56 protein-coding genes and 1 pseudogene (2 of these 57 cut by a window edge) are annotated in these 55240 nt (G+C 71.0%); 26 read left to right on the forward strand and 31 right to left on the reverse strand.

The window, feature by feature from the left end:
- The 3 genes in view from OG870_RS20450 to OG870_RS20460 are tightly spaced (at most 28 nt apart) and all read left to right on the forward strand, a layout consistent with a single transcriptional unit that may run on beyond the window.
- A protein-coding gene (locus OG870_RS20450; RefSeq protein ID WP_266839880.1) for a thiolase C-terminal domain-containing protein crosses the window boundary here: on the forward strand, window positions 1–587 show its 3' portion. 583 nt of this gene lie to the left of the window's left edge; only the last 587 of its 1170 coding nucleotides appear in the window; its start codon lies beyond the left edge, outside the window; its stop codon occupies window positions 585–587.
- Window positions 588–600: 13 nt separating this feature from the next.
- Window positions 601–780 carry a DUF397 domain-containing protein gene (locus OG870_RS20455; protein WP_266516395.1) on the forward strand — a complete coding sequence of 60 codons (180 nt, stop codon included), beginning with the start codon at window positions 601–603 and terminating at the stop codon, window positions 778–780.
- A gap of 28 nt (window positions 781–808) precedes the next feature.
- On the forward strand, window positions 809–988 hold the full coding sequence (locus OG870_RS20460) for a DUF397 domain-containing protein (RefSeq protein WP_266516398.1): 180 nt from the start codon (window positions 809–811) through the stop codon (window positions 986–988).
- A gap of 31 nt (window positions 989–1019) precedes the next feature.
- Here OG870_RS20460 and OG870_RS20465 read toward each other — a convergent pair whose 3' ends face one another.
- Window positions 1020–1307, reverse strand: coding sequence for a hypothetical protein (locus OG870_RS20465; protein WP_266681672.1), 288 nt, complete (start codon window positions 1305–1307; stop codon window positions 1020–1022).
- A 95-nt stretch (window positions 1308–1402) separates the two neighbouring features.
- On the opposite strand from OG870_RS20465, the gene OG870_RS20470 reads away from it, so the two are divergent.
- Window positions 1403–2068: a pyridoxine/pyridoxamine 5'-phosphate oxidase gene (locus OG870_RS20470; protein ID WP_266583692.1), complete on the forward strand. Its 666-nt coding sequence runs from the start codon at window positions 1403–1405 to the stop codon at window positions 2066–2068.
- 20 nt (window positions 2069–2088) lie between these two features.
- Here OG870_RS20470 and OG870_RS20475 read toward each other — a convergent pair whose 3' ends face one another.
- The 7 genes from OG870_RS20475 to OG870_RS20505 all read right to left on the reverse strand — a co-directional run bounded on the left by OG870_RS20475 (window position 2089) and on the right by OG870_RS20505 (window position 6774).
- On the reverse strand, window positions 2089–2493 hold the full coding sequence (locus OG870_RS20475) for a type II toxin-antitoxin system VapC family toxin (RefSeq protein ID WP_266516407.1): 405 nt from the start codon (window positions 2491–2493) through the stop codon (window positions 2089–2091).
- Window positions 2486–2761 (reverse strand): type II toxin-antitoxin system Phd/YefM family antitoxin, encoded by a 276-nt coding sequence (locus OG870_RS20480; protein ID WP_266516414.1) that lies wholly within the window; start codon window positions 2759–2761, stop codon window positions 2486–2488. The genes OG870_RS20475 and OG870_RS20480 overlap by 8 nt, the downstream gene beginning before the upstream one ends.
- Before the next feature lie 54 nt (window positions 2762–2815).
- On the reverse strand, window positions 2816–3673 hold the full coding sequence (locus OG870_RS20485) for a GNAT family N-acetyltransferase (protein ID WP_266516417.1): 858 nt from the start codon (window positions 3671–3673) through the stop codon (window positions 2816–2818).
- Between the two features lie 240 nt (window positions 3674–3913).
- Window positions 3914–4876 (reverse strand): hypothetical protein, encoded by a 963-nt coding sequence (locus OG870_RS20490; protein ID WP_266583688.1) that lies wholly within the window; start codon window positions 4874–4876, stop codon window positions 3914–3916.
- A gap of 343 nt (window positions 4877–5219) precedes the next feature.
- A complete protein-coding gene (locus OG870_RS20495; protein WP_327691235.1) occupies window positions 5220–5906 on the reverse strand; it encodes a GNAT family N-acetyltransferase in 687 nt (228 codons plus the stop codon).
- Between the two features lie 8 nt (window positions 5907–5914).
- Window positions 5915–6325, reverse strand: a complete 411-nt coding sequence (locus OG870_RS20500; protein WP_266516427.1) for a Zn-ribbon domain-containing OB-fold protein — start codon at window positions 6323–6325, stop codon at window positions 5915–5917.
- Window positions 6322–6774: a DoxX family protein gene (locus tag OG870_RS20505; protein ID WP_266516430.1), complete on the reverse strand. Its 453-nt coding sequence runs from the start codon at window positions 6772–6774 to the stop codon at window positions 6322–6324. The genes OG870_RS20500 and OG870_RS20505 overlap by 4 nt, the downstream gene beginning before the upstream one ends.
- Before the next feature lie 214 nt (window positions 6775–6988).
- Between OG870_RS20505 and OG870_RS20510 the strand changes: the two genes are divergently transcribed.
- Together OG870_RS20510 and OG870_RS20515 are read left to right on the forward strand one after the other, a co-directional pair.
- Window positions 6989–8191: a flavin-containing monooxygenase gene (locus tag OG870_RS20510; protein ID WP_266839867.1), complete on the forward strand. Its 1203-nt coding sequence runs from the start codon at window positions 6989–6991 to the stop codon at window positions 8189–8191.
- Between the two features lie 148 nt (window positions 8192–8339).
- The gene (locus tag OG870_RS20515) at window positions 8340–9851 is read left to right on the forward strand and encodes a flavin monoamine oxidase family protein (RefSeq protein WP_266516434.1); all 1512 of its coding nucleotides are present in this window, start codon (window positions 8340–8342) and stop codon (window positions 9849–9851) included.
- A gap of 120 nt (window positions 9852–9971) precedes the next feature.
- Here the strand turns inward: OG870_RS20515 and OG870_RS20520 are convergent, their stop codons facing one another.
- Window positions 9972–11813: a hypothetical protein gene (locus OG870_RS20520; protein WP_327691236.1), complete on the reverse strand. Its 1842-nt coding sequence runs from the start codon at window positions 11811–11813 to the stop codon at window positions 9972–9974.
- A gap of 202 nt (window positions 11814–12015) precedes the next feature.
- On the opposite strand from OG870_RS20520, the gene OG870_RS20525 reads away from it, so the two are divergent.
- Genes OG870_RS20525 through OG870_RS20540 form a run of 4 tightly spaced genes read left to right on the forward strand, consistent with a single transcriptional unit; the run spans window position 12016 to window position 15953 of the window.
- Window positions 12016–14241 (forward strand): acetate--CoA ligase family protein, encoded by a 2226-nt coding sequence (locus OG870_RS20525; RefSeq protein ID WP_266583678.1) that lies wholly within the window; start codon window positions 12016–12018, stop codon window positions 14239–14241.
- Window positions 14241–15056, forward strand: coding sequence for an enoyl-CoA hydratase/isomerase family protein (locus OG870_RS20530; protein ID WP_266520383.1), 816 nt, complete (start codon window positions 14241–14243; stop codon window positions 15054–15056). Before OG870_RS20525 ends, OG870_RS20530 begins: the two co-directional genes overlap by 1 nt.
- A 40-nt stretch (window positions 15057–15096) precedes the next feature.
- The gene (locus tag OG870_RS20535) at window positions 15097–15705 is read left to right on the forward strand and encodes a flavin reductase family protein (RefSeq protein ID WP_266583676.1); all 609 of its coding nucleotides are present in this window, start codon (window positions 15097–15099) and stop codon (window positions 15703–15705) included.
- Window positions 15706–15758: 53 nt separating this feature from the next.
- Window positions 15759–15953, forward strand: coding sequence for a hypothetical protein (locus OG870_RS20540; protein WP_266839860.1), 195 nt, complete (start codon window positions 15759–15761; stop codon window positions 15951–15953).
- 419 nt (window positions 15954–16372) lie between these two features.
- On the opposite strand, the gene OG870_RS20545 is transcribed toward OG870_RS20540, so the two are convergent.
- The gene (locus tag OG870_RS20545) at window positions 16373–17887 is read right to left on the reverse strand and encodes an alginate lyase family protein (RefSeq protein ID WP_266583674.1); all 1515 of its coding nucleotides are present in this window, start codon (window positions 17885–17887) and stop codon (window positions 16373–16375) included.
- Window positions 17888–18301: 414 nt separating this feature from the next.
- Here OG870_RS20545 and OG870_RS20550 point away from each other — a divergent pair.
- Window positions 18302–18471 (forward strand): annotated as a pseudogene (locus OG870_RS20550) (flavin reductase); the annotation flags it as partial.
- Between the two features lie 12 nt (window positions 18472–18483).
- On the opposite strand, the gene OG870_RS20555 reads toward OG870_RS20550, so the two are convergent.
- Complete coding sequence (locus OG870_RS20555; protein ID WP_266516442.1) at window positions 18484–18756, reverse strand: GntR family transcriptional regulator; 273 nt, start codon at window positions 18754–18756, stop codon at window positions 18484–18486.
- A gap of 159 nt (window positions 18757–18915) precedes the next feature.
- Between OG870_RS20555 and OG870_RS20560 the strand changes: the two genes are divergently transcribed.
- From OG870_RS20560 to OG870_RS20575, 4 genes are all read left to right on the forward strand, one after another.
- Window positions 18916–19203 (forward strand): hypothetical protein, encoded by a 288-nt coding sequence (locus OG870_RS20560; protein ID WP_266839858.1) that lies wholly within the window; start codon window positions 18916–18918, stop codon window positions 19201–19203.
- Window positions 19200–19457: a hypothetical protein gene (locus OG870_RS20565; protein ID WP_266839856.1), complete on the forward strand. Its 258-nt coding sequence runs from the start codon at window positions 19200–19202 to the stop codon at window positions 19455–19457. The genes OG870_RS20560 and OG870_RS20565 overlap by 4 nt, the downstream gene beginning before the upstream one ends.
- Before the next feature lie 253 nt (window positions 19458–19710).
- Complete coding sequence (locus OG870_RS20570) at window positions 19711–20295, forward strand: dihydrofolate reductase family protein (RefSeq protein WP_327691237.1); 585 nt, start codon at window positions 19711–19713, stop codon at window positions 20293–20295.
- Entirely contained in the window at window positions 20292–20705 is a 414-nt protein-coding gene (locus tag OG870_RS20575; protein WP_327691238.1) for a VOC family protein, read from the forward strand. Before OG870_RS20570 ends, OG870_RS20575 begins: the two co-directional genes overlap by 4 nt.
- Window positions 20706–20786: 81 nt before the next feature.
- On the opposite strand, the gene OG870_RS20580 is transcribed toward OG870_RS20575, so the two are convergent.
- Both OG870_RS20580 and OG870_RS20585 read right to left on the reverse strand, forming a co-directional pair.
- Window positions 20787–21347: a cysteine hydrolase family protein gene (locus tag OG870_RS20580; protein WP_266839854.1), complete on the reverse strand. Its 561-nt coding sequence runs from the start codon at window positions 21345–21347 to the stop codon at window positions 20787–20789.
- A 130-nt stretch (window positions 21348–21477) separates the two neighbouring features.
- Window positions 21478–22836 (reverse strand): MFS transporter, encoded by a 1359-nt coding sequence (locus OG870_RS20585; protein WP_405624507.1) that lies wholly within the window; start codon window positions 22834–22836, stop codon window positions 21478–21480.
- A 59-nt stretch (window positions 22837–22895) separates the two neighbouring features.
- On the opposite strand from OG870_RS20585, the gene OG870_RS20590 reads away from it, so the two are divergent.
- Window positions 22896–24002, forward strand: a complete 1107-nt coding sequence (locus OG870_RS20590; protein ID WP_266583660.1) for a GlxA family transcriptional regulator — start codon at window positions 22896–22898, stop codon at window positions 24000–24002.
- Here the strand turns inward: OG870_RS20590 and OG870_RS20595 are convergent.
- From OG870_RS20595 to OG870_RS20605, 3 genes are all read right to left on the reverse strand, one after another.
- A complete protein-coding gene (locus OG870_RS20595; RefSeq protein ID WP_266681725.1) occupies window positions 23924–24973 on the reverse strand; it encodes a Zn-dependent alcohol dehydrogenase in 1050 nt (349 codons plus the stop codon). The two genes, OG870_RS20590 and OG870_RS20595, sit on opposite strands and share 79 nt — an antisense overlap.
- The gene (locus OG870_RS20600; RefSeq protein WP_266839850.1) at window positions 24973–26121 is read right to left on the reverse strand and encodes an acyl-CoA dehydrogenase family protein; all 1149 of its coding nucleotides are present in this window, start codon (window positions 26119–26121) and stop codon (window positions 24973–24975) included. Before OG870_RS20600 ends, OG870_RS20595 begins: the two co-directional genes overlap by 1 nt.
- A 109-nt stretch (window positions 26122–26230) precedes the next feature.
- Window positions 26231–27145: an SDR family NAD(P)-dependent oxidoreductase gene (locus tag OG870_RS20605; protein ID WP_266516461.1), complete on the reverse strand. Its 915-nt coding sequence runs from the start codon at window positions 27143–27145 to the stop codon at window positions 26231–26233.
- A gap of 84 nt (window positions 27146–27229) precedes the next feature.
- Here OG870_RS20605 and OG870_RS20610 point away from each other — a divergent pair, with 84 nt between their 5' ends.
- The gene (locus OG870_RS20610) at window positions 27230–28189 is read left to right on the forward strand and encodes a cyclase family protein (RefSeq protein ID WP_266583652.1); all 960 of its coding nucleotides are present in this window, start codon (window positions 27230–27232) and stop codon (window positions 28187–28189) included.
- Between the two features lie 404 nt (window positions 28190–28593).
- Here the strand turns inward: OG870_RS20610 and OG870_RS20615 are convergent, their stop codons facing one another.
- The 4 genes from OG870_RS20615 to OG870_RS20630 form a co-directional block, all read right to left on the reverse strand.
- Window positions 28594–29055, reverse strand: coding sequence for an ATP-binding protein (locus OG870_RS20615; protein WP_266520385.1), 462 nt, complete (start codon window positions 29053–29055; stop codon window positions 28594–28596).
- Between the two features lie 487 nt (window positions 29056–29542).
- The gene (locus tag OG870_RS20620) at window positions 29543–30475 is read right to left on the reverse strand and encodes an acyl-CoA dehydrogenase family protein (RefSeq protein WP_266839847.1); all 933 of its coding nucleotides are present in this window, start codon (window positions 30473–30475) and stop codon (window positions 29543–29545) included.
- A 3-nt stretch (window positions 30476–30478) separates the two neighbouring features.
- The gene (locus OG870_RS20625; protein ID WP_327691241.1) at window positions 30479–31612 is read right to left on the reverse strand and encodes an acyl-CoA dehydrogenase family protein; all 1134 of its coding nucleotides are present in this window, start codon (window positions 31610–31612) and stop codon (window positions 30479–30481) included.
- A gap of 8 nt (window positions 31613–31620) precedes the next feature.
- Window positions 31621–32814: an amidohydrolase family protein gene (locus tag OG870_RS20630; protein WP_266516473.1), complete on the reverse strand. Its 1194-nt coding sequence runs from the start codon at window positions 32812–32814 to the stop codon at window positions 31621–31623.
- A gap of 163 nt (window positions 32815–32977) precedes the next feature.
- On the opposite strand from OG870_RS20630, the gene OG870_RS20635 reads away from it, so the two are divergent.
- Window positions 32978–34492, forward strand: a complete 1515-nt coding sequence (locus tag OG870_RS20635) for a class I adenylate-forming enzyme family protein (protein ID WP_266839843.1) — start codon at window positions 32978–32980, stop codon at window positions 34490–34492.
- Here the strand turns inward: OG870_RS20635 and OG870_RS20640 are convergent.
- Entirely contained in the window at window positions 34471–34983 is a 513-nt protein-coding gene (locus tag OG870_RS20640; protein WP_266516498.1) for an EF-hand domain-containing protein, read from the reverse strand. The two genes, OG870_RS20635 and OG870_RS20640, sit on opposite strands and share 22 nt — an antisense overlap.
- A gap of 195 nt (window positions 34984–35178) precedes the next feature.
- Window positions 35179–35559, reverse strand: a complete 381-nt coding sequence (locus OG870_RS20645; RefSeq protein ID WP_266516500.1) for an STAS domain-containing protein — start codon at window positions 35557–35559, stop codon at window positions 35179–35181.
- A 309-nt stretch (window positions 35560–35868) separates the two neighbouring features.
- Between OG870_RS20645 and OG870_RS20650 the strand changes: the two genes are divergently transcribed.
- Together OG870_RS20650 and OG870_RS20655 are read left to right on the forward strand one after the other, a co-directional pair.
- A complete protein-coding gene (locus OG870_RS20650; protein ID WP_266516502.1) occupies window positions 35869–36450 on the forward strand; it encodes a sigma-70 family RNA polymerase sigma factor in 582 nt (193 codons plus the stop codon).
- Entirely contained in the window at window positions 36447–37877 is a 1431-nt protein-coding gene (locus OG870_RS20655) for a zf-HC2 domain-containing protein (protein WP_327691242.1), read from the forward strand. The genes OG870_RS20650 and OG870_RS20655 overlap by 4 nt, the downstream gene beginning before the upstream one ends.
- A 140-nt stretch (window positions 37878–38017) precedes the next feature.
- On the opposite strand, the gene purU is transcribed toward OG870_RS20655, so the two are convergent.
- Both purU and OG870_RS20665 read right to left on the reverse strand, forming a co-directional pair.
- Window positions 38018–38902, reverse strand: a complete 885-nt coding sequence (gene purU / locus OG870_RS20660) for a formyltetrahydrofolate deformylase (protein ID WP_327691243.1) — start codon at window positions 38900–38902, stop codon at window positions 38018–38020.
- Between the two features lie 46 nt (window positions 38903–38948).
- The gene (locus OG870_RS20665) at window positions 38949–39449 is read right to left on the reverse strand and encodes an SCO4402 family protein (RefSeq protein WP_266516508.1); all 501 of its coding nucleotides are present in this window, start codon (window positions 39447–39449) and stop codon (window positions 38949–38951) included.
- A gap of 117 nt (window positions 39450–39566) precedes the next feature.
- Here OG870_RS20665 and OG870_RS20670 point away from each other — a divergent pair, with 117 nt between their 5' ends.
- On the forward strand, window positions 39567–40877 hold the full coding sequence (locus OG870_RS20670; RefSeq protein ID WP_266516510.1) for an ABC transporter substrate-binding protein: 1311 nt from the start codon (window positions 39567–39569) through the stop codon (window positions 40875–40877).
- Between the two features lie 18 nt (window positions 40878–40895).
- On the opposite strand, the gene OG870_RS20675 is transcribed toward OG870_RS20670, so the two are convergent.
- On the reverse strand, window positions 40896–42653 hold the full coding sequence (locus OG870_RS20675) for a hypothetical protein (protein WP_266516512.1): 1758 nt from the start codon (window positions 42651–42653) through the stop codon (window positions 40896–40898).
- A 214-nt stretch (window positions 42654–42867) separates the two neighbouring features.
- Window positions 42868–44253, reverse strand: a complete 1386-nt coding sequence (locus OG870_RS20680) for a transcriptional regulator (RefSeq protein WP_266583640.1) — start codon at window positions 44251–44253, stop codon at window positions 42868–42870.
- A gap of 265 nt (window positions 44254–44518) precedes the next feature.
- Between OG870_RS20680 and OG870_RS20685 the strand changes: the two genes are divergently transcribed.
- Genes OG870_RS20685 through OG870_RS20695 form a run of 3 tightly spaced genes read left to right on the forward strand, consistent with a single transcriptional unit; the run spans window position 44519 to window position 47595 of the window.
- On the forward strand, window positions 44519–45172 hold the full coding sequence (locus OG870_RS20685; RefSeq protein ID WP_266516516.1) for a bifunctional DNA primase/polymerase: 654 nt from the start codon (window positions 44519–44521) through the stop codon (window positions 45170–45172).
- 39 nt (window positions 45173–45211) lie between these two features.
- On the forward strand, window positions 45212–46003 hold the full coding sequence (locus OG870_RS20690; RefSeq protein WP_266516518.1) for an ABC transporter ATP-binding protein: 792 nt from the start codon (window positions 45212–45214) through the stop codon (window positions 46001–46003).
- Window positions 46000–47595 carry a transporter gene (locus OG870_RS20695; RefSeq protein WP_266583638.1) on the forward strand — a complete coding sequence of 532 codons (1596 nt, stop codon included), beginning with the start codon at window positions 46000–46002 and terminating at the stop codon, window positions 47593–47595. Before OG870_RS20690 ends, OG870_RS20695 begins: the two co-directional genes overlap by 4 nt.
- A 104-nt stretch (window positions 47596–47699) precedes the next feature.
- Here OG870_RS20695 and OG870_RS20700 read toward each other — a convergent pair whose 3' ends face one another.
- Both OG870_RS20700 and OG870_RS20705 read right to left on the reverse strand, forming a co-directional pair.
- Window positions 47700–48590 carry an alpha/beta fold hydrolase gene (locus OG870_RS20700; RefSeq protein WP_266516523.1) on the reverse strand — a complete coding sequence of 297 codons (891 nt, stop codon included), beginning with the start codon at window positions 48588–48590 and terminating at the stop codon, window positions 47700–47702.
- 594 nt (window positions 48591–49184) lie between these two features.
- Window positions 49185–49877, reverse strand: coding sequence for a metal-dependent transcriptional regulator (locus tag OG870_RS20705; RefSeq protein WP_266516526.1), 693 nt, complete (start codon window positions 49875–49877; stop codon window positions 49185–49187).
- 226 nt (window positions 49878–50103) lie between these two features.
- Between OG870_RS20705 and OG870_RS20710 the strand changes: the two genes are divergently transcribed.
- Window positions 50104–50859 (forward strand): SIS domain-containing protein, encoded by a 756-nt coding sequence (locus tag OG870_RS20710; RefSeq protein WP_266516528.1) that lies wholly within the window; start codon window positions 50104–50106, stop codon window positions 50857–50859.
- Window positions 50860–50896: 37 nt separating this feature from the next.
- On the opposite strand, the gene OG870_RS20715 is transcribed toward OG870_RS20710, so the two are convergent.
- From OG870_RS20715 to pdxH, 3 genes are all read right to left on the reverse strand, one after another.
- Window positions 50897–52303, reverse strand: a complete 1407-nt coding sequence (locus OG870_RS20715) for a PAS domain-containing protein (RefSeq protein WP_266516531.1) — start codon at window positions 52301–52303, stop codon at window positions 50897–50899.
- A gap of 141 nt (window positions 52304–52444) precedes the next feature.
- Window positions 52445–53278, reverse strand: coding sequence for a GNAT family N-acetyltransferase (locus OG870_RS20720; protein ID WP_266583634.1), 834 nt, complete (start codon window positions 53276–53278; stop codon window positions 52445–52447).
- 341 nt (window positions 53279–53619) lie between these two features.
- The gene (pdxH, locus tag OG870_RS20725) at window positions 53620–54288 is read right to left on the reverse strand and encodes a pyridoxamine 5'-phosphate oxidase (protein WP_327691244.1); all 669 of its coding nucleotides are present in this window, start codon (window positions 54286–54288) and stop codon (window positions 53620–53622) included.
- Window positions 54289–54558: 270 nt separating this feature from the next.
- Between pdxH and OG870_RS20730 the strand changes: the two genes are divergently transcribed.
- Window positions 54559–55240, forward strand: partial view of a citrate synthase 2 gene (locus tag OG870_RS20730; protein ID WP_266516540.1) — the 5' portion only. The gene runs 419 nt beyond the window's last position; 682 of the gene's 1101 nt are visible here — the first part of the coding sequence; its start codon is at window positions 54559–54561; the stop codon falls past the right edge of the window.

A 55240-nucleotide genomic window follows, 5' to 3' on the forward strand; every position in this document is an offset into this window, starting at 1 on the left:
CCGGCCCGATGATCGCGGACCCGTTCACGAAACTGCACTGCTGCATCCGCTCCGACGGCGGGGCGGCGGTGCTGCTGGCGGCCGAGGAGTACGTACGGGACTGCCGTACCGCTCCGGTCTGGGTGCTCGGCACCGGGGAGCACGTCTCGCACGCCGCGATGTCCGAGTGGGCCGACTTCACGGTGTCCCCGGCGGCGGTGAGCGGACGGCTGGCGTTCGAGCGGGCTGGACTGCGGCCCGAGGAGATGGACTTCGCGCAGATCTACGACGCCTTCACGTACATGACGCTGGTGACCCTTGAGGATCTCGGGTTCTGCGCCAAGGGAGAGGGCGGGGCGTTCGTGGAGAAGGGGCGGCTCATGGTCGAGGGCGGCGAGCTGCCGGTGAACACGGACGGAGGCGGGCTCTCCGCCCAACATCCGGGAATGCGGGGGCTGTTCCTACTGGTGGAGGCGGTGCGGCAGTTGCGGGGGGAGGCGGGGGCGCGGCAAGTGCGCCGCCACGGCGGAGAGTTGCCGCGCCTGGGGGTGGCGTCCGGCACCGGGGGCTGGTTCTGCTCCTCGGGGACGGTGGTGCTGGGCAGTTGAAGGAAGACACATCGTGACCGAGGTTGTTAGTCCCTTCCGGAAGTCGTCGTACTCGGGGGCGGAGAACGCCTGCGTCGAGGTCGCCGACACAGCCCCCGGCGGCCGGGCTGTCCGCGACAGCAAGCAGCAGGATGGCCCTCTGCTCACCGTTTCCCGCGAAGGCTGGCAGGCCTTCCTCGGGCAGTTCGTGTAGGCATCACAGACATGAACGGAGGCGCATCGTGACCCAGGTTGTTGGCCCCTTCTGGAAGTCCTCCTACTCAGGGGCGGAAAACAACTGCGTCGAGGTCGCCGACACCGCCCCCAGCGGCCGAGCCGTCCGCGACAGCAAGCAGCAGCACGGCCCCCTCCTCACCGTCTCCCGTGACAGCTGGCAGGCCTTCATCCGGCAGTTCGGCTAGGCGTCTATCGCCACACGAGTCGAACCGAGGCTCAGCCGAGACCACGATGGCCGGCCCACAGCACCCCGGCTCGGCCGGCAGCGCGCTCGACCAGGGCCGCCAGTTCGGGTTCGTCGGGGACAGGGAACGAGACATATGCGCCCCGGCCACCAGCGACTGGCCGGCCATAGGCCTTCGCAGCGAGGCGGCCGTCCGGAAGAAGCCGGATGTTGAGCGTGGTCAGCGTGAACGCTTCACCGCGTCGTGTGTCCGTCCAGCGGAGCGCCTCCGGAATCGTGACATTGATCGCCAGAGCGCTCACTTCCAGGTCGCTGCTCACGGACGGATGATGTCACGCGAGTCGATGGATCATGAGCTTGGCGGCCACCTCGCAGGCAACGCCGCACGGGCGGATCCGCGGGTGATACTCGACGCATGGCAACGGATCTTCATGAACTGCTGAGGTCACTGCGGGTGTGGGACCCGGCGGTCACCGACCTGCCGCCCTTCGACCCGGCGACCGCCCCCGCCGAACCGCTCCCCCTCTTCACCACGTGGTTCGCCCAGGCGGTGGCGGCCGGACAGCCGGAGCCGCACACCATGTCCCTGGCCACGTCGGACGCGGATGGCCACCCGGACGTGCGGATCGTCATGCTGCACGGCGCGGACGCCGACGGCTGGGCTTTCGCGACGCATGCGACGAGCCGCAAGGGCGGGCACCTGGCTGCCCGCCCCCACGCGGCGCTCGTCTTCTACTGGCCGGTGCTTGGCCGCCAGGTCCGGGTGCGCGGCCCGGTCACGGCCGCGCCGGCGACGGAGTCCCAGGGGGACCTGCACGCCCGCTCGACCGGCGCCCTCGCCGCCGCGCTCACCGGCCGTCAGAGCGAAGTCCTGGGCTCCGTGGAGGAGTTGACGCGCGCGTCGGAGGCGGCGTGGGAGCGGGCCCAGCGGGAGCCGGACGCCCCCGTCCCCTCCTGGACCCGCTACCACCTCCGGCCCGACGAGGTGGAGTTCTTCCAGGGCGACGAACGACGCCGACACCTACGGCTGAACTACCGTCGTGAGGAAGGGGGTTGGTCGAGGCAGCTGCTGTGGCCGTGAATCCGGAGCAACGCACCGGATCAGACGGGAACGACGAGAACCGCGCTCTCAAGCCCTTTGAAGTCCGCGGCATTCCGCGTGAAGAGCGGCAGCCCCCTCACCGAGGCGATCGCAGCGATCATCAGGTCCATGCGACGCGGGCGAGGGTCCCTGTCTGCTGCGATGGTCAGCGCGACCAAGGTGCCGTACCTGGCAGCGGCATCCCCGTCGAACGGCAGTGGTTCGAAGTCGGCTACCGCGGCTCCCAGCTTCTCCATCCGCGCCGCGCGCACGGCGGGATCCTTGGCCATGGCCACGCCCTGCTGCAGCTCCGCGAACGTGACGGCGGTCAGTTCCGGCATGGCAGGAAGGCTCTGCGGACCGAGCAGGTCGAGATCGATATAGGTGCAGGTGTCGAGAACGCCCTCCTCGTGCACTTCAGCCACGCTCGCGCTCCCACGGGTCGTCTTCCACCCGTTCCTCGCTCCCGAAGAACCCGTCCGCCTCGTCACGCATCTGCGCGTAGTCCACTCGCGGGAGCTTCCGATGCCTGGCCACGAGTTCGTCGGCACTCAGCCTGCGCCGACGAGCCAGCGGGCGCAGTTCGGCCACCTCTATGCCGTTGCGCATGATGTGGAACGTCTCGCCGGCCTCGACCGCGTCCATGACGGCGGCGGAGTTGTTCCGGAACTCGCGCTGCGTGATGGTCCTCATACGACCACTGTAGCTCGACGTGTCTCACTGTGCTACATCACTGCCGCATGCGGCTCACGCCGTGAAGTCGTACACCGAGAAGTCGGCCACCGGGCGGTATCCGATGCGCTGGTACAGGGCGTTGCTGGTCGGGTTGGCGAGGTCCGTGAACAGCAGGACCTCGTCCGCGCCCGCCGCCACCGCGGCTCGGCCGACCTCGGCCGTGACCGCGCCGGCGTATCCGCGTCCACGCAGGTGGGCCGGTGTGTAGACGGGAGCCACGCGGATCTGGCCGGCGACCATCGGGAAGGAGCCGGCCATGGCGAGCGGGGTGCCGTCGGCGTCCTCCCAGAACGTGATCCCGCCGTTGGCGATACGGGCGTCGGCCCAGCTCTCGGCCCGGTCCGGACTCTGGCCGACGGCTGCCATGAACTCGGCGTACCAGCGCACCAGTTGGTCCCGGTCCGCCGCCCCTGCGATCCTCGCCCGGCCGTCCGGCACGGGCCCCGGGTCCGTCGGTGTGCCGAGCCGGTACAGCCGGTTGCGCTCGTGCAGCTCGACCGTCGCGCCGGTGTGCCGTTGCCAGGCCTCGGCGAGGGCGTCGGCCGTGGCGCGCTCACCATTGACGCCCGGCACAGGGTGGCCGAGGCCGGTCAGATGGACGGCGAGGGCGTCCGCCTCCTCCGGGGTGAGGGGCGTGACGGCCAGGCGGTAGGGAGGGGTGCGGAGGTAGGCCGCGCGGACCTCGCCCTCCCGCTCCAGCACGCCGAACCAGGGCGCCTCGTCGCCGTAGGCCCGTATCCCGCGCGTGCGCAGCGCGTCGGTCACCGTCAGCGGGACGGTGTGCAGGGCGGGTCGTGAGCGGAGGAAGCCGCCGGCGCGCGCGAGGAAGGCGTCCAGGTCGTCGATGAAGTGCCAGTCGTCGGGCTGCATGCCCGATGATCCCGCGCATGGAGGGCCCGACGCCTCCGAATTACGGGCCCGGAGGGAAAAGACTCCTGGTGGAACAGCATCGCAGCCATCTCCGACGAGTCCTTCCACGGCGGAACCAAGACCGCCCTCGGCGACGGGACCGGGCAGGACGCGGTCCGGCCGGGCAGGCGTGAGCGCGGCCCCTCGGTCGTGGTGACCGAGGGGCCGCGGGTGCCGTGCGGGCGGTGTCGCGGACGGCGCCTACCCGTTGCCGCCGCCGTCCCGGCACTGGTGAGCCGGGTCGCAGGGTCGCGTCCACGGGTTGGCGGCCAAGGCGGGCGTGTTCAGGTAGGTGTCGAAGTTGAACTGGGCGGCCGGATCGTCGGACGGCTGGTACAACCGCTGGTTGATGTGGTTGGGGTTGGGAACCCATTGGTCGTAGGTGAAGGTGATGGTCTGCGGGCTGATCCTGTCGCCCTGGGCAGTCGCCGTCGTCCGGTAGATGCGGACGCCGGTGATCGCGTAGTTCGGGACCTGGTGGACGTAGGCCCACTCGTCCTGGCTGGCGTAGTGGTCGTGCAGGTCGGCGTTGCCCCGGATCTCGTCGGGGACGTACAGTGCGTTGCTCGCCCACACCGGGTCGATCGTGTAGACGAAGGTCTCGGCTGTCACCGTGCCGTTCAGACAGCGCTCCGTCAGCCAGTTCCCGACGCCGGGGATGAAGGCGTAGAACGCGAGCCGGCTGGTCGAGCAGCGCGGCTGGGCCGCCGCCGACGCCAGGTTGCTCAGCCCTTGGCTGCGCGCGAACTGCTCCGCCACGCCCACGGTGCCCGTCGTGGAGACGTAGCCGCTGTTCATGGCCCGGTCGCCCTGGACGTGGGCCTGGAGGTCGTAATTGGTGCCGCGTGCGGTGAAGCCGTTGTTGAAGATGTCGTTCGGCTCACGGGAGTCTCCGCGGAAGAGGTCGCGGGGGAACGGCCGCTCCGGCACGAGGTCGTTGTTGTGCAGGTTGGGGCAGGTCCCCCCGGAGGACGACGCTCCGCCCGAGCTGGAGCCTCCCGCACAGGGGAAGTCGTCGGCATGGGCGCTCGTCAGCGAGCCGAGAGGACCGACGAGGGTGACGAGGACCGCGAGCATGACCGCGGTCAGAACGGACGCGATCGTGTAGGTGCGGGGTTGTGGGTGGGCTCCTCTTCGGGATGCCGTGGCATCTGCTTCGATCATGCGCACCGTTCTCCAGACGCTTGGTTGCCGGGACTCGGGAACATCCCGATCCCACGCCTCACGCTGGCAACCAGAACGTTGTTCGGCACCCACCTCCCATCAGGCAAATCAATTCCGACGTCAGGGCTCGACGAAGGGTCCGCCCAGGTCAACGACCTGCACCAGGCCGAATTCGATGTCAGCGGACACCCAAGTGCCGGACAAACGCTCCTGCCAAAAGCGAACGAAGCCACCCTCTGTTCACCGCTGACCGCTGGCGGATCTCCGCCTCGGCCCTGCGGGTGGTGTGGACCCAGGGCCCGCCTCCGCAGCTGCCGGACGACCTTGCTCCGGCCCCTGCGATCTAGGACGTGCCCGACACATCCGACGCACCCGAGGTGCCCGATGTACCCGATATGCCCGACGCGCCCGACGCCCTGTCCCACGCGATCTCCGGATCCCGCTCCGGATCCGTCGCCAACCGGCCATGCAGATGCATGTCCCGGAACGCGTCATGGCGCCCCGCCTCGAACATCGCGCCGCGCAGCGTCCCCTCGTACCGGAATCCGCACCGTTCAGCGATACGGCAGGACGCCTCGTGGCCGAGGGCGTGGTCGAGTTCGAGTCGGTGCAGTCCCAGTTCGGTCAGCGCCCAGTGGGAGGCCACGGCCAGGGCGCGGGTGGCGATGCCTTGGCCGCGGGCCTCGGGCAGCACCCAGTACCCGACCCGGGCGACGCTCAGGACGCGGTTGATCGCGTTGACGCCGATGTGCCCGAGCGCGGCGCCGCTCGCCGCGTCGGTCACGCAGTACGAGGCTGTCGAACCCTCCGCGGCGGCGAGCACCTTGGCCCGCAGCGACTCGCGTGCGTCGGCGAGGTCCTCGACGAGCCTGAGCGGTGTGTTCCAGCGCCGGAACTCCGGGTCGGTGAGGCCGCGCCGCCAGGTCGCGACGTCGGCCGCGGAGTCCGCGTCCCACATGCGCAGGCGGATGCCGGGGCCGTACAGATCGGGAAAGGGGGAGTGTCCGTGCTGCTCGTCGGCGGAGACCATCGGTCCATTCAAGCCCGTGGGCGCGGGCCACGGGGCCTGAACACCGCCACCCCGTCCCTGAACTCAGCCTCCAGCTCCGCCCCCGCCCGCAACTCCCCCGCCTCGCACCCCACCACCTCCGTCATCATCCGCGGCCCCTCCGCGAGGTCGACCACGGCAGCCACGTAAGGCGTCCGCTCCCCGAAGGGCGGGAGGTCGTTGCGGTGGACGACGGACCATGTGTAGAGCACCGCCCGCCCGCTCGCCCGCTCCCACTCCACGTCCTCGCTCCAGCAGTGCGGGCAGAACTCCCGCGGGTAGTGGTGCGCCCGCCCGCAGGCCCCGCAGCGGCGGACCAGCAGCCGGCCCTCGGCCGCCGCGTCCCAGTAGGTCCGCGTGAAGGCGTCGGCCTCCGGCACGTCGAAGCGGGGGCCGCTCATCCGAAGAGCCCGAGTCCGCTGTCCAGCGACCACGCCTGCCACGACATCCCGAACAGCGCGACCACCGACATCAGCGCCATCATCGAGTTCTGCCCCTGCTCGGCCACCTCGTGGATCATGAGCGTGAAGTAGAGGACGTTCAGGAGGAGTCCACCGACCAGCGCGATCGGGGTCAGGAACCCGGCGACCAGCCCCAGTCCGATCGCCAGCTCCGCGTACACCACCACGTACGCCATCGTCCGCGGACGCGGGGCCACCATGACCTCGAAGCCGGACCGTACGGCGTTCCAGCGGTGCTTCTCCGCGATGCCGGCCGCCCACTTGATCCCGGTGCCGCGCTCGAACCAGGCCTTCCGGTCCTTGTGCCGCCAGCTCTCCAACCACCACAGCCCGAGGCCTATGCGCAGCACGGCCAGCCACTCAGCGCCACTGAGCCAGATCGAGTCCATGAATCTGACGGTACGTCAGATCACGGGAACCCGAAACCCTGCGAACCCTCGACGAAGCCCCTCCGAACCCCCTGGGGCCGATCCGCCGAACCGCCACAACCAGGTGGCCTACGTCACAAGCCCCACCCACGACTCCTACACCCGTGATCAATCCGAAACCAATTCCGGTCTTGACCGAGACCCATCAACCCGGTGCGTGATTACGCTCGCGAACATGGCCGACTCCACAGCGTCCTCCCAGGTACCGGCGCAACCCGCCGCCGACCGCCCCGTCTATGTCGTTGGCGGCGGGCCGGCCGGGCTCTCCGTCGCGTACGCGCTGCGGGCCCGGGGCATACGTGCCGTCGTCCTGGAGAAGTCCGACGGCGTGGGCGCGGCCTGGCGGCGGCACTACGACCGGCTCCGGCTGCACACCACCCGGCGCCTGTCGGCCCTTCCGGGGCTGCCCATGCCGCGCCGGTTCGGGCGGTGGGTGGCCCGCGCCGACGTGGTGCGTTACCTGGAGAAGTACGCCGAGGTGCACGAACTGGAGATCGTCACCGGCGTCGAGGTCTCCCGCGTCGAGCGCTCCCCCGACGGCACCGGCTGGCTGCTGCACGCCACCGGGGGGCGCGAGCTGACCGGGGCCGCCGTGGTCGTCGCCACCGGCTGCAACCACACCCCGTACGTCCCCAAGTGGGCCGGACTCGACACGTACACCAGCGAGTTCACGCACGCGGGCGACTACCGCAACGCCGAGCCGTACGCCGGCCGTGACGTCCTGGTCGTCGGCGTCGGCAACACCGGCGCCGAGATCGCGGTGGACCTGGTGGAGGGCGGCGCCGCCCGGGTGCGCCTGTCGGTGCGGACGGCCCCGCACATCGTGCGCCGCTCGACCGCCGGGTGGGCCGCCCAGTACACAGGTGTGCTGGTACGGCGGCTGCCGACCGGGCTCGTCGACCGGCTCGCGCGGCCGATGGCGAAGCTGAGCGTGCCCGACCTCTCCGCGCAGGGGCTGCCCCGCCCGGACACCGGCCTGTACAGCCGCGTGAAGGAGGGCGCCATCCCGGTGCAGGACGTCGGTCTGATCGACGCCGTGCGCACGGGGCGGGTCGAGGTCGTGGCCGCCGTCGACGGCTTCGAGGACGGCAAGGTGGTCCTCGCCGACGGCACCCGCGTCTCGCCGGAGGCCGTCATCGCGGCCACCGGATACGTCCGCGCACTGGAGGGCCTCGTCGGTCACCTCGACGTGCTCGACGGCCGGGGCAGACCCCTGGCGCACGGCGCCCGCACCTTCGAGCAGGCCCCCGGTCTGTACTTCACCGGCTTCACCACACCCATCAGCGGCACGCTGCGCGAGGTCGCCATGGACGCGGAGAAGATCGCGCGGGTGGTCGTCAAGAAGGGCGCGGGAACGCTGTCCCGCCTGCCCGGGTGAGGTAGAAGACCTCAACTCCCTTCAACAGAACTCTTGTTACTTGTGCGTCAGATGTGACAGGAGCGTTGAAGCGTGCCGTCGCGCGGGGCCAGAATGTGAACACTGCTCACTTTCTGGCTCCACACTCTCCATACTCTCCATACGGAGGATGCACGTGGCACGCGAAAGACAGCACCAACCCCGCGCCCTCTCCCGGCGTTCCCTGCTCGGAGGTGCCGCCGCCGCGGCGGGCGCCGTCACCCTCACCGGCACCGCCGCCGGCCCGGCGTCCGCGGCGAGCACCCGCGACGTGGACGTCGCCGTCGTCGGCGGCGGACTCGCCGGACTGACGGCGGCCCGCGACCTGGTGGCCGGCGGCAGGACCGTGGCCGTCCTGGAGGCCCGCGACCGTGTCGGCGGCCGGGTGGTCAACCTGCCCCTGGCGAACGGCGGATTCAGCGAGGGCGGCGGCGAGTTCATCGGCCCCACCCAGGACCGCATCAAGGCCCTAGCGGACTCGCTGGGCGTGGCGACCTTCACGACCTACAACACCGGCAAGAACCTCCTCTACAAGGACGGCAAGAAGACCCCGTACGCCACCGACGGCATCCTCGGCTCGGTCCCGCCGATCGACGCGGCCGGGCTCGCCAACGCGGCGATCGTGCAGGCGTCGTTGGACGACATGGCCAAGCAGGTCCCCGTGGACGCGCCCTGGACGGCCGCGAAGGCCGCCGAGTGGGACAAGCAGACCTTCGAGAGCTGGCTGAACGCCCACGCGGTCATCCCGTCCGCCAAGTTCCTCCTGGACGTGGCCTGTACGTCGATCTTCTCGGCGCAGCCCCGCGAACTCTCCCTGCTCTTCGTCCTCTTCTACATCGCCGCCGCCGGAAACGAGTCCAACCCCGGCACCCTGGAACGCCTCACCGACACCGCGAACGGCGCCCAGGAGTCCCGTTTCGTCGGCGGCTCCCAGCAGGTGCCGATCAAGCTGGCCGCCACGCTCGGGGACCGGGTGGTGCTGAGCGCACCGGTGCGCTCGATCGCGCGGTCCGGCGGCAAGTACCTGGTGACGGCCGACGGCATCACGGTGACGGCGAAGAAGGTCGTCGTCGCCGTACCTCCGCCGCTGGCCGGACGCATCGTCTTCGACCCGCTGCTCCCGGCCTCCCGCGACCAACTCGGCCAGCGGCTGCCGATGGGCTCGATCGGCAAGGCGATCGCCGTCTACGACAGCCCCTTCTGGCGGGCCGACGGTCTCAACGGCCAGGTCGTCAGCGACTCCGGTGTGGTCCGCTCGACCTTCGACAACTCACCGCCCGACGCCTCCTACGGCGCCCTGATGGGCTTCATCGAGGCCGACGAGATGCGGGCCCACGACGCGTCGGACGTCGACGAGGTCAAGGCCGCCGTCCTGAAGGACTACGCCGCCTACTTCGGCGACAAGGCGAAGTCGCCCACCTCCTTCGTCCTGCAGCGCTGGGACAACGAGGGCTTCTCCCGCGGCGGCCCGGTCGCCTACGCGCCACCCGGCGTCCTGACCGAGTACGGTGCAGCCCTGCGCAAGCCGGCCGACGGCATCCACTGGGCGGGCACCGAGACTTCCACGTACTGGAACGGCTTCATGGACGGTGCCGTGCGGTCGGGGGAGCGGGTAGCGAAGGAAGTGCTGGCGGCGCTGTAACCGGGCTCCGCGCACCGCATCCGCACACCGCATCCGATTCGCGCCCCGCATCCACGGACGGCGAAGGCCCGGGTCCCTGTCGGACCCGGGCCTGCCTTCTCAATGTGCCTTTGCCGTACGTCAGTTGCGGGGCAGGCGGGCCTTCAGGCGCGGCGCGAAGCGGACCGCCGCCACACCCGCGGCCGCGAGCGCCGCGGCGACGGCCAGCAGCAGGCCGGTGCCGCCCGCACCGGTGGAGGCCAGGATGCCGCCGCCGGTCGGGGTGCCGGAGCTCTCGCCGGTCACGACCGTGCCGTCCGAGCCGGGCGACGCGGACGGCGAGGGCGAGGCGGAGGCGTCCGCCGCGACGACCTCGACCGTGAATGCGGCCGTGGCACCGGCGGACTTCGCGGTCACCGTGAAGGTGCCCTTGTCCTTCCCGGCGACCAGCGTCGGCGCCGTGGCCTTGCCCTCGGAGTCGGTCGTCACGTGGACGGTGCGGTCCTCGCCGTCGAAGCGCGGGGCGTCGTCGCCGTCGTCCTCGACCCTGAACTCCACGTCCTTGACCGCGGCGGGCGTGTCGTCCACGGTCACCAGGGCCTGCAGCGCGTCCTCGAAGGACTCGCCCTGCCCGGCCTGCTGACCGTCGCCCTCGACTGCCTTCAGCTCGTACGCGGCCTTCTTCACCTGCGCGGTGAAGACCGTCGACGCACCTTCGGTCGTCGCCCTGACGCGGAACGCGCCCTCCTTGGACGTCCCGGAGATGTACGGCGTCGCGGCGCGCCCCTTGGCGTCGGTCGCGACCACGACCTGCTTCTGGTGGTTCGCCTTCTCGAACTCCACGCCGAGCCTGTCCGGGTCGTCGATCGTGAACGTCACGCTGACGCCCTCGATCGGGTTGCCGTCCTTGTCCCGGACCGCCACGGCCATCGGGACGAACTCGTAGCCGGGTGCCACGGTCTGGTCGGCGCCGGAGACCTGGGTCAGGTCGGCGACCGCGGGGGCGTCCCACTGGATGACGACGCGGCCGTCGCCGCCCGGAGCGTTGACACCGCCCTCGGCCACTCCGGAGGTGACCGGGTCGCCGGCCGGGCTCCAGAACGGGTCGGTCTTCTCGGGCGCCTTGTGTCCGTCGCCGCCCACGAGGCGTGCGCCGCTCACCCGGTCGGGGTCGGCGTAGCTGCTGCCGCCTCCGCCGCTGCCGGAGACTCCGGTGCTGGTGCCGGCGGGCGTCTGCGCGCCCGCGCCACCGCCGCCGCCCGCGTAACCCGCACCGCCGCCACCGCCGCCGATGCTCGCCTTGACGCCGGCACCGCCCGCACCGCGCGCGGAGTGATCGGCGCCCGCCGCCGCGCCGGTGCCGGCGGCACCGCCCTTGGCACCCTTGGCGCCCTTGCCGCCGAGGCCGCCCTCGGAGGCGTCCTGCCCGTTCTCCGCACCACCGGCGCCCGCGTGGGCGGTGACCGTGTCCCCGCCCGCGCCGCCGCCACCGGCGGCGATGAGAATCGCCTCGCCGGAGCCGGTGCGGACACCGGTGCTGTTGCCGCCGGGCTCGGCGAAGCCGCCGCCGCCCGCGCCGCCGAACGCGTCACCGTACTCGTGTCCGCCGACCGCCCCGCCGACCTTGAGGGTCAGAGTCTGGCCGGAGGTCACCTTCACCGTGCCGGCGGCGAACGCCCCGGCGCCGCCGCTGACCATGGAGTTGCCGCCGCCGCCCTGTCCCCACGCCCGTACGTCCAGCTTGGTCACGCCGGACGGGACGGTGAACTCCTGCTCGGTCTCGGTCGAGTCGAAGAGCCGGCAGCTCTCGAAGCCCGCCGTGGGCGTGCACGCCTCACCGTCGGCGAAGGCCGCGCTGCCGGCTGCCATCGCCGAGGGCATCCCCGCCAGACCGAAGCCGGCGGCGCCGAGGGTGGCGACGGCCATGATCGCCGCGCCCCTTCTCCAGCCGCTTCGGCGCAGCACGGCAGAACCCTGATTCATCGAGTGATCCCCCCACCTGGGTCAAGCTCCCCCCTGGAGCCTGTAAAAACAGTGACCAGAGTTACTGATCGTATGCACGTAAGTCCAGTGGGGCAGTTGATTTAAGTTCCTACCAGTTCCTGACGCGGCGTCAGTTCAGTAATCTGACAGTGCGTCAGGTATGGCGTCAGGTATTCGCTGTCACACAGGAGCGGGCGGACCGATGCTTGGATCAACCCACGGCACCCTCACCACCGACTCCCGCCGGGCCCGGGTCATCGCCTGCGGCGAGCAACCCGGCCCCGCCGTCCACGGCAGGCCCGCGGAGGTCGACGACCTCGACGTCAGCGGCCGGCCGCTGTACTGCGACGTCCCCGATCTGGACCGGTTCTTCCATCCCGAGTCCGTCGCCGTGATCGGCGCCTCGGACACCGAGGGACGGCCCAACACCGGCATCACACGCCAACTCGTCACCTGGGCCGAGCGCGTGGGGGCACGTCTCCACCCCGTCCATCCCACCCGCCCGTCCGTCTTCGGCATCCCCTGCTCCCCCTCCGTCGCCGACCTGCCCGAGCAGGTCGACCTCGCCGTACTGCTGCTCGCCGATCCCCTTGCGGTGGTCGAGCAACTCGCCGAGGCCAAAGTGAAGTTCGCGGTCGTCTTCGCCTCCGGGTTCGCGGAGACGGGAGCGGAGGGCGCGGCCGCGCAGGAGCGCCTCGCCGCCGCCGTCGCCCGCTCCGGAATACGCCTCCTCGGACCCAACACCAACCTCAACGCCTTCGAGCGCTTCCGGGACGACCTCGACGGACCGGCCATCGCCCTCATCACCCAGTCCGGACACCAGGGCCGCCCCGTCTTCTCCCTCCAGGAGCTGGGCATCCGGCTCTCCCACTGGGCGCCCACCGGCAACGAGGCCGACCTGGAGACCGCCGACTTCATCTCCTACTTCGCCGAACGTCCCGAGGTCGGCGCCATCGCCTGCTACGTGGAGGGGCTGAAGGACGGCCGGTCCTTCCTGCTCGCCGCCGACCGGGCCGCCCGGCGCCGGGTCCCGGTCGTCGCCGTCAAGGTCGGCCGCACCGAGACCGGCGCCCGTACGGCCGCCTCGCACACCGGCAAGCTGACCGGCGCCGACACGGTGGTGGACGCGGCGATGCGGCAGTTCGGGGTGATCCGGGTGGACGGACTCGACGAACTCCAGGACACCGCCACCCTGTTGGCCCGCGCCCGGCCGCCGCGCGCCGAGGGCGTCGTCGTCTACTCCATCTCGGGCGGCACGGGTGCGCACTTCGCCGACCTGGCGACCGAGGCGGGACTCGGCCTGCCGGTGCTGTCGGCGTCCAAGCAGGCCGAACTGCACCAGTGGATACCCGAGTACCTGGGCGTGGCCAACCCCGTGGACAACGGCGGGCATCCGGTCGGCGACCACCGCGGCCGGAAGATCATCGACGCGATCCTCGACGACCCCGCGGTGGGCGTGCTGATCTGCCCGATCACCGGGCCCTTCCCTCCCCTCAGCGACAGGCTCGTCCAGGACCTGGTGGACGCCGCGGAACGGACGGACAAGCTGGTCTGCGTCGTCTGGGGCTCCCCGGTCGGCACCGAACCGGCCTACCGCGAGGTCCTGCTCGGCTCCTCCCGGGTGGCCACCTTCCGCACGGTCGCGAACTGCATCACCGCCGTCCGCGCCTACCTCGACCACCACCGCTTCGTCAGCGGCTACCGTTCCCCCTTCGACGAGGCCCCGCGCACCACCTCGCCCTCCTTCCGCAAGGCGCAGGCCCTGATGCAGCCGGGCCGGCAGCTGAGCGAACACGCGGCGAAGCAGCTGCTGCGGGCATACGGCATCCGCGTCCCGCGCGAGCAGTTGGTGACCAGCGCGGCGGCGGCCGTACGCGCGGCGGGCCTGGTGGGCTACCCGGTGGTGATGAAGGCCTCCGGCGGCCAGATCGCCCACAAGACGGAGCTGGGCCTGGTCAAGATCGAGCTCACCTCGGCGAGTCAGGTCCGGGATGCCTACCGGGAGTTGACCGACATCGCCCGTTACGAGGGGGTGGCCCTGGACGGTGTCCTGGTGTGCCAGATGGTCGAGCGGGGCGTCGAGATGGTCGTCGGCGTCACACACGACGAGCTGTTCGGGCCGACCGTGACCGTCGGGCTCGGCGGGGTGCTCGTGGAGGTGCTGCACGACGTGGCCGTACGCGTGCCGCCCTTCGGCGAGGAGCAGGCCCGGGACATGCTCGGCGACCTGCGCGGGCGGGCCCTGCTCGACGGGGTCCGAGGGCGCCCTGCGGCCGACCTCGACGCGCTCGTCGAAGTCGTCCTGCGGGTGCAGCGCATGGCACTGGAACTCGGGGACGACCTCGCGGAGCTGGACATCAACCCGCTGATGGTGCTGCCCAGGGGGCAGGGCGCGGTGGCGCTGGACGCGCTGGCGGTGTGCCGGTGATGGAGCCGACCTGGGTGCTGCACGAACTCCGCGACCACGTCTCGCACATCACGCTCAACCGGCCCGACGTTCTCAACGCCGTCACACCCGAGCAGCGGGAACGGGTCATCGGGCTGCTGTCGGACGCCTCGGCCGACCCCGGCGTACGGGCCGTGGTGCTCACGGGGACGGGGCGTGGTTTCTGCGCGGGGGCCGATCTGCGCGGCGGCTCGGGGGGCGGCTCGGGGGGCACTTCGGAGCCCGGCGAGCGGGTCGCCGGCGATGTGGCCCGCATGCTCCGCCTCGGCGCCCAGCGTCTGACCGCCGCCGTCCTGGACTGCGAGAAGCCGGTGATCGCCGCCGTGAACGGCACGGCGGCCGGCCTCGGCGCCCATCTCGCGCTCGCCTGCGACCTCGTACTGGCCGCGGATTCGGCCAAGTTCATCGAGGTCTTCGTACGGCGGGGGCTGGTACCGGACGGCGGGGGCGCCTATCTCCTCCCCCGGCTGATCGGCCCGCAGCGCGCCAAGGAGCTGATGTTCTTCGGCGACGCGCTCTCGGCAACCGACGCCGAGCGCCTCGGCCTGGTCAACCGGGTCGTCCCGGACGAGGACCTGGCCAAGACGGCCCGCGAGTGGGCGAGCCGCCTCGCCACCGGCCCCACCCGCGCCGTGGCCCTCACCAAACAGCTCGTCAACGCCTCCCTGGACTCCGACCGCGCGACGGCCTTCACGGCCGAAGCCGCCGCGCAGGAGATCAACATGACGACGGCGGATGCCCAAGAAGGTCTGCGCGGCTTCGTGGAGCGCAGAAGCCCCGAGTACAAGGGCCGCTGACCTTCCCATCTGACGTACCGTCAGCTTCAATGGAAGGGTGATGGGACACGCAGGGGCGGCCGCAGCCGCCGTCCGTTACCTCAGGTCGGCCGGGGCTCCGGGCCCGGTGGAAGCGCTGCCGCGCCCGGAGTTGCGCTGCGTCGGCGAGGACGAGCGGGCCCCCGTCGACCAGCCCGAGTTCCGGCGCGTGCTCGGCGCCTTCGCGACGGGCGTCACCGTCGTCACCGCACCCGCCACCGCCGACGGGGCCGGTCCCGCCGGCTTCGCCTGCCAGTCCTTCTCGTCCCTCTCCCTCGACCCGCCCCTGATCGCGTTCATGGTCGGCCGTACGTCGACGACGTGGCCGCGCATCGCCCGCGCGGGCGCCTTCTGCGTCAACATCCTGGGCGCGCACCAGGGCGCCCTGTGCCGGGCCTTCGCGGTGAGCGGGGCGGACAAGTTCACGGGCGTGGCGTACGACGGGGCGCCGGTCTCCGGCTCCCCGCGCCTGACGGGCGCCGTCGCCTGGATCGACTGCACGATCCACGCGGTGCACATGGGCGGCGACCACCTGATCGTGGTGGGGCGCATCGAGGCCCTCGGTACCGGAGCCGCCTCCGACGAACCTCTGATCTTTCATCGGGGCCGGTTCGGGCGGCTGGAGGGCTGAGGGCCTTCGGACACGGGCTCTGGGCCCAAGACTCTCAGGGGGCGCAGTTCGCCGTGCAGGAGGCAGCCTCGCTCGACGAGGTGCCCAAGGAACCGCAGATCGAAGGCGCCATCCTGTTCGGCATGAGGCGCCTACCGCCTGAGTTCTCCGACCTGCGCCTGCCCGATCCGCCAAGATCCGACGATGAGGACGCGCCGTTGCCGCCCTGGCCCGGCCGGGGCCTTGACGAGTTGGGGGTGGCCGCGTGAACAGCACCGAACTCCTGGCCGCCCTCCAGGCCCAGCAGGACGAGGCCACCGCCCGGGCCGGCGAACCACGCGCCCGGGTCGAGCACCTCAGCGCCGCCCTCACCGAGATCGAAGCCCTCTCGGGGAGCTGGCCACCGCCCGGAAGGTCATCGCCGAACTCGCGCCAGCCGCAGCCGAACCCGACCCGACCCGACTGGGCATGCCACCGCCTACCAGGCCATCGTGAACGCCTTCAACCAGCACCCCGACCAGACATTCCGCGTCCGCGAGCTGCACGAACTCCTCGGCATGCCAACCGACGACCCGGCCATGAACGTCACCCGAAGCCGCCTCGGACGCCTCACCCGCCAAGGCTTCCGCACCCAACCCGGACGAGGCCGCTACCAGAAACGGATTTCACGCCTTCTCATTCCGCGGTGTCACTCGGCGGTGTCACTCGGCGTCGCGACGGCCCGGCGGCGGAGCAGGAGGAGACCGCCGGCGAGGGCGGTGACGCCACCCGCGGCCGTCCACAGCGGGAGGTCGGAGGAACCGGTGGCGGCCAGGTTGCCGCCGCTCTTACCGGCCTGGGGGCTGGGGCCGGAGGGCGGCTTGGCGGCGGAGTCCCCGGACGAGCCGGATGAACCGGACTTGGCGGCAGGCGTCGGCGCCGACCCGGACGGCGTGGCTGCCGACTCGGCCGCGGTGGCTTTGTCCTGGGTGTACGCCAGTGTGCCGAAGCCGAGTTCGTCGAATCCGCCGCTGTTCGGACCGTAGTCGCCGCCGCCTCCCTCGGGACCGTGGTCGCCGCCGCCTCCCTTGGGACCGAGGTCGCCGCCGCCTCCCTTGCCCATGCTGCGGGCCACCATGGCGCCGGTGTTCGGCATGGCCATGCCGCGCCTGATGGCGTAGTGGTTGTAGACCCGATCCCAGACCGGGCGCCCCTGGCCACGGCCGCCTTCGGCGATGACGGTCTGCTCCGTTGGTATGCAGTGCGGGCCGTTTGTCCAGGTGTAGGTGGTGTACGGCACGTCGTAGCCGAGGTTGTACCGGGCGACGTACTCGCACGCCTTGCGGAACTTGGAGTCGTCCGCGGCGTAGAGGTCGACGCCCTGGTTCCAGGCCATCTCGCAGATGGTGCCCATCAGGCCGATGCCCATCATGCTGTGGGCCTGGTCGCGCCCGCTCTCCTGCCACTGGGCCAGGCCCAGGTCGTCGTAGATGTAGGGGATCGCCTTGGCCAGCGAGCCGTTGCCTGCGCCGTGGTGGAAGTAGTCCACCGTCTCGTTGAACTTGGCCCGGTCGTCGCAGAGGATCCCGATGGCCATGAGCGAGGCCATGGAGCACAGGTCCCAGTTCGCCCAGTAGTGGCCCCAGCAATTGGTCTCGCGGTTCAGGAAGCGGTGGTTCATCGGATAGAAGTAGGTGACCATCATGTCCTGGAAACGGGCCATGTCGAAGCCGGGGTAGCCGCGCATGAGCTCGCCGACGTTGGCGAACTGGTACCCGTAGATGCCCGTCAGGAGCACGACTTCGGAGCCTCCGGCGACGCCCTTCAGCTTTCCCGACCAGGCGTTGCAGATGTCCCGCGCGGTGTCGGCGTGTGCGGTGTCGCCGGTGATCTTCCAGCGCAGCGCGTTCTGGTAGGCGGCGTGCACGTCGTTGTAGAGGATCCCGTAGTTCTGGACATCTCCCCCTCCCCGGGCCACGGTCGCCTGCGGGTTGGGCCGCCATGTGCTCTGCGAGTGGCGGTTGGCGGTGAGCTTGGCGAAACCCGCCGTGTAGGGGGCTGCGCCCGCTTTCACCTTGGCGGCCATGCGCTCGAGATCGGCCCGCGTGTGGAGCATTCCTGGGTGCGCGAAGGGCTTGTCCGCCGCCGTCGCCGGGGAGGCGGCCACGCCCGAGCCGATACCGATTCCGACCGCGCCGGTCGCCGCTCCCGCGGCCTTTAGCATGCTGCGCCGACTGATCCGATGGGTCACTGCGTTGTTCCTCGGCTCTCGTGGGGGGACGGTGCCTACGTATGGAGACGTGATGCGGAGCGGGCGATAACAAAAAGTGGGCGCCACCGATGAAAGGCAGGTGGTCTTGGCGGTCCTCCGTCACGGGACTTAGCGTCACCCGGACGCATCTGGACAGGCAGGTCGACGACGGCGGACACTCCCAGCAACACCCCCGAGGGCCGGCGGCTCCAGGTGGAGACCCGGTACGTCACCCTTCTTGGCCCCCGCCCTGTGATCGTTGAGTTTCTGCCGTCGGGCGTGGTCTCGCTGTCATCGTGGGAGGGTTCGGGCGATCAGTTCGCTCCCCACGATGCGGAGGTGGCCGCTGACGTCGGTCATGGGGTTGCTGGAGGAGCGGGAGTCAGCTCCCCGCGCCTGACGGGCGCCGTCGCCTGGATCGACTGCACGATCCACGCCGTACACACCGGGGGCGACCACCTGACCGTGGTCGGCCGGGTGGACGCCCTGGGCACGGGCGAGTCTCCCGACGGCCCCTGGTCTTCCACTGGGGGCGGTTCGCGCGGCTCGACGGATGACGCTCGAATCACCTAGGCGGAGGGCTCGGAGGACGGCGGCACGGGGTCGGAGACGAACCATCCCCGCTGAGGTACGGCGTACACCCAGCCTTCATCGGCCAGCAGGCCAAGCGCCCGCCTCACGGTCGTCCGCGCGATCCCGTACCGCTGCACGAGCTGGGCTTCACTCGGCAGCATCCGTCCCGGCTGCCAGTCGCCGCGTTGAATCTGTGCACGAAGAATCTCGGCAAGTTGCCGGTATGGAGTCAGCGGCGCCCCGTGATCGATCTCAGCGTCAGGATTCATGAAGTCGACGCTAAGCAAGTGGACTGATGCACGCTCTTTGGGATACGTCTCGCGACGAATCGATACAAGGCGATACTATGCGGGAGTCATGAAAACGCCCCGGCGGGAAGGGTGAGAGCTTCCATGCCGGGGCTGTGCCGACTGCAAAGGAGTCGACCCATGCGCAGCCTACTGGCCGCGGTCCTGAGCCTCTTCCTGCCTCCGCGCGGAGCGCACCGCACCGACGCGCCACCATCGCTCACCGCCCCTCCGCCCGCTACCGCTCCCGCGCGTCGGCCGAGGCCGCGCCCCCTGGACCACATCGCCGCCGACGGCCAGCCCCTGGTCCGGCCGTACCTCGTCGTATGGGAACGCGAGCGGGACGAACATGAGCGGCGTCTTCGGTGGGAGCGGCGCCGGGTGGCGTCCTCGCGCCAGGACCGCCTCCCCTGGGAGGTCGCCGTATGAGCGCGAGCCGCCCCCGCAGCCTCGGCGTCGACCCGGCCACCGGCAAGGAGGCGTTCGTGATCGCCCGCCGCGGCAGTCTCCTGGACGCGCTGGCCGACGCACACGCCCTGGAGGGCGCCGCCGTCCTGGCGGCGGTCGTCGGTGCCGTACTGGAGGCGGGCAAGGCGTCGGACGCCGAACTCGCCGCCCTCGTAACGCCGTTGCACGCAGCTCTCGACGAATGCGTCAGCATGATGGCGGCCGGCAGGGAGTGACGGCGTAGAAGCATTGCCACACACCACTACGGCGACGGCCGGCGCATCGAAGCCGTGTGCCCGACGGCCCGAAGTGCGCCACAACGCCGAGGACCGCGAGCACGCCGTGCCCTCGTCCGATCCGCAGATCTTGGCCACCGCTCCTCGTCCGCCGGCAGTGCCGGCGCGTCAGGCCGATGAGTTTGCCGGGTGCCCGCAGTCTTCCCTGTGGAACGGCGGATCCCGGTGTCACGGAGGAGAGGTGGAGGCCAGGATGACCACTCCGATTCGGCTGTACATGTCGATGTCGCTCGACGGCTACATCGCCGGCCCGGACGATCGGCCAGGGCAGGAACTCGGACGCGACGGGGGGCGGCTTTTCAACTGGCTCGACGACCGGGAGTCCGACGGTCCGAGCGGCCAGGTCTACCGTGAGGCGCTGGCGACCGGCGCGGTGATCTCCGGCCGTCGGACCTTCGAACTCGCCGGGCGCTGGCAGGGCGACCACCACGACGGCGTGCCGATCTTCGTCCTCACCCACCGGGTGGAGGACGGGGACGTACCACCCGGTCACGCGCGTTTCGTCACCGATGTCGAGGACTGCGCCCGCCAGGCTCGCGCGGCGGCCGGGGACCGGCCGGTCATGGTTCATGGGGCGCAGGCGGCCCAGGCACTCCTCCGAGCCGGGCAGATGGACGAGATGGAGATCCGCCTGGTTCAGGTCCTCCTCGGGGACGGCCGAAGGCTGTTCGACCACCTCGGTAGTGAGCACATCGAACTCGACCTCGTCCGACGGCTTGAGGACCGAGACGTCACGCACCTTCGCTACCGGGTGTGCCGACCCGAGGTGGCCGCGTGAAGACGCTCTTCGTCGCCTACCGCGTCACCGACCTGGACGGCTCGCTGGGCTTCTACACCGCCTTGGGCTACGTCGAGCTGGGCAGAGTCGACGCCGTCGACGGGAGTCTCCTCGTGATCCTCAGGTTCCCCGGCGAACCAGCGGCCTCGCTCGAACTGGTCCACCACCCCTCCGGCGGACCCGTCGACGTGGGCAGCGGTTTCGACCACCTCGCGATCCAGGTGGAAACGCTGGCCACCACCCTGGAGACGCTGGTCGGAGCCGGCCTGGAGCCGGAGCCTGTCCAGTATCCGGGCGGCCCGCACGGCCCGAAGACCTCGTGGCTCACCGACCCGGACGGATACCGGATCGAGTTGGTCGAGTGGCCGTCCGGACATCCCAACGGCATCACCGCAGCGGACTTCTCCTGAGGCAGTCACGGCGAGTGGAGTGACGAGGCCCGCCGGCGAGCGGCCTCACGATCTGGCCGACGGCCCCCGCTCTTACGGCTATTACGGTGCGATGGCTTTGAGCCAGTCCTCGACGGCGACGACATCCGCCCACTGCGGGAACAGCTTTTCGGTGAGCATCCGGTGCACCTCGGGGTCGGTGTCGAGGCAGGCATCCGCCAGGACGGTGAGGCCGAAGTCCAGGTCGATGGCGCGCCACAGGGTGGACAGCACGACGGCGCTGGTGGCGATGCCGGTGAGAACGAGGCTGTCGATGTCGCGAGCCCTGAGTACCAGGTCGAGGTCGCTGCCGGAGAACGCGCTCCCCCGCCTCTTGGTCACCACCACGTCGCCCTGCCGGGGCGCGACATCGGGATGGATCTCGGTGCCAGGAGCCCCCTCGGTGAACAGGCCGGACCGCACGACATTGGTCATCACCTTGTTGCGAGGGCTGACTTCCGGATCACCCGGCCGTAACCCCATCACCACGTAGATCACGGGGATGCCGGCAGCCCGGGCACCGTCGATCGCCCCGCGCAAGCGCGGCAGATACCCGGAACCGTCGTCGGCGATGGCCACGACGTCCCGTTGGACGTCCATCACCAGAAATGCGCTGTTCGCCATGCTTGCCGCCCCTCCCTTCTCCGTTGGGAAACAAGAGCAAGTCTGGTGGACCGGCCGGCCCGCGGTGCGGGTTTCGGAGATCCGCTCCAACCGCCGGCCCGGCGAACCCACCTGCTCACGGCGCCGGGCCTCAGCCCACCATCGCGAGCTTCCCCACGCCCTCGCTCGACCGCCGCCGGATCACCAGCGCCATCAGTGCCGCCACCGCGCACAACGCGCCGGACATGTACCACACCATGTCGTACGAGCCGAAGGCGTCGCGGGCGACGCCGCCGAGGAAGGCCACGAGTGCGGCGCCGACCTGGTGGGAGGCGAGGACCCAGCCGAAGACGATCGCGCTGTCGTCGCCGTACTGCTCGCGGCACAGGGCGACGGTGGGCGGGACGGTGGCGACCCAGTCGAGGCCGTAGAAGACGATGAAGAACAGCATCGGCGGGTGGACGCTCGGGGCCAGCAGCATGGGCAGGAAGAGGAGGGAGATGCCGCGCAGGGCGTAGTAGACGGCCAGCAGGCGGCGCGGTTCGAAGCGGTCGGTGAACCAGCCGGACGCGATCGTGCCGACGACGTCGAAGACCCCGATGACCGCGAGCAGCGAGGCCGCCGCAGTGATGGGCATGCCGTGGTCGTGGGCGGCGGGCACGAAGTGGGTCTGGATCAGGCCGTTGGTGGAGGCGCCGCAGATCGCGAAGGTGCCGGCCAGCAGCCAGAAGGTGCCCGTGCGGGAGGCCGAGGACAGCACGGTCACGGCCCGGCGGGCGGCGCCCACGGCGGGCGCGGGCTTGGGCACGAACTCCGTGGCCCCGTACGGCTTCACGCCCACGTCCGCCGGGTGGTCGCGCAGCAGCAGCCAGACGAAGGGGACGACCGCGAGGGCGGCGAGGGCCACCGTGACGGCCGCCGGGCGCCAGCCGTGCTTCTCGACGATCCACGACAGCAGCGGCAGGAAGATCAGCTGGCCGGAGGCGGAGGCGGCGGTGAGGATGCCGGTGACCAGGCCGCGGCGCTCGGTGAACCAGCGGTTGGTGACCGTCGCCGCGAAGGCGAGGGCCATCGAGCCGGAGCCCAGGCCGACCAGCAGACCCCAGCACAGCATCAGCTGCCAGGCCGCCGTCATCCACACCGTCAGACCCGAGCCGAGCGCGATGACGGTCAGGGCCACGGCCACGACCTTGCGGATGCCGAAGCGGTCCATCAGTGCCGCCGCGAAGGGGGCGGTGAGGCCGTACAGCGCCAGGTTGACGGAGACCGCCGCGCCGATCGTGCCGCGCGACCAGCCGAAGTCCTGGTTCAACGGGTCGATGAGCAGACCGGGGAGGGAGCGGAAGGCGGCCGCGCCGATGATCGTCACGAAGGTGACGGCGGCGACGAACCAGGCGCGGTGCGGTGACATCTTGTGGCTCCGCCACAGGTGGATGCGAGGGGTTCGCTCGGACTCGGGAGCCGTGCCGGCCGGCGCGGGTTCGGTTGTCTGGGTCACGACATAGAGCATCCAGGCCGGAACCGGGCGCCTCCACTGGCCCGAAGGACAGCATTCGTTAGGATCGGGCCATGAGCAGTGAGCCGAGTGCCCCGGAGTTCCGCCCCCACCGTGTGGTCGTCCTCGCCCTCGACGGCCTGCTCCCCTTCGAGTTGGGCATCCCGCACCGCATCTTCGGCCGCCCCAGGGACGCCCGGGGGCGGCATCTGTACGAGGTGGTCACCTGCTCGATCCGGCCGCCCGGCCCGGTGCAGACCGACGCCGACTTCGCCATCCAGGTCGAGCGGGGCCCGGAGGCCCTGGCCACCGCGGACACCGTGATCGTCCCGGCGTCGTACGAACTCGGCCCGGTCTTCGAGCGGGGCGTCCTCACCGATGAACTGGCCGCCGCCCTCGCCCACATCCGCCCCGGCACCCGGCTCGCCTCCATCTGCACGGGTGTGTTCGTCCTGGCCGCCGCCGGCTATCTCGACGGCCGCCGCGCGACCACGCACTGGGCGGAGACCGACCAGCTTCAGCGGCTCTTCCCGCAGATCGACGTCGACCCGAACGTCCTGTTCATCGACGACGGCGACGTGCTGACCTCGGCCGGTGTCGCGGCCGGCCTCGACCTGTGCCTGCACATGGTGCGCCGCGACCACGGCACGGCCGTCGCCAACGACATCGCCCGCCGCACCGTCGTACCGCCCCACCGCGACGGCGGCCAGGCGCAGTACATCCACCGCCCGGTGCCGGAACCGCAGGTGGCGACCACGCGGGGAGCCCGCGCCTGGGCGCTGGGCCGTCTGCACGAGCCGATCCAGTTGCGTGACATGGCCGCGCAGGAGTCCATGTCGGTGCGGACCTTCACCCGCCGTTTCCGCGAGGAGGTCGGCGTCAGCCCCGGCCAGTGGCTCACCCAGCAGCGCGTGGAGCGGGCCCGGCACCTGCTGGAGTCCAGCGACCTCTCCGTCGACCAGGTCGCCCAGGACGCCGGGTTCGGTACGGCCCAGTCGATGCGGCAGCACCTTCAGGCGGCGCTCGGGGTGACTCCGACCAGCTATCGGCGCACCTTCCGGGACGGTGGCGCGAGGGGTGCCGGAGGCGGCTCCCGCCCCGCTCAGAACGTCAGCACTCCGCGGGCCACGCGTCCCGCCTCCGCGTCCGCCCTCGCCTTCTCGAAGTCCTCGACCGGGTAGGTCTCGGTGACCAGTTCGTCCAGCAGCAGCCGGCCCGCCCGGTACAGCTCCGCGTAGACGGCGATGTCCCGCTGCGGACGCGAAGAGCCGTACCGGCAGCCCAGGATGGACTTGTCCAGGTACATCGAGGAGACGAGGAAGGACGCCTGCGCGGTCGCCGGAGGGACACCGAGGAGCACCGCCTGTCCGTGCCGGTCCAGCAGATCGATCGCCTGCCGGATCAGCTCCACCCGCCCGACGCACTCGAAGGCGTGGTCGGCGCCCGTGGGCAGGATCTCCTTCACCCCCTCGGTCGAGGTCAGGAAGTGCGTCGCCCCGAACTGCCGGGCCACGGCCTCCTTCGCCGGGTTCGCGTCGACGGCGACGATCCGCAGCGCACCCGCGATCCGCGCGCCCTGGATGACGTTGAGCCCGATGCCGCCGGTGCCGATGACCAGCACGCTGTCCCCGCGATCCACGCGGGCCCGGTTGAGCACGGCGCCCACCCCCGTCAGCACGCCGCACCCGATCAAAGCGGCGGACGGCAGGGGAATGTCCTTGGGAATCCGGATCGCCTGCACGGCCTTCACCACGGTCCGTTCCGCGAAGGCGGAGTTGGAGGCGAACTGGAAGACGGGCCGCCCGCCCTGGACGAACGGCTGCCCGGGACGCCCGATCGCCTGCCGGCACATCGTGGGCCGCCCCCGGTCGCACTCCGCGCAGGCACCGCAGTTGGCGAGCGTGGACAGCGAGACATGGTCCCCGGGTACGACATGCGTGACGCCCGCGCCGACGGCCTCCACCACCCCCGCCCCCTCATGCCCCAGCACCACGGGAACGGGGAACGGTATGGTCCCGTCCACCACGGACAGATCGCTGTGGCACAGCCCGGCCGCCGAGATCGCGACCAGCACCTCCCCCGGCCCCGGATCCCGGACCTCCAGGTCGTCGACCACGTCGACCCGCTTGCCGTCGAACACCACACCGCGCATCAGACGCCCCCCTTGGGCTCCCTGGGCAGACCGAGCACGCGCTCGGCGATGATCGTGCGCTGAATCTGGTCCGAGCCGCCGTAGATGGTGTCGGCCCGGGAGAACAGGAACTGGTGCTGCATCGCGTCGAGTTCGTACGGCGACGCGAGCGACCAGTCGGCCGGACCGACCCCGGCCGTGGCCCCCCGCACCTGCATGGCCAGCTCCCCGAGCCGCTGATGCCAGCCGCCCCACAGCAGCTTGGCCACACTGGGCGCCCCGGCTCCCCCCGAACTCCCCAGCGTACGAAGGGCGTTCCACCGCATGACTCGCAACTCCGCCCATTGCCGCACCAGCCGCTCCCGTACGACGGGATCCCGCACGGCACCGGACCGCACGGCCGCCCGCACCACCCGGCCCAACTCCTCGGCGAACCCGATCTGCTGGGCCAGCGTGGAGACCCCCCGTTCGAAGCCGAGCAGACTCATCGCCACCTTCCAGCCGCCGCCCTCACCGCCCACGACATGCTCCACGCGCGCGCGTGCCCCGTCGAAGAAGACCTCGTTGAACTCGCTCGTGCCGGTCATCTGCCGGATGGGTCGGACCTCGACGCACCCCGGCTGGTCCATGGGCACGAGCAGAAAGGTCAGCCCGTGGTGCCGCTGCGAACCGGGCTCGGTACGGGCCAGCACGAAGCACCAGTTCGCCTCGTGCGCCAGCGACGTCCAGATCTTCTGGCCCGTGATCCGGTAGTACGCCCCCTCCCGCACGGCGGCGGTCCGCACACCGGCCAGGTCCGAACCGGCACCGGGTTCGCTGTATCCCTGGCACCAGAGCTCGTCACCGGCGGCGACAGGAGGCAGGAAGCGGGCCTTCTGTTCGTCCGTGCCATGGGCCAGCAGGGTGGGCGCGAGGAGGTTCTCCCCGATGTGGCCCGAGCGCGGGGGCGCACCCGACCGGGCGTACTCCTCGGCCCAGGCAACCTGCTGGGTGAGCGTGGCGACCCGATTCCCGTAACCGCCTTCGGGCCAACCAAGACCGATCCACCCGGCCTTGCCCAAGGTGCGCTCCCAGACGCGCCGATCCTGTCCGGCCTCGGCGTGCTCGAAGAGCCACGCCCGAGCCTCGGCTCGAAACTCCTCATCCTCTGCGGCAAATCCGAAGTCCACGGGGTCTCCTCCCAGCGCCGGTCACAGCAACGGCCTCCAAGGGGCGCGGGGAACTGCGCGACCAGCCACGACAGGCCCGCACCCGCCACACAACCCGCACACCCCCGAGTCATCGGGCGTTCGGCCGAGCCCCGTCCCGCGCCGCCTTCTCCAGGGCCTCCAGTCGCGACAGCATCGGCATCGGATCCACCCCCACCGACCCCGGCAAGAACTCCGCGATCCGCTCCGGCGTCCACCCGCCGGAGGCGTACGCGGCACGCAGCTCCCGAGGCTGCGCCCACACCGCGATCTTCGGCCCCGCGATCGTGTACACCTGCCCGGTGATCGCCTGCTCCTTGGCCCGCTCCGACAGCAGGTACACGACCAGGGCGGCCACGTCCTCCGGCTCCCCGATCTCCGCCAGCTCCATGGGAACGTTCGCCGACATCCGCGTACGGGCGACGGGCGCGACCGCGTTGGCGCTCACCCCGTACTTGTTCAGCCCCAGGGCCGCACTGCGAACGAGCGAGATGATCCCGCCCTTCGCGGCGCTGTAGTTCGCCTGCGCGACCGACCCCTGATGATTGCCGCTGGTGAACCCGATGAGGGTCCCCGCCCGTTGCCCCCGCATCACCGCCGCGGCCGCCCGGAACACCGTGAACGTGCCCTTGAGATGCGTGGCCACGACCGGGTCCCACTCCTCCTCGGACATGTTGAACAGCATCCGCTCGCGCAGAATCCCGGCCACGCACACCACACCGTCGAGCCGTCCGTACGACGAGAGGGCCACGTCGACGACCCGCTGCCCGCCGGCCATCGTGGAGACGTCGTCGGCCACCGCGACCGCCTCACCGCCCGCCGCCTCGATCTCCTTGACGACAGCCTCGGCGACCTCGCTCGTCGGGGAGGCCCCGTCCATCGCCACGCCGTAGTCGTTGACGACGACCTTCGCTCCCTCGGCCGCCGCGGCCAGCGCCACCGCGCGGCCGATGCCCCGCCCGGCGCCCGTCACGGCGACGATCTTGCCTGCCAAGAAGTTCCCCACGCCCGGCCCCTTCCCGCGGTTTCTGACGGACCGTTAGATTTTATGGCCCGTCAGATACCTGGAGACAAGCCCCGGGGAGGACCGATGTCACAACCCATGCCAGGGTCGCCGTCACAACCCACGCTCCATCCGGAGTTCCACGCCATCGCCAAACGCGTGAACAACTGGGGGCGTTGGGGCGCCGACGACGAGATCGGCACCCTCAACCTGATCACCGACGAGGTCGTCCGGGAGGCCGCCGCGACCGTCCGCACCGGCCGCCGCATCCCCCTCGCCCTGCCTCTGAAGCAGGACGGCGTGCAGAACGGGATGATCCCGGGGCGGGTCAATCCGCTGCACGCGATGGTGCAGATCAACCAGGAGCTGTTCGGCCCGGGGACGGTGGCGTGCAGCGACGACGCCGTGACCATGGGCCTCCAGGCCGCCACCCACTGGGACGCGCTGACCCATGTCTCGCACTCGGGCCGCCTCTACAACGGCCGCCCCGCCGACACCATCACCCCGCACGGCGGCGCCGAGTTCAGCGGCATCGACAAGGCCCGGCACATCGTCTCGCGTGGGGTGCTGCTGGACGTCGCACGCGCGCGTGGCGTCGACCGGCTGGAGGGCGGGCACGCGGTCACACCCGAGGACCTGGAGGCCGCCGAGGAGATGGCCGGTACGCGGGTGCGCGCCGGCGACATCGTGCTCGTACGGACCGGGCAGATCCAGGTCTATCTCGCCGGGGACAGGGACGCGTACGGCTACCCTTCACCCGGCCTGTCGGTCCGTACGCCGGAGTGGTTCCACGCGCGCGATGTCGCCGCCGTCGCCAATGACACCCTCACGTTCGAGATCTTTCCGCCCGAGATCGAGGATCTGTGGCTGCCCGTGCATGCGCTGGACCTGGTGGAGATGGGGATGCTGCAGGGCCAGAACTGGAATCTCGAAGAGTTGTCCACAGCCTGTGGAGAAGTGGGCCGGTACGCCTTCCTGCTGTCGGCGATGCCCGAACCCTTCGTCGGCGCGACGGGGACTCCGGTGGCCCCCGTCGCCGTGCTGTGAAGGCCGTCGGCCGGCGGCGCGGTGCTCCCGCCCCGAGCACGGCACCACACGCCGCCGGCCGACTCCGGCGCACCCTCCCCCACTCTCGACTTCGGTCGAGCGGGGAGGCCCCCATCGACCCCTCTTGGCCCTGAGGGAGCCGACGCCGAATCACGACTCGCACTCGTCGAGGGCTCCCGTCACCGAAGCCCTCGTCGTCCCCTCACGGCGAATCGCTAACCACAAGCGTGATCAAACGGACACGACGCGTCAACACCCGTACGGGGATTTATTACTTAAGCCCTATTTGCCATGGGCGCGCACAGAAGCACATCCCGGCGCATCACTCCGCGCCGGTCACGGCCTGACAGCGGTTTCTGCACCCGTACACCGCGGCTGACGGACCTTCGGCGCCCGTGCGCCGGTCACACCGCCTCGAACGCGAGCCCTTCGTACGCCGGAGCGCCGCCCATGCAGGTTTCCGCGGCCTGACGGGACTGTGCGCAGCGGTCGAGTTCGCACCAGATGCGCTTGCCCGCGCCCTCGGGGCTCCAGCCCCAGCGGTCGGCCAGTCCGTCGACGAGGGCGAGACCACGGCCCCCGGTCGCGTCGCCGTCGGCACACCGGGGCACGGGAGCCCGGTCGCTGGTGTCCGCCACCTCAAGACGGACCGTGGCCGACTCCCCGGCCACGCCGGGCAGGGACAGCCTCAGCACAGCCGGACAGCCGGTGTGCACCACAGCGTTGGTGACCAGTTCGGAGACGAGCAGGATCAGCGTCTCGGCGAGCGGCTCGTCGACCTCTATCCCGGACCCGGCGAGGCGGGAACGCGCCCACTTCCGGGCTCGCCCCACCTCCGCGGGGTCGGGCCGGACTTCCAGCTGCACCTGAAGCACCTGCACCGCTCACACCATCCGAACCGGCGGACACATGACCTCGCGCCACGCGCGCGCCGCGACGAGGGCCACGATCGTAGCCATTTTCTGCATGACCAGGACAACAGCCAGTGCAGAGCCCAGAGCCAGGGTCACGGAACGTGAATCCCTTACGAGACAGCATGGTTGACGTACAGTCACCCCAACAAGCGCTTCGGGCATATTCCAGCGCGAAGGAGTACCCGTGCGGCATACTGTGCGACGCTCGTTGCGGGGAGTCGAACAGGCCGGTTCTGGCATCACCCCAAGGGCAACACCGGCACGGCTCGTGCTCGGAACCACTCGCATCCCACAGAAGGTACCGGAGCGGGACGCCGACTCCAGGACGTGACGGGTCACGCCTAGGACACAACCCGGTATCAACGCTCTGTAATTCCGGTATGCCACAATCCGCGACATCTGCGAGGGCCGCTTCCGCGACAGCCCAGGCCGGCGCCCCTCAGGTCACCAGATCGGCCGCGAGCAGCTCCTCACTCTCCGTAACGCCACCGCCACGTTGCGCCCGCACCCGCGCCCGCTTGAGAAGCAGATGCACCTCGCATTCCCAGGTGAAGCCCATGCCGCCGTGCACTTGGAGGCAGTCGCGGGCGCCGCGCTCGGCGGCCTCGTCGGCCAGCAGCCGGGCCGCGGCGATGTCGACCCGGTCGGCGGTGACGGCGGCGGCGTAGACGGCCGCACGGGCCACCTCGGTGCGTACGAGCATCTGCGCGCACAGGTGCTTGACGGCCTGGAAGGCTCCGATCGGCTGCCCGAACTGCTCGCGGGTCCGGGCGTGTTGCACGGCCAGTTCGCACGCACGCGCGGCCGTGCCGAGCTGCTCGGCCGCGGTGAGGAGGATGCCGAGGGGATCGGGGACGGCCGGCGCCGGCACCCGGTGCAGGGGGGTGAGCGGGTCCACGGAGTTCATCGGTACGGCCCCCTCGGCGCCCGGCCGCACGACATCGGCTTCCTCCATCCACTCCACGAGCCTGCCGTCGGCGGCGGCGACGACCGTCTCCCCGGTGGCCGCACCCTCCACCTCCCCGGCCGCGAGGTGGGTGGCCAGGAGCGGCCCGGGCACCAACGCCCGCCCGGCCTCCTCGAACGCCAACACGGCCTCCGGCAGCCCGAGTCCGGCCCCTCCGTCCGCCTCGGGCAGTCGCAGAGAGAAGAAGCCCAAGTCGCCGAGAGCCCGCCACAGGGCCCGGTCGAGACGGAACTGGGAATCGCCGGGCTGTGCAGCAGCGCCCTGAAGGGGCGCGGGGTTGTATACATCAGCGGCTCCGCCGCGGGGCGCGACCAGCCACGACGATCGCGCAGACGACCGACGACCGACGACACCCCGCACAGCGGCCTGCAATGCCCGTTGCTCCTCCGTCAGTTGAAACCGCACAGCTCACCTCCCCTTCGGCAGCCCAAGAATCCGCTCGGCGACGATGTTCCGCTGAATCTGCGAGGTCCCCGCCGCGATGGTGTACGACAGCGCCGACAGCCGGTCGAGCATCCAGGGCCGACCCAAGTCCAGCGAGTCCGGCCCAAGAACCTCCGCCGCCGCGTCGTACAGCTCCTGCCGGGCGTGCGAATAGCTCAACTTGAAGACCGAACCCCCCACTCCCGGCACACCGCCGGAGGCCTCCGCCTCGCTCACGTTCCACTGCGTCAGCCGCCACAGCGCCCGGAACTCGGCGTTCAGCCTGCCCAGCCGTCGCCGGAGCGCGGAATCGTCCCAGCGCCCGTTCCTACGAGCCTCGGCGGCGAGTTCGCCCAGCACGCGCCGGCATGCCACGACCTCGCCCACGAAGGCCGTGCCGCGCTCGAAGGACAGCGTCACCATCGTCACGCGCCAGCCGTCGTCCTCGTCCCCGACCCGGTTCGTCACCGGCACGCGCACGTCGTCGAGGAACACCTCGGCGAACTCGGCGGACCCGGCGAGGGTCCGCAGCGGCCGTACGGTGATCCCCGGGGCGTTCATGGGCATGGCGAGCCAGGTGATGCCCCTGTGCTTCGGCGCGCCCGGATCCGTGCGGACCAACAGCTCGCACCAGTCGGCCACTTCGGCGTGCGAGGTCCAGATCTTGGACCCGCTCACCACGTAGTCGTCGCCGTCCCTACGCGCGCGCGTGCGCAGTGCCGCGAGGTCGGAACCGGCGTCCGGTTCGCTGAAGCCCTGGCACCAGACCTCCTCTCCACGCAGGATCGGCGGCAGCCAGCGCGCCCGCTGCTCGGGTGTTCCCTCGGCGGCGATGGTCGGCCCGGCGTGCAGCAGCCCGACGAAGTTCGCGCCCACGTAGGGCGCGCCGGCCTTCTCGGTCTCCTCCAGGAAGATCAGCCGCGTGGTCGGGGAGGCGTCCCAGTGGACGTCGGCGTACCCGGCGTCGTACAGCATCCGCTGCCAGCCGAGGTCGTGGGCCCGGCGCGCCGGCCAGTCGTCCGGGGACGGCTTCGGCGGCAGGGTCGGCAGCACCTTGCCGAGCCACTCCCGCAGCCTCGCCCGGAACTCCTCCTCCTCGGAGGTGTACGAGAGGTCCATGGGCGGGGCTACTTGTCGAAGTCCAGGTCGAGCATGCGGATCGCGTTGCCCCGCATCAGCTTGTAGACCGTCTCGTCGTCGAGGCCCTTCACATGGTCGAGGGCGACCTCCTTGGTGTGCGGAAAGGTCGAGTCGACGTGCGGATAGTCGGTCTCGAAGGTGGCGTTGTCCCGGCCCACCACGTCCAGCGAGGCGACCCCGTGCTTGTCTCGGAAGAAGCAGCAGAAGATCTGCCGGTAGTAGTACGTCGACGGGGGCTCCGGGACCAGGTCCCGCACCCCGCCCCACGCCCGGTGCTCCTCCCAGACGTCGTCGGCGCGTTCCAGGGCGTACGGGATCCAGCCCATCTGCCCTTCGGAGTAGGCGAGTTTGAGGCGCGGGAACTTCACCAGCACCCCGCTGAACAGGTAGTCCATCATCGAGGCCATGGCGTTGTTGAAGCTCAGCGACGCCTGGACGGCGGGTGGCGCGTCCGGGGAGGCGGCCGGCATCTGCGAGCTGCTGCCGATGTGCATGTTGACGACCGTCCCGGTCTCCTGGCAGACCGCGAAGAACGGGTCCCAGTAGCCGGAGTGGATGGAGGGCAGCCCGAGGTAGGTGGGGATCTCGGAGAAGGTCACCGCCTTCACCCCGCGCGCGGCGTTGCGCCGGATCTCGGCGACCGCCAGGTCGATGTCCCACAGGGGAATCAGACACAGCGGGATCAGCCGGCCCCCGCTGTCCCCGCACCACTCCTCCACCATCCAGTCGTTGTAGGCGCGCACACAGGCCAGCGCGACCTCCTTGTCGTGCGCCTCGGCGAAGGTCTGGCCGCAAAAACGCGGGAAGGAGGGGAAGCAGAGGCTGGCCTCGACGTGGTTGAGGTCCATGTCCTCCAGGCGTGCCTTGGGGTCCCAGCAGCCGCGCCGCATCTCCGCTCTGGTGATCCCCTCCAGGGTCATCTCGTCGCGGTCGAAGCCGACGGCGGCGATGTTGCGCTTGTACGGGAACTTCAGGTCCTCGTAGATCCACCAGTCGGTCGGCTGGCCCTCCGGGTCCATGGTGATCCGGTATTTGCCGGCGACGTAGGCGAGTTCGCCGATCCCGGCGGTGAGGGCCTGTGGGCCGCGGTCGCGGTACTTCTGGGGCAGCCAGGTCTCGAAGAGGTGCGCGGGCTCGATCACATGGTCGTCGACGCTGATGACGCGGGGCAGTTCGGTCATGGTCCCCTCCACCTGGTACTGACCAATTTCTGATGGTCCGTCAGATCTCGATATGCCTAGCAGGCTAGCCCCACCCCCCTGGACCGACAAGGCGCCGAGCCCTACGCTCTGCCCACGATCTGACGATTCGTCAGCTCCAAGCCAGCTCCACAAGGGGGCCGCCGTGAACGACACCGCCCACGCGCTCAGCTCGTCCCGCACCCTCTGGGAACTTCTCGCCCGCCGCGCCGACCTCACCCCGGACCGCCCGGTCCTCCTCCAGGACGACCGCTCCCTGAGCTTCGGCGAGTTGTGCGCGCGTGCCGAGCGCGTGGCGGCCGGCCTGTACGACATGGGCGTGCGCCCCGGCACCGTCGTCGCCTGGCAGCTGCCCACCCGCATCGAGACGGCCCTGCTGTCCTTCGCGCTGGCCCGCCTGGGCGCCGTACAGACCCCGGTCATCCCCTTCTACCGGGACCGTGAAGTCGCCTTCGCGCTGCGGGAGTCGAAGGCCGAGTACTTCGCCGTGCCCGGCGAGTGGCGCGGCTTCGACCACACCGGGATGGCGCGGCGGCTGGGGGCGAAGGGGATCTTCGAGGCGTACGACGCTGCCGGGCTGCCCGACGGTGATCCGTCCGTGCTGCCCGCCCCGCCCTCCGACGGCACCTCCGTGCGCTGGATCTACTGGACCTCCGGCACGACCTCCGACCCCAAGGGCGTCCTGCACACGGACCGCTCGCTGATCGCGGGCGGCTCGTGCCTCGCGCACGCGCTGCACCTGTCGGCGGACGACGTGGGTTCGATGGCGTTCCCGTACGCGCACATCGCCGGTCCCGACTACACCGTCATGCTGCTGCTGTACGGCTTCCCCGCGGTGATGTTCGAGCAGTTCGCGCTGCCGGACGCCCTGGAGGGCTACCGCCGGCACGGGGTGACGGTGGCGGGCGGGTCGACGGCGTTCTACTCGATGTTCCTCGCCGAGCAGCGCAAGCAGCCGGGGTCGAAGGTCATCCCGTCCCTACGGCTGCTCGCGGGCGGCGGGGCGCCGAAGCCGCCGGAGGTGTACCACGCCGTCGTACGGGAGATGGGGGTGCAGCTCACGCACGGGTACGGGATGACCGAGGTGCCGATGATCACCATGGGGGCGCCGGACGACACCACGGAGAACCTGGCGACCACGGAGGGGCGGCCGCCGGAGGGGATGGAGATACGCGTCGTGGGCGGGGAGGTACGGCTGCGCGGGGAGGCCGTCTGTCAGGGGTATCTGGACCCCGCGCAGACCGCGGAGGCCTTCGACGCGGAGGGGTTCCTGCGGACCGGTGACCTGGGACACCTGACCGCGAGCGGGCATCTGGTGCTCACCGGCCGGCTCAAGGACGTGATCATCCGCAAGGGCGAGAACATCTCGGCGAAGGAGATCGAGGACCTGCTGGCCGCCCACCCGGCCGTCGGGGACGTCGCCGTGATCGGACTGCCGGACGCGGAGCGCGGGGAGCGGGTCTGCGCGGTGGTGGAACAGCCGCCGGGGGCCGACGGGTTGACGCTGGCCGCCGTCACCTCGTACCTGCGCGCGGAAGGGCTGTCCGTGCACAAGCTGCCGGAGCAGCTGGAGGTGGTGGACGCCCTTCCGCGCAACGACACGCTGCGGAAGGTGCTCAAGTACAAGCTGCGCGAGCGCTATTCGGGGACCGTGAAGTAGCGGGCGAACGCCGGGACGATCTCCGCCTCGCCGACCCTGCCGTCGCCGTCGGCGTCGAGCGCGGCGGCGGAGGCGAGGGCGATGTCCTCGCTCACACCCAGGATTCTCAGTACGCGCGCGGTGTCCTCGACGGTGGCCGCTCCGTCGCCGTCGGTGTCGGCGATGTCGAGGGCCGCGTGCAGGAAGGGGCGGGCGATCTCCGCGAACCGGTCGGGGTTGTCACGCAGGCGCTTGACCGCGCCGTACACGAACTCGTCCCGGTTGATGCGCTGGTCGCCGTCCCGGTCCGCTATCCCGGCCATGCCCTGCCAGAACGCCTCGGCGCCCGCGTACAGCGCCTGCCCCTTGTCGGAGCGTGCCGCGGTGCCGAACTCGGCGAGCAGCGCCTTGGCGGCTCCGCTGAAGTCCTCGCGGTCGATATAGCCGTTGCCGTCCTGGTCGAAGGTGGCGAACCGGGCGGCGATCCTGCGCTCGTACTCGCTGCTGACCATGTCTCTTCGAGCCGCCTTACTCACGTCGGGGTCTATCTGGACGGAGCGTACGACGCGCCGGGCCCTCCAAGCGCGGGAAAGCGACGCTTGTGCCAAGACCGAGGGAATTTTGCGACAACGATGTGGCAGACGGCTCCGGCGACGCTACGCGGAGATCCGATCTGGACGGAGATCGGACCTGGACGGGGATCGGGCCTAGGCGGAGAGCGGACCGGCTTCTTCGGCGACGGCGTCCTCCAGGTCGGCGTACACGTCGAACAGGCGGCGGACGCCCAGCGCGCCGAGGACGCGGTTGACGTGGGAGCCGTCGACCGCGCCCTGCGCCGGGAGGATCAGGCGCAGGCGGCCCTGGCAGGAGCGGATCAGCCGGCGGGAGGCGATGAGCACTCCGACGCCGCTGGAGTCGCAGAAGAAGACGTCGTCGAGGTCCAGCACGAGACTGTGCCGCCCCTCGGCCACCACGTCATGCACGTGCTGCCGTAGCGTCGGCGATGTCACGAGATCCAGTTCGCCGGACACCCGGAGCACGGCCCATTCGCCCTGATCGACGCAGGTCACTTTGAACGTCACCACCATGCCCTTCGCTCGCCGGAACCCCCGCAACCGGAAGCCGTACCTTCGCTTCCTTGCAGCGCGGCTGCCCAGCGGCGGTTCCCTGAAACACGGGGCCGAAAACGGAAACCGATCAGAAGAGGCTTGTTTTAGTCGTCTTCGATCCTATTCGATCAGATCTGAACCGGGTAGGTGACCGTCCACTATCACCTGCGGCTGGTCGGGGGGCGCTCATTGCGACAAAGGGGCGTGCACTGTCAGACGTGCCGACTACATTCGATGAGACGGTGGACGCAGACTGGGCCGAGGCACGGGCAGGGGTGAGGGAGCCGGATGGCGAAGAAGGACACACCGCCCCGCTGGGACCGCAGGATGCAGCAGCGACTCGCACGCGGTGAGGCGGCCGCCCTCGGCGAGCTCTACGACCGGTTCGCCTCGCTCGTGCACGGCCTCGCCCACCGCGTCCTCGGCGACGAGCGCGCGGCCGACGGCATCACCCGCGACGTCTTCGCTCACGTCTGGGAGCACCCCGAGGCGTACGACCCCCGGACGGGTCCCCTGCGGTCCTGGGTCGCCACGCTGACGCACCGCCTCGCCGTGCAGCGACTGCGGGCCACCGAGACCGCCGCCCTGGCCCAGGGCTCGGGCGGTTCCGCCGAGGACCTGGAGCGAAGGGTGCGCCGCGCCTCGGTCGCCGCCCGCGCCGACTACATCGTGCAGTCCATGCCCGTCCCGCTGCGGGCCGCCCTGGAGCTGGCCTACTTCCAGCGCCGCGACTACCGCCAGACCGCGGTCGACCTCGGCGTCACCGAGGACGAGGCCCGCCGCCGGCTCCGTCTGGGCCTGCAGCTGCTGTCCACCGCCCACGACGCCGGCGCACCCGGGTCACCTCCCGGTTACGGGGGTGCGGCGTGAACGACGGCAGCGCGGACCACTTCGACCACGGGGGCTTCGAGGACAGGGACGAGAGGGACGACAAGGACGACAGGGACAGCAAGGGCGAGAGGACCGACGACTGGGAGAGCAGGGACGACGGGATCAGGGGCAAGGACGGGCAGCAGGAGGGTTACGGCCCGCCGGACGGTCCCGCGAACGGCGGTGACCGCGGCCAGGACCCCGACCAACCGCCGCGCATACCCATGCCCCGCGCCTCCGTCGAGGACGGCGGCCGGCTGCTGCCCGCGCCGGCGGCCCTGAGGGACCCGGCGCCGCAGCCCGCCCCGCTCGTCCTGGAGCATCCCGTGCTGAAGTCCCTCCTCGGCGCGTGGGCGCTGGCCGCCTGCTCGCCGGACGAGACGGCGGCCGTCGAGGAGCACCTGGGCGACTGCGGCAGCTGCGCCGACGAGGCTCTGCGGCTGCGCGGCGCGGTCGGCCTGCTGCACCCTCCGGAGAGCCTCGACCTGGACCCGGCCCTGCGCACCCGGGTTCTGGACGGCTGTCTCGACCGGCGCCCGCCGCGCATCCCGGTGCCCGAGTGGGCGGCTCCGTACGACGCCGAGACGGCGCGCCTCGACGCCCTGCTGCAGGACATCGGGGACGCCGAGTGGCACGCGCCCGTACGGCTGCGCTGGTTCGAGGGCGAGGGCCCGACGAGCCGTCGTACGACGGTCGCCGGGGTCATCGCCCACCTGCTCACCGTCGACGGGCTGGTCGCGGTCGCCCTCGGCCTGGACGACCCGCTGGGCGACGTCGCCGCCGAGGGCCCCAGTCCGGGGGCCCGCACCGAGGCGTACTGGCGCACCTCGCATTTCCCACCGACCCGTTCCGTCCGGGCGCCCTGGCGCGACCAGACCCACGACCTCGTGCGCACGGTGTCCTTCGCGGGCGGCAGTTCGGGCTCCGCGCGGCTGGCGGTGTCGTACGGCGAGTTCGAGCTGCCGCTGCACGACGCGATGCTGGACCGGGCCTTCGAGTGCTGGGTGCACGCGGAGGACATCGCCGAGGCGGTCGACTACCCGTACGAGCCGCCCTCAGCCCGTCATCTGCACCGCATGATCGACCTCGCGGCCCGGGTCCTGCCCACCGCGCTGGCTCAGCGCCGCCGGACCGGCCTTGCCTCGCCCACCCACGGACGCCACCTCGTCTCCGCCGGCGGACCCGGCCGCAGCCTGCGTCTGGAGATCGAGGGCTCCGGCGGCGGCGAGTGGCTGATCCCCCTCGACTCCCCCGCCGCGGTGGGCTCCGCCGAGCACGAGGTCGCCCATATCGCCCTGGACGGCGTGGAGTTCTGCCGGTTGGCCGCGGGCCACGTGTCTCCTGCGGAAGCGGCGGCGGGGCAGGTCGGCGACCGCGAGGCGATCAAGGACGTACTGTTCGCGGCGGCGTCCTTGAGCCGGATGTAGGGGCGGGTTGCTGTTTCGCGGGCGGCTGCCGGTGCGTGGGGGCCGTTCGCGCAGTTCCCCGCGCCCCTGAAGGGGCGCGGGGAACTGCGCGAGAAACCACGAAGCACCCGCAGCCGCCGACGACCGGCCGGCCCGAGCTCCTAGGCGAACACGACCGTCCTGCGCCCGTTGAGCAGAATGCGACGCTCGGCATGCCACTTCACGGCCCGCGCCAGCGCCTGGCACTCCACGTCCCGCCCGATCGCGACCAGCTGGTCCGGCGTGACGTCGTGACCCACCCGCTCGACCTCCTGCTCGATGATCGGCCCCTCGTCGAGGTCCGCGGTGACGTAGTGGGCCGTGGCGCCGATCAGCTTGACGCCCCTGGCGTGCGCCTGGTGATACGGCTTCGCGCCCTTGAAGCTCGGCAGGAAGGAGTGGTGGATGTTGATGATCCGCCCGTTGAGCTGCTTGCACAGGTCGTCGGAGAGGACCTGCATGTAGCGGGCCAGCACGACCAGTTCGACGTCGTTCTCACGGACGATCTCCAGCAGCCGCGCCTCCGCGTCGGCCTTCGTGTCCTTCGTCACCGGAAGATGGTGGAAGGGAATGTCGTACGACCCCACGAGCTCTGCGAAATCCGTGTGGTTGGACACCACCGCCGCGATCTCCACGGGCAGCGCACCGATCCGCGCCCGGAACAGCAGGTCGTTCAGGCAGTGCCCGAACTTGCTGACCAGCAGCACGATCCGCATCCGGTCCTCGGCCCGGTTGATCTGCCAGTCCATGTGGAAGGAGTCGCCGATCGCGGTGAAGCTCGCCCGCAGCTTGTCCACCGAGACCGGCGGCTCCGCCGAGAAGTGGACGCGCATGAAGAACAGACCCGTGTCGTGGTCGCCGAACTGCTGGCTGTCCTCGATGTTGCAGCCGGTCATGAAGAGATAGCTCGACACGGCGTGCACGATGCCCTGCTTGTCGGGGCACGAAAGGGTGAGGACGTACTGGTCGGCGAGGGTCGCCGTGGCTCGGGTGGACTGTTCGGTCATGCAGGACAGGGTCCCATAAGCGGACCCACGTGCGGGCCGGAGTCCGCTACGCGGAACGCGTCATGATCCGCAGCACCTCAAGGGTGCGCGGCGGAACGTCCGGGTCCTCCCCGTCGGCCGCGGCCAACCGCACGTGCGCGTCCCGGGCCGCCCGGACAGCCTCCGGCCAGGCCTGGTTCTCGACGTACGCGGAGACCGGGGCGTCGGGCCCGACCTGGTGCATGATCCGCAGCACCCGCAGCACGGCGGTGTCGACGAGGGCCGCCTCCTGGGAGTCCCGGAAGATGGTGCCGACGTACTTCTCGGCGGACCAGTTGTCCAGCCAGGTGTCCTCGACCAGGCGGTACACGGCGTCGGTGACGTCCCCGTACCCGTCGAGGCCGGCCAGCCAGACGTTCTGTTGGAACGCCGGGTCGGAGAGCATGTGCAGCGCGGAGCGCACATTGCTGCGCCAGCGCCACCACGGCATGTCGTTCTGTGGCATGCCGCCCATGGTGGAGGAGCGACGGCCGCGACGGGAAGAGTTCTCCGAACCTTGCACGGTCACCGATCGTACGTTCTTCGGACCGGGCGCCTCACCGACCCCCGCAATTCACCTTCACGTCACTGATCGGTAACCGAGGGTCACCCCCGGGTTGGCGGTGTGGCGAAAGCGTGTATGTCCATGACCGGCAGGCGACGCATCCGCAGCACCTTCCTCCCCCTACGCACCCGGCCGCTCAGAGCCACCGCTTTGTCGGTGGGGGCTCTGGCCGCGTGCATGTCGCTCGCTACCGGTTGCGGGGTCGTCCCCGGTACCGCGGGGGGTTCCGGGGACGACTCGATCAGGGTCATGACCTGGGCCCCGGAGCAGACCAGCGCGACCAACAAGCCCGGAATGCCCGCCTTCGCGAGGGCCTACGCCCGCTGGATCAACGCCCACGGCGGCATCAACGGCCGCAAGCTGAAGGTCCTGACCTGCGACGACCACAACGACAGCCTGGCCGCCGCCAAGTGCGCGACCTCGGCCGTCAAGCAGAACGTCGTCGCGGTCGTCGGCTCCTACAGCCAGTACGGCGACTCCTACCTCCCCACCCTGGAGAGCGCCGGCATCCCCTACATCGGCGGGTACGGCGTCACCACCTCCGAGTTCACCAGTCCGCTGTCCTACCCCGTCAACGGCGGCCAGCCGGCCCTGCTGGCCGGCCTCGGCAAGGGACTCGCCGGGAGCTGCGGCCCCGTGGCGCTCATACGGCCCGACAGCATCGCGGGCGACGAGCTGCCCGCCATGCTCGACGCCGGCCTGAAGGCGGGCGGGCACGTGCCCGCCGTCGACCAGCGGGCGGCGGACGACACCACCGAGTACTCGGTTCCGTCGCAGCGGGCGCTGGCGGCCACCGCCGGCAAGCGGCTGAAGAAGGGGTGCGTGATTCCCGCGCTCGGGGATCGCACCGACACCTTCATGGACTCCTTCCGGCGCGACCGCACGGACTACCCCGCCGTGAAGACCGCCGCCACGCTCGACAGCGTCGACCAGACGGTGATCAACGAGTCCGGCGGGCAGTCCGGACCGTACGAGGGCTCGTACGTCACCGGCTGGTACCCCGTGACGAGCGACCGGCGCTGGGACGCCATGAAGAAGGTGATCCAGGAGGAGGCCTTCGGCGACAACCGCATCGACGCCGCCGATGCCGGGGTGCAGACGACCTGGATCGCCTACACCGTGTTCAAGGACGTCGTCGCGTCGCTGGGCGACGGCGACGTCACCTCCGACACCGTCCGCAGGTCCCTCGACAACGGGCTGAAGGTCAGCACCGGCGGCCTCACACCGACGCTTGAGTGGTCCTCCGAGAGCCCGCTCGCCTCCATCGGCTTCTCCCGCCTGGTCAACGCCAACGTGACGCTTCAGGTGGTGCGCCGGGGTCAGCTGGTGGCGGCGACGCGGAAGGGGTTCGAGGACGCGACGAAGACGCTGGAGACAGCGGACGTGAACTGAGGCCCACGTCCGCGGCCCTCAGAGCTGGGTCGGCTGGCGCTGGGTCAGGCCGTACGTCTTCGCGATGGCGTTCCACAGCTGGGCCGCCCTGACCTTCTCCGCACTGGCCGTGCCGCTGGAGCGGTTGCCCGCCTGGGTCTGGCCGGTCGGGCGGGCCTGGCCCTTCTTGCAGCCCTTCTTGCCGCCGACCTGGTCGGCCCAGGCCGCGTAGTGGTTGTCGGCCGCCGCGGACGCCCGCCAGGCCTTGGTGAGCGAGGCGGTCAGCGCGTCGTGGTTCGGGAGCTTGTCGACGGACAGGCCGGACAGCCGGGTGACCAGCTGGGTGCGCTGCTTGGCCGCGTCGCGCAGGTCGGAGGCCGCCTGCGTCTGGTTCTTGCACCCCTTCACATCGGCCACCGCCCGGATCACCGAGGCCCGGCTGTCGCCGCTGTCGGCCAGCAGCTTGTCCAGGGCGACGGCCTGCTGCTTCGCCGGATCTGCGGCGGGTGCGGAGGAACCGTCGGTCGCCGGGGCCGTGGCGGACACGTTCTGGTTCTTGTCCTTGCCGCCGTCGCCCTTACCTCCGCCGCCGAGCAGCGCGCCCGCGCCGACACCGAGCACGACGATGCCGACACCGACGGCGGCGATCAGCGGCACCCGCGACTTCCTCGGGCCGCCGCGGCCACCCCGGCCGTCGTCGCCCGGCGGGGCGTACGCGGGCTGGGGCTGGGCGTAACCGGGCTGGGGTGGGGCGTAGTTGGCCTGCGGGGGCTGCTGTTCGAAGCGTGGCATCTGCTGCGTGGCCGCGGCGGGGCTCTCGCCGCCCGGCCCGGTGCGGAACAGGTTGTCGAATTCGGCGGGCGGCTGCCGGTCCCCGCCCTGCGGCATGCCGTACGGCGCCCCGGCGGCCTGGCCGGGAACGGGCGCGATGAACTGCGTGGCCTCGGCGTCGGGCCCGGGTGGGGGTCCCCCCGCTCGAGCGGAGCCGAGAGTGGGGGAGGGCGGGAACGGCCCGGCGCCGGCCTGCGGTGCGCGGCCCAGGAACTGCGTGGCCTCGGAGACCGATTCGCCCCCGCCCACCTCGGGCGGCAGCGCACCCGGCGCGACGGGCGGAATGTACTGCGTCGCCCCCTCGTCCGCCGCGGCCACCGGAGGGATGTACTGGGTGGCGCCCTCGTCCGCGACAGGCGGGAGGGGACCGCCGTAGGCGGCGGGAGCGGCGGGAGCGCCGTAGCCGCCACCGGGGTTGGCGGGCGGCAGGGACGTGTTCGCCGATGGCTGCGCTATCGCGGGCGGCCCGTCGTACGACGGAGCCTGGGCGCTTTCCGGGGGCAGCGCCCCGGACGGACCGGACGGCGGCGCACCCCACTGGTCGGGGGTCTGCGGCTGCTGCTGGTCGGGGGTGCCCCACGACTGGCCGGGCGGCGTGGGCCAGCCCTGGCCCGGCTGCGAGGCCGATATCTGGTTCTGGTCGGGACCCCACGGGGTGCCCCAGGCCTGGCCCCCGGTCGGAGCCGCGGCCGGGGCCTGCGGGCCGTTGTACGCGGCGGTCTGGCCGTCGTACGAGGCAGCGGTGTGGCCGTCGTACGACGTGGCCTGACCGTGGTACGGGTCGGTCTGGTGGCCGTTGTACGGGCCGGCCTGCTGCCCGGCGTGCTGACCGGGCTGCGGGCCGACCGGGCCCTGTTGTGCGGCCAGCATGCCCGGCAACAGCGGCTCGCCGCCGTCTGAGGGCAGCACGATGCCTTCGCGCGCTTCGCGCGGCGAGGGCTCCTCGCCCTGTCCACTCTGCGTCACCGGGACTCCTACTAATGGGGGACCTTCGGGATCGTCGGCTCACGCTACCGGGTCCCCCGAGCCGGGTGCCACGCAGCTCAGGACACAAACACCTTCCCTGTGACAGCAGTAACAAAACCGCTCCACAGACCGCTGTATATGTCACCCTTCCTGCCGGATCCCGCGCGGAAACCGGCCGTTTCCTGCGGATTCACCCACCGGTGGGCGTCCGTCCTCACGCCGCTGCCTGCAACTCCATGCGTGCCCCGAACTCCCGCACCACCGGCTCGTCCTGGAACGGCACCAGCCGCTGCTGGAAGTCCTCCAGGTACTCGGCACCCCGGTTGGAGCGGAGGGACTCAAGGAGTTCCACGGCTTTCAGGCCGGTGCTGCAGGCCTGTTCGACCTCGCGCTGCTGCACCTGAGCCGTGGCCAGCAGCACATAGCCGATGGCCCGCCTGCGCGCCTTCGTCTCGGGAAGCGCGGCCAGCGCCTCCCGCGCGCGCCGTGCCGCCGCCTCGGCCTGCCCGAGGTCCCGGTGGCAGTGCGCCAACTCGTCGGCCAGATAGGCCTCGTCGAAGTGCGCGATCCACGCCGGGTCGTCCCCGGAGGCGGAGTCGGCCCCTTCCAGCGCCGAGACCGCCCGCCCGGACGCCGTCTGGGCCGCCCGCGCGTCGCCCATCAACGCATGCCCGCGCGCCTCGGCCGCATGGAACATCGCCTCCGCGCGCGGAGTCACGCGCCCACGCGCCCCCTCCTGCGCCGCCCGCGCCAACTGCGCGATCTCACGCGGGTTTCCGAGTTGGGCGGCGAGATGGCTCATGGAGGCGGCCAGTACGTATCCGCCGTAGCCGCGGTCGCCCGCCGCCTGCGCGAGCCGCAGCGCCTGGATGTAGTACCGCTGGGCCAGGCCCGGTTGGCCGGTGTCGATGGCCATGTACCCGGCGAGTTCGGTCAGTCGGGCCACCGCCGCGAACAGATCACGCCCCACGGCCTCCCGGTACGACCCCGCCAGCAGCCCCGAGACCACGCTGTTGAGGTAGTGCACGACGACCGGGCGCACATGCCCGCTGCCGTACTGATGGTCCAGATCCACCAGCGCCTGCGTCATCGCGCGCACGGCCGCCACGTCGGACTGCCCCACCCGCGGGCCCGCCGAGCGCGAGACCTGCGAGTCGGGCGAGGAGATCAGCCAGTCCCTGCTCGGCTCGACGAGCGCGGACGCGGCGACGGACGAGCCGGACAGGAAGTCCCGGCGCCCCACATCACTGCGCCACAGCTCGCAGACCTGCTCGATGGCTCCCAGTACGGTCGGCGAGAACTGGAGCCCGACACCCGAGGCGAGGTTCTTGCCGTTGGCCATGCCGATCTCGTCGATCGTGACCGTACGGCCGAGTTTGCGGCCCAGCGCCTCCGCGATGATCGCCGGGGCGCGCCCGCGCGGCTGCTGTCCGCGCAGCCAACGGGCCACGGACGTCTTGTCGTAGCGCAGGTCGAGGCCGTGCTCGGCGCCGCACATGTTGACCCGGCGGGCGAGCCCGGCGTTCGAGCACCCCGCCTCCTGGATGAGCGCCTGCAACCGTTCGTTCGGCTGTCGTGCGACGAGAGGCCTTGCGGCCATGGCGTACCCCCTGGGACCAACCCCTGAAGCGAAAAGATCCGGCCGTGAAGATCAATGCCCCGCCGAGACGCGTAAAATGCGAGGCTTGCGCGGATTGCAGGGGTAAAGGCTGATGCCGCCCCCAGAGGTGGCTACCCAGCTCACGACGAGGTTCCCCCTGCGCGCCCCCGCACATGCATCCATGCGCCCCGGATGCGGAATCGATGCTCCTCCCCCGCGCGCGCTGCCCCCGTAACCCGAGGTGGGTGCGGGAGTTGAGTTCATCGTGGAAGAGACGATCGCCGGCCCCGAAGCCGTTCAGATTCCGAAGCAGCGCGGGGAATCGCTGCAGGAGACCGCCGTACGCTACGCCGAGGAGCGCCACTGGGACGTCTTTCCCGGCACCTGGCTGGAGGCCGTCGACGGGGTGCAGCACTGCTCCTGCGGCGACGCCGAGTGCGCCGCGCCCGGCGCGCATCCGGCGCGGGAGGACTGGGCGACGCAGGCCACGGGCAGTGCGACCGTCGCCCGCCGGATGTGGCAGAAGCAGCCGACGGCGTCGATCCTGCTGCCGACGGGGCGCACGTTCGACGCGATCGAGGTGCCGGAGACCGCGGGGTTCCTCGCCCTGGCGCGCATGGAGCGCATGGAGTTGACGCTCGGCCCTGTGACGTTGACGCCGGATCGCCGGATGCACTTCTTCGTGCTGCCCGGTGCGGCGGTCAAGATCCCGGACCTGGTGCGGAAGCTGGGCTGGTCGTTGTCGTCGCTCGATCTCGTCGCGCTCGGCGAGGGGGCGTTCGTGGCCGCGCCGCCCACCCGGTACGGCTCACGTGGTGCCGTCCAGTGGGCCTGCCGTCCCACCCACGCCAACCGGTGGCTTCCCGACGTCGAGGAGCTGCTCTCCCCGCTCGCCTACGCCTGCGGGCGTGACCGCTGATCCTGCCCCTCCGGAGAACAACCCCCTAGGGTTTCTCGCATGACAGAGGGAAATGAGGCCGGGGCCGCCGCCGTACGGGTCCGTGGGCTCTGGAAGCGGTTCGGGCAGCAGGTCGCTGTTGCCGGGATCGATCTGGAGTTGCCCGCGGGGAAGTTCATCGGGCTCGTGGGACCGAACGGGGCCGGGAAGACCACCACCCTCTCCATGGTCACCGGGTTGCTGCGGCCCGATCAGGGGAGCGTCGAGGTCGTCGGGCACGACGTGTGGCGGGATCCGGTGGCCGTGAAGGCGCGGATCGGGGTGCTGCCGGAGGGGCTCAGGCTGTTCGAGCGGTTGTCGGGGCGCGAACTGCTCGCCTACAGCGGGCGGTTGCGCGGACTGCCCGGCGGTGAGGTCGACAAGCGGGCCACACAGCTTCTCGACGTGCTCGACCTGGCCGGCGCCCAGCACAAGCTCGTCGTCGACTACTCGACCGGCATGCGCAAGAAGATCGGGCTCGCCGCCGCGCTCCTCCACAATCCCGAAGTGCTCTTCCTCGACGAGCCGTTCGAGGGCGTCGACCCGGTGTCCGCCCAGACCATTCGCGGCGTGCTGGAGCGGTACACCGCCTCGGGCGCGACGGTCGTCTTCTCCTCCCACGTCATGGAACTCGTCGAGTCGCTGTGCGACTGGGTGGCCGTGATGGCCGCCGGCCGCATCCGCGCCCACGGCACGCTCGCCGAGGTGCGCGGGGACTCGCCCTCGCTGCAGCAGGCGTTCCTCGAACTCGTCGGCGCGGGCGGCCGCGACACGGGGTCGAACCTGGACTGGCTGGGCGGCGGCGCGCGATGACGGATCACGCGAACATCACTCCCGTCGTCGTACGCCTGAAGCTCTCCCTGCTGCGCAACGGACTCAAGCAGTCCGGCGGACGGCGGGCCGCCTACGTGGTGTCGGCCGTCCTGGTCGTGCTCTTCGGGGCGCTGCAGTTGCTCGGGCTGATCGCGCTGCACGGGAACGACCATGCGCTGTCCGTGGTCGTGCTGCTGGTGGCCGTGCTGGCGCTGGGCTGGGCGGTGATGCCGCTGTTCTTCCCGGGCGGCGACGAGACGCTCGACCCGACGCGCCTCGTGATGCTGCCACTGCGGCCCCGGCCGCTGGTGCGGGCGCTGCTCGCGGCCTCCCTGGTGGGCATCGGACCGCTGTTCACGCTGCTCCTGCTGGCCGGTTCGGTGATCTCGGTCGCGCACGGCGGTGCTGCGTACGCCGTCGGTGTCGTCGCGGTCGTCCTGGCACTGCTGGTGTGCGTGGCCCTCGCACGCGCCGTCGCCGCCGCCAACATCCGGCTGCTGACCAGCCGCAAGGGCCGTGACCTCGCGGTGCTGAGCGGTCTGGTCGTCGCGATCGGGGCGCAGCTGGTCAACTTCGGGGCGCAGCACCTGGGTTCGTCCGGGCTCACGCAGCTGGACCCGGTGGCCGAGGTGCTGAAGTGGGTGCCGCCCGCGGCTGCGGTCGGCGCGGTGGAGTCGGTGAGCGAGGGGTCGTACGGTGCCGCCACCCTTCAACTCGCCCTGACTCTGGGTGCGTTGGTCCTGCTGCTCGCCGTGTGGTCGCGTCATCTGACCCGGCTGATGACCTCGCCCGACGGCTCCACGCTCCAGGCCGCCGAACCCACCGCCCGCGAACGGACCTCCGGTGGCCTGACCCGTCTGCTGCCCGCCGGACGCACCGGTACGGTCATGGAGCGCAGCCTGCGCTACATCTGGCGCGACCCCAAGACCAAGGCCGCCTGGGTGACCTCGCTCGCCATCGGCCTGATCGTGCCGGTGTTCAACGCGCTGCAGGGCACCGGCTCGATCTACTTCGCCTGCTTCGCCGCCGGGATGCTCGGCATCCAGATGTACAACCAGTTCGGCCAGGACACCTCCGCGTTCTGGATGGTCGCCACGACCATCTCCTCCCCGCGCGACGCCTACGTCGAGCTGCGCGGCCGGGCCCTCGCCCTGCTGCTGATCACCTTGCCGTACGCCACCCTGGTCACCGTCGTGACGACCGCGATGCTCGGCGACTGGCCCCGCCTGCCCGAGGTGCTCGGGCTGTCCTTCGCCCTGCTCGGCGCGATGCTGGCGACCGGGGCGTGGACCTCCGCCCGGTTCCCGTACTCCATCCCGCAGGAGGGCTACAAGAACGTGGCTCCCGGGCAGGCCGGTCTGGCCTGGATCTCGATCTTCGGCGGCATGGTCTCGGCGGCCCTGCTGTCCGCTCCCGTCATCGTGGCGGCGATCTGGGTGAACGTGGCGAAGAACGGCGACGAGTGGGGCTGGCTGCTGCTGCCGGTGGGCGCGGCGTACGGCGCCACGATCACCTGGGCAGGCCTACGCCTGGCGGCCCCCCGCACAGCGGGCCGCCTGCCGGAGATCCTGACGGCGGTAAGCAAGGGCTGACGGCGCGCCCCAAAGGGGCGCGGGGAACTGCGCGACCAGCCACAATCGACCTGCACCCGCAAAGCGACAGAACCCCCAACCGATGAGGCGCCCCCCGCCCAGCCTCACGCAGTGAGCACCGCGTCCACGAACGGCTCGATCGCCGCCCGCCACCCCTCCGGCTGGTCGTAGTGCACAAGATGTCCGGCATCGGCGACCTCCGCGTACTCCCCCAGAGGCAGCACCCGGACCATCTCCTGGGCCTCGGCGCGCCCCAGCTCACCGTCGAGGCCGCGCACGACCAGCGCGGGACATCGCACCTGGGCCAGCTCCTCCCAGTGCGCGTCGTGCACCCACGTCTCGCGGGACCTGAGCATCTGGGCCGGATCGAACACGGGCCGCCAGCCGTCGGCGGACTCGTGCATCACCTCGGCGTAGAACTCCCCGCGTGACGGATTCGGCCGCTCCACCCAGGGATCGTCCTCGCCGAACCACTTCCGTACGTCGGCGAGCGTGGCGAAGGGGGCGGGCCAGGCCCGAAACCACTCCTCCCACTCCCGCTGCGAGGCCCCGCCCAGTGCGGATGCCCGCATGTCGCAGATGATCAACCCGCGGACCAGATCGGGGCGCTTGGCCGCGAGCTGCCAGGCGGTCAGTGCGCCCATGGCGTGACCGACGAGGACGGCCGGAGTGAGACCGAGCTGCTGGAGAGCGGCCTCGGCGTCCTCGACGTAGGCCTCACGCGTGAACGATCCCTGCGGGGGCTTGGCGCTCTGGCCGTGGCCGCGCTGGTCGAGCGCGACGGCACGGTGCCGCTCGGAGAGCCAGCGGGCGGTGGACGCCCAGTGCGAGGCGCGGCCCATCAAGCCGTGCAGTAACAGCACGCCGGGAGCGGGCTCGCCGGTCGCGCCGTTCGTCGGATCGGTCCTGGGCGGATCGGTCTTGGGCGGGTCGCCGAACTCCCAGGCCGCGAGGCGTACGCCGCCCGCCCCGGTCACATCGATACGTCGCGCCATGGTCCTGGCACCCCCCTAGCTCCGCTCGGACCGCTCGCTCCGCTTGAGCCGACCGGTCCTGTGAACCGTGTCCTGCCGTGCCGTGCAGTGCAGCTGCCTGTGCCGGTGCGCGCGCCTCCCCTCCTGAAGCGCAGACCCCGCGTGATCCGTCACCCAGACTATCGAATGGCTATTCGAAAACTCTGTCCCTGCGGGCAACACCCCTCGTACGAGTGACCTCGTTCAAGGAATGATCGCCGCCGCCGAGGGGAGATCTTCAGCGGGAGGCGGACCGCTCGGGGAAAACGGTCCGAAGGGGATGACCCTGGGAGCTCGGGGCTCCGGGTCAGCACAGGGGAGGACAGGCCCCGGCGCCGCAAGGCGCCGGGGCCCTCCACACGTCTGCGGCGCATCCTCCCGCCCCCTCAGGTCATATGCCCCACGCGACAGCCTCGCACGCGGAACGTCCGAGCGCTGCGATTTCCACGCACTGAATCTCGACGTCGAAGAGTTCGACCAGAAGCTCGCGCGGCACTTCAAATACCCCTGGAACACCGGAAGTTGACGGCATCCGCGCGGCCCGGGGCAAGGCCGGAAACAGCTCGCCCGCGGTAGTCAGCGCTTGGCCACGAACACGTGGGACGCCACGTCCGCCGCCAGCTCGGCGGCCTCGCCGCCGCTGCCCACCAGCACGCCGCCCGCCGACTCCGTCACGCTCACCACCGAGCCGGGCTGCACGCCCGCACGGCGCAGCGTGTACATCAGCTGCGCGTCCGTCTGGATCGGCTCGCCGATACGGCGCACCACGACCGTCTTGCCCTCCAGGCCCGGGTCGAGATCGGCCAGCGACACCATGCCCGCGTCCAGGAACGGGTCCGCGCCGTCCTTCTCGCCCAGCTCCTCCAGGCCCGGGATCGGGTTGCCGTACGGCGACTCGGTCGGGTGCCGCAGCAGTTCGAGCACCCGCCGCTCCACGGCCTCGCTCATCACGTGCTCCCAGCGGCACGCCTCGGCGTGCACCTGCTCCCACTCCAGGCCGATCACGTCGACGAGCAGACACTCGGCGAGCCGGTGCTTGCGCATCACGCGCGTGGCGAGCCGGCGGCCCTCGTCCGTGAGCTCCAGATGACGGTCGCTGGCGACGGACACCAGGCCGTCCCGCTCCATCCGCGCCACCGTCTGGCTGACCGTCGGCCCGCTCTGGTCCAGCCGCTCGGCGATCCGGGCCCGCATGGGCACCACACCTTCCTCTTCCAGTTCGAGGATGGTGCGGAGATACATCTCCGTGGTGTCGATCAGTCCGGACATACGTGCCCCTTGGTGAGATCTGCCGGAAGCACGACAGCTTCTGGCATGTGCGCTGGCCCTGGATTCAATTCTGACGCATACCACTGACAAGCGTGCCGCGCCGTTGGAACCAGGGGATTACGGCGGGGTACCGGGGCGTAGCTGACGGCATGTATTGACACGGCACTGGTCCAGACCGCACGGTGATCCGCGACACGGACACCCCTGCCGCTCCGGAAGGACCCGCATGAGCGACGGCACACCGGCCGACCAGTTCTTCGACGCTGCGATCGATCTCCTGCAGCGGGTCCGGGACGAGGAGGCGCAGTCCATCACGGCGGCCGGCACACTGCTCGCCGACACCGTCGTGGGCGGCGGTCGCCTCTTCGCCTTCGGCGCCGGACACTCCTCGCTCGCCGCGCAGGACGTCGTCTACCGCGCGGGCGGTCTCGCCCTCATGAACCTGCTCGCCGTGCCCGGCGTCGTCGGCGTCGACGTCATGCCGGCCACCCTGGGCTCCGCCCTGGAGCGCGTGGACGGCCTCGCGACCGCCGTCCTGGACAGCTCGCCCCTGCGCGAGGGCGACGTCCTGATCATCATCTCCCTCTCCGGCCGCAACGCCCTCCCCGTCGAGATGGCCATGTCCGCCCGCGCGCGCGGAGTGCGGGTCATCGGGGTGACGTCGGTGGCGTACGCGACCGAGACCCGTTCCCGGCACGTCTCCGGTACCTGTCTGCGCGACCACTGCGACATCGTCCTCGACTCCAAGATCGCCGTCGGCGACGCGACCCTCACCCTCGACACCGTCCCGGCCCCCTTCGCCCCGGCCTCGACCGTCGTCACCAGCGCGATCCTGCAGGCGGTCATGGCCACGGCGGCGGGCGCACTGGCCGAGCGGGGCATCGAGCCGCCGCTGCTCAGGTCGGGGAACGTCGACGGCGGGCACGAATGGAACGGGCGCGTGATGGCGGAGTACGGGGACCGGATCTTCTACCAGCAGTGATCCGGCGTTGATCCGGCAGTGGTCCGGCGTTGATCCGCTACTCGCTCCCCACGACCCGCGCCAGATCCAGCGCCGCCCCGATTCTCGCGGCCACGTCCTCCGCGTAGGCCGCGTCGGTCCGCTCGAACTGGCTGCGCCCACCCCCGCGCAGAAACGTCACGACCCCCAGCGTCCGCCCCCGGCTGCGCAGCACCGCGCACAGCGCGTGCACCGCGTCGCCGGGCCACTGCCGGGCCCGTGCCCACTCCCGCGCCTGCTCGACCGGCACCGACCCCACGCTGGCCCGCACCGACCCGATCCGCTCCACGCACTGCAACGCCGGATGCCCCTGCGCGTACCGCACGGGCAACCCGGCCTGCCCGGTGAGCAGGCTCGGCCCGGGTGCACCGGAGGGCGTCGCGGCGACCCGTACCAGCCGCACCGGCCCCTCCGTCTCCCCGTCGGCCGCCGGGCTGCCCGCCACCCGGTCGATCAGCGCATGATCGGCGAACCCGGCGAGCGCGAAGTCGAGATGGACGGTCGCCGCCTCCCCGGGGTTCTCGCACTCCGCGGCCGCCCGGGCCGCCCGGTGCAGCTGGTTGGTCCTGAACCGCAGCAGCGCCGCCTCCTGCTCGCCCTGCTTGCCGTCCGTCACGTCCTGGAAGAGCCAGGCGACGCCCAGCGGCACCGGCTCCTCCGCGAGGGGCGAGGCCAGCCGTACGAAGCCGCAGCGCCAGCACCGCCGCTGATCGCCCTCCGGCGTCCGCACGCTCACCCAGATCTCGGCCGGCGCGGGCGGCGCGCCCTCCGCGAGCACATGCGTGAGCGCGCTCTCCAGTTCCTCCACGCCCTGCGCGAGCAACTCACCCAGCGGCCGTCCCAGCGCCGACGTACGCCCGATGCCGAGCGAACGCGCCGCGTGCGCGTTCACCACGGCCGGCCGCAGATCGGCGTCGACGAGCACGACCCCCCAGCTCGCGTCCTCGAACAACGCCTCGCTGAGCGCGATCGACCGCTCCAGGTCGATCTGCGTATGCACTTCACTGAAGGCGCAGTACACGCCCGCGGGCTTCCCCTCCGGCCCGCGCACCGCGGCGGACTGCGTCCGCACCAGCACCCGCCCGCCGTCCTTCGTCAGCAGCGCGAACTCGTGCACCTGCCGCCCGGGGGCCTCCATGGCGGACATCAGCCGCGCCTCGACCTCCTCGGCGTCCGCACTGCGTACGGCCCACCCCGCGAACCCGTGCCGCCCCACCGCCTCGGCCGCGGTCCATCCCAGGATCCGCTCCGCCTCGCGGTTCCAGTGGGTCACCACCCCGCCGGCGTCGAAGGCACACAGCGCGGCGTCCATCCCGTCCAGCAGGGCGGCCAGCAGATCGGAGCCGTCAGGACCCACAGGACCGGCCCGCTCGGGCTCGTCCGGCCCCAGCTCGTCGGTGGTCCCACTACGCCGGGAAGCACTCACCTGGACCCCCTGCCAAGCTGCGTCCGCACCTACGGCGCGTCGTTTCGCTCACTCGCAATCATCTAACTTGAACGTGACGCAGCACACACCGAGTTCCCACAAGATTGAGGGAATCGTTGTAAGCCGCCTCCGCCTCCACGATCACCCCTGAGCAAGCCGAAGATCAACCCACTCATCGCTTTCACCGTCGAGCACATACCGCTCGACCTCGACGAATCCGCACTTCTCGGCGAACCGCAGCCCGTCCTCGTTGGCCGCCAGCACGCATGTCTCCACGTCCCGGGCGCCGAGCACGCGCGCGTGGGCCAGCCCCTTCTCGTACAGCGCCGTCCCGAACCCCCGCCCGCGGTGTCCGGGCAGCACGCGCGCGATCACCGTCGCCGCCCCCCGGTCGTCCTCCGGCGGCCGCACCGTCGAACAGCCGACGAGAACATCCCCGAGATACGCGTTCTCCAGCCGATAGCGCCCCAGCCGCTCCCGCGCCTCGTCGAGCGACATCGCGGCGGGCGGCACGACCGCGTTGTGCACATGCCGCCACTCGTCGAGCATGGCCTCTCCGTGCACGGCCTCGATCCGCAGCCCCCTGCGCCGCGCGTACACCTCGATCTCGATCCGCATCCGAGGATCCGCGAGCCCGCACACCATCATCGTCGCCGCCGGCCGCACCTCCCCGAACGCCTTCCGCAGCACGGGCCAGCACGGCTCGAAGTCCTCCCGCGCCGGCAGCAGATACCGCACCCGTACGACATCGGAGAACCCGCACCCCGCCTCCGCGAGCGCCGCCGCTATGTTCCGCAGACACTGCTCCGCCTGCTCCACCACGCCGTCGGGGATCGTCATGGTGCCGTAGTCGAACCCCGTCGTCCCGGACACATGCACCCAGTCGCCGTCCACCACCGCCCGGGCGTACCCGATCTGCTCCTCGAAGGTGGAACCGCCGAGGACCGCTCGCCGCGTCACCTGCTGTTCTGTCATGGACAGAACGCTAACGCGGTCGGCATCGTGAAAAACCGGTTGATCGGTGGTCGCCCGCTTCCTAGGCTGCTGCCAATTCGGAAAGGAGGTGGTTCGGCAGATGTATGAATACCGGACGGAAGAGGTGGCTGCGGGCTAGTGGCCCGCCGTCGTACTCGGTTCGGCGCCGGACGCCAGCGTGTGTGAGTTGCACGCAGCCGGCCCAATCCAATGCAGTCACCCGACCCGCGAGTCGCCGGTACGTCCGGCCGGCTCCTCCTCTGGAGGAACCAGACTCGCGGGTCGCCTGCGTTTTCAGACCCGGTTGACCTGAGTGATCCGCGTGACCCGCGTGACCCGCTTCACGGACTGAGCCGCTCCACGCGCCAGCCCCCGTCCGCCTCCACCACGTAGCGCAACCGGTCGTGCAGCCGGTTCTCGCGCCCCTGCCAGAACTCCACCGCCTGCGGGGCCACCCGGAAGCCGCCCCAGTTCGGGGGGACCGGGACCTGCTCGCCCTCGGGATAGCGGGCGGCCAGTTCGGCGTACGAGGTGTCGACGTCGGCGCGAGTGGCGATCACGCTCGACTGGGCGCTGGCCCAGGCGCCGAGCTGGGAGCCGTGCGGGCGGGTGCGGAAGTAGGCGGCCGTCTCGTCACGGCCGGTGCGGCGGGCGAGGCCCGTGACGATGACCTGGCGGGCCATCGGGTGCCAGGGGAACAGGAGCGAGACGTACGGGTTCTCCGCGAGGTCGCGGGCCTTGCGGGAGTCGTAGTTGGTGAAGAAGACGAAGCCCTGGTCGTCGAACTGCTTGAGCAGCACCGTGCGGGAGCCGGGGCGGCCCACGGCGTTCGCCGTGGAGACGACCATGGCGTTCGGCTCGAACAGGTGGGCCTCCGTCGCGGCCTGTTCGAACCAGCGCGCGAACTGCGCCACCGGGGTGGCGGCCAGATCGGACTCGGCGAGGCCCTCGGCCCGGTACTGCTTGCGCATCGCGGCGGGGTCCAGGGGGGCGGCGTCTCGGTCGGTCACGCGGTCATCCTGCCGTATACGCGGGTGCCGTTCGGCCTGGTGTCCGTCATCATCGAAGAGGGCGAGTGGCACTGAGTGCCGCGAAGTCTCCCCAAGAGTGGCACTCGGAGATATCGTGCTGGTGCCGTTCCGGTTGAGTGAGCAGCCGTACGGGGCATCACCAGGGTGGCCACCCAGGACCGTGAGTCGCACGAACCGACCGGGGATCCAACGGCCGAGCCGCCACATCTGTCGTACACAACTGTCGTACACATCACGAGGAGCCGCCTGATGTCCGACTTCGTACCCGGTCTCGAGGGAGTTGTCGCGTTCGAGACGGAGATCGCCGAACCGGACAAGGAGGGCGGCGCCCTGCGGTACCGGGGCGTCGACATCGAGGACCTGGTCGGCCACGTCTCGTTCGGCAACGTGTGGGGACTGCTGGTCGACGGCGCCTTCAACCCCGGTCTGCCGCCCGCCGAGCCGTTCCCGATCCCCGTCCACTCCGGCGACATCCGGGTGGACGTCCAGTCGGCGCTGGCCATGCTGGCTCCCGTGTGGGGCCTCAAACCGCTGCTGGACATCGACGCCGAGCAGGCACGGGCCGACCTGGCCCGAGCCGCCGTCATGGCCCTCTCCTACGTCGCCCAGTCCGCCCGCGGCCAGGGGCGGCCCATGGTTCCGCAGCGCGAGATCGACACGGCCCAGTCCGTCGTCGAGCGGTTCATGATCCGCTGGCGGGGCGAGCCGGACCCGAAGCACGTCGCGGCCGTCGACGCCTACTGGACCTCGGCCGCCGAGCACGGCATGAACGCGTCCACCTTCACGGCCCGCGTCATCGCCTCCACCGGCGCCGACGTGGCGGCCGCCCTCTCCGGCGCCGTAGGAGCGATGTCGGGCCCGCTGCACGGCGGCGCCCCCTCCCGCGTCCTCGGCATGATCGAGGAGATCGAGCGGACCGGGGACGCCGAGG

The sequence above is a fragment of the Streptomyces sp. NBC_00461 genome, from assembly GCF_036013935.1.
Taxonomy (GTDB): domain Bacteria; phylum Actinomycetota; class Actinomycetes; order Streptomycetales; family Streptomycetaceae; genus Streptomyces.

What these genes read in the sequence shown, in the direction of transcription:
- OG870_RS20470 (WP_266583692.1), top strand. Translation starts at nt 1,403, where the DNA reads ATGGCAACGGATCTTCATGAACTGCTGAGGTCACTGCGGGTGTGGGAC.
- OG870_RS20480 (WP_266516414.1), bottom strand. Translation starts at nt 2,761, where the DNA reads ATGAGGACCATCACGCAGCGCGAGTTCCGGAACAACTCCGCCGCCGTC.
- OG870_RS20485 (WP_266516417.1), bottom strand. Translation starts at nt 3,673, where the DNA reads ATGCAGCCCGACGACTGGCACTTCATCGACGACCTGGACGCCTTCCTC.
- OG870_RS20490 (WP_266583688.1), bottom strand. Translation starts at nt 4,876, where the DNA reads ATGATCGAAGCAGATGCCACGGCATCCCGAAGAGGAGCCCACCCACAA.
- OG870_RS20495 (WP_327691235.1), bottom strand. Translation starts at nt 5,906, where the DNA reads ATGGTCTCCGCCGACGAGCAGCACGGACACTCCCCCTTTCCCGATCTG.
- OG870_RS20500 (WP_266516427.1), bottom strand. Translation starts at nt 6,325, where the DNA reads ATGAGCGGCCCCCGCTTCGACGTGCCGGAGGCCGACGCCTTCACGCGG.
- OG870_RS20505 (WP_266516430.1), bottom strand. Translation starts at nt 6,774, where the DNA reads ATGGACTCGATCTGGCTCAGTGGCGCTGAGTGGCTGGCCGTGCTGCGC.
- OG870_RS20510 (WP_266839867.1), top strand. Translation starts at nt 6,989, where the DNA reads ATGGCCGACTCCACAGCGTCCTCCCAGGTACCGGCGCAACCCGCCGCC.
- OG870_RS20515 (WP_266516434.1), top strand. Translation starts at nt 8,340, where the DNA reads ATGCACGTGGCACGCGAAAGACAGCACCAACCCCGCGCCCTCTCCCGG.
- OG870_RS20520 (WP_327691236.1), bottom strand. Translation starts at nt 11,813, where the DNA reads ATGAATCAGGGTTCTGCCGTGCTGCGCCGAAGCGGCTGGAGAAGGGGC.
- OG870_RS20525 (WP_266583678.1), top strand. Translation starts at nt 12,016, where the DNA reads ATGCTTGGATCAACCCACGGCACCCTCACCACCGACTCCCGCCGGGCC.
- OG870_RS20530 (WP_266520383.1), top strand. Translation starts at nt 14,241, where the DNA reads ATGGAGCCGACCTGGGTGCTGCACGAACTCCGCGACCACGTCTCGCAC.
- OG870_RS20535 (WP_266583676.1), top strand. Translation starts at nt 15,097, where the DNA reads ATGGGACACGCAGGGGCGGCCGCAGCCGCCGTCCGTTACCTCAGGTCG.
- OG870_RS20545 (WP_266583674.1), bottom strand. Translation starts at nt 17,887, where the DNA reads ATGCTAAAGGCCGCGGGAGCGGCGACCGGCGCGGTCGGAATCGGTATC.
- OG870_RS20555 (WP_266516442.1), bottom strand. Translation starts at nt 18,756, where the DNA reads ATGAATCCTGACGCTGAGATCGATCACGGGGCGCCGCTGACTCCATAC.
- OG870_RS20560 (WP_266839858.1), top strand. Translation starts at nt 18,916, where the DNA reads ATGCGCAGCCTACTGGCCGCGGTCCTGAGCCTCTTCCTGCCTCCGCGC.
- OG870_RS20565 (WP_266839856.1), top strand. Translation starts at nt 19,200, where the DNA reads ATGAGCGCGAGCCGCCCCCGCAGCCTCGGCGTCGACCCGGCCACCGGC.
- OG870_RS20570 (WP_327691237.1), top strand. Translation starts at nt 19,711, where the DNA reads ATGACCACTCCGATTCGGCTGTACATGTCGATGTCGCTCGACGGCTAC.
- OG870_RS20580 (WP_266839854.1), bottom strand. Translation starts at nt 21,347, where the DNA reads ATGGCGAACAGCGCATTTCTGGTGATGGACGTCCAACGGGACGTCGTG.
- OG870_RS20585 (WP_405624507.1), bottom strand. Translation starts at nt 22,836, where the DNA reads ATGCTCTATGTCGTGACCCAGACAACCGAACCCGCGCCGGCCGGCACG.
- OG870_RS20590 (WP_266583660.1), top strand. Translation starts at nt 22,896, where the DNA reads ATGAGCAGTGAGCCGAGTGCCCCGGAGTTCCGCCCCCACCGTGTGGTC.
- OG870_RS20595 (WP_266681725.1), bottom strand. Translation starts at nt 24,973, where the DNA reads ATGCGCGGTGTGGTGTTCGACGGCAAGCGGGTCGACGTGGTCGACGAC.
- OG870_RS20610 (WP_266583652.1), top strand. Translation starts at nt 27,230, where the DNA reads ATGTCACAACCCATGCCAGGGTCGCCGTCACAACCCACGCTCCATCCG.
- OG870_RS20625 (WP_327691241.1), bottom strand. Translation starts at nt 31,612, where the DNA reads ATGGACCTCTCGTACACCTCCGAGGAGGAGGAGTTCCGGGCGAGGCTG.
- OG870_RS20630 (WP_266516473.1), bottom strand. Translation starts at nt 32,814, where the DNA reads ATGACCGAACTGCCCCGCGTCATCAGCGTCGACGACCATGTGATCGAG.
- OG870_RS20640 (WP_266516498.1), bottom strand. Translation starts at nt 34,983, where the DNA reads ATGGTCAGCAGCGAGTACGAGCGCAGGATCGCCGCCCGGTTCGCCACC.
- OG870_RS20645 (WP_266516500.1), bottom strand. Translation starts at nt 35,559, where the DNA reads ATGGTGGTGACGTTCAAAGTGACCTGCGTCGATCAGGGCGAATGGGCC.
- OG870_RS20650 (WP_266516502.1), top strand. Translation starts at nt 35,869, where the DNA reads ATGGCGAAGAAGGACACACCGCCCCGCTGGGACCGCAGGATGCAGCAG.
- purU (WP_327691243.1), bottom strand. Translation starts at nt 38,902, where the DNA reads ATGACCGAACAGTCCACCCGAGCCACGGCGACCCTCGCCGACCAGTAC.
- OG870_RS20670 (WP_266516510.1), top strand. Translation starts at nt 39,567, where the DNA reads ATGACCGGCAGGCGACGCATCCGCAGCACCTTCCTCCCCCTACGCACC.
- OG870_RS20680 (WP_266583640.1), bottom strand. Translation starts at nt 44,253, where the DNA reads ATGGCCGCAAGGCCTCTCGTCGCACGACAGCCGAACGAACGGTTGCAG.
- OG870_RS20690 (WP_266516518.1), top strand. Translation starts at nt 45,212, where the DNA reads ATGACAGAGGGAAATGAGGCCGGGGCCGCCGCCGTACGGGTCCGTGGG.
- OG870_RS20695 (WP_266583638.1), top strand. Translation starts at nt 46,000, where the DNA reads ATGACGGATCACGCGAACATCACTCCCGTCGTCGTACGCCTGAAGCTC.
- OG870_RS20700 (WP_266516523.1), bottom strand. Translation starts at nt 48,590, where the DNA reads ATGGCGCGACGTATCGATGTGACCGGGGCGGGCGGCGTACGCCTCGCG.
- OG870_RS20705 (WP_266516526.1), bottom strand. Translation starts at nt 49,877, where the DNA reads ATGTCCGGACTGATCGACACCACGGAGATGTATCTCCGCACCATCCTC.
- OG870_RS20710 (WP_266516528.1), top strand. Translation starts at nt 50,104, where the DNA reads ATGAGCGACGGCACACCGGCCGACCAGTTCTTCGACGCTGCGATCGAT.
- OG870_RS20720 (WP_266583634.1), bottom strand. Translation starts at nt 53,278, where the DNA reads ATGACAGAACAGCAGGTGACGCGGCGAGCGGTCCTCGGCGGTTCCACC.